The sequence below is a fragment of the Xanthobacter sediminis genome (assembly GCF_043195015.1).
In the GTDB taxonomy this organism is placed as follows: Bacteria; Pseudomonadota; Alphaproteobacteria; order Rhizobiales; family Xanthobacteraceae; genus Xanthobacter.
This window is the reverse complement of record NZ_JBAFWH010000005.1, coordinates 112,342-167,699: the sequence shown is the minus strand read 5'-3', so window position 1 is coordinate 167,699 and position 55,358 is coordinate 112,342. Positions and strand designations below refer to the sequence as shown.

The following is a 55,358-nucleotide window of genomic DNA, read 5'->3' as shown; positions in this document are numbered from 1 at the left end:
CCGCGAGGCCGCCCTGCCCGAGGCGGACAAGGACCGGGTGGCCGAGCACCTGCGCCTCGCCGAGCGCCTGGGCGCCGAGGCCGTGACCATCCCCGGCCAGGAGGTGGCGAGGGACATCCTGCGCTATGCCGCCGCCAATAATTTCATGCACATCGTGGTAGGCAGCCCCGGCAAGCCACGCTGGCGGGAGCTGCTGGAAGGCTCCATCTCCCACGAGCTGATCCGCCGCGCCGGCGACATCAGCGTGCACGTGGTCTCCGGCGCCGAACGCGACCGGGAGGCGCCCGCGCGCGGGGTGAGAACGGCGGCCGCGCACCAGCCGGCGCGGGCCTGGACCTATGTGGTCAGCACCCTCTACGTGGCCGGCTCCCTCGCCGTCAGCGCGGTCCTGGACCGGGTGCTGGACGTGCGCAACCTCGCGCTCGTGTTCCTCATGGGCGTGCTGGGCTCGGCCGTGACGGCGGGGCTGTGGCCGGCGCTCTATGCGTGCGTGCTGAGCGCCCTCGCCTTCAACTACTTTTTCCTGGAGCCGCGCTACACCCTCACCATCCAGGACCCGGAAAGCGTGCTGGCCCTGGTGTTCTTCCTGGTGGTGGCGGTCACCGCCAGCAACCTCATGGCACGCGTGCAGCGCCAGGCGGAGGCGGCCCGCCAGCGCGCGCGCACCACGGAGGACCTTTACCTCTTCTCCCGCAAGCTCGCCGCCGCCGGCACCCTGGACGACGTGCTGTGGGCCACCGCGCACCAGATCGCGCTCATGCTGAAGGTGCGGGTGGTGATCCTGCTGCCGGAAGGTGACGCGCTGGCGGTGAAGGTGGGCTACCCACCGGACGACACGCTGGTGGAAGCCGACCTCGCCGCCGCCCGCTGGGCCTGGGAGCACGAGCACGCCGCCGGCCGCGGCGCCGACACCCTGCCCGGCGCCCGACGCCTCTATGTGCCGCTGAAATCCAGCCGCGGCACGCTCGGCGTCATCGGCCTCGACGACGACCGCCAGGGCCCGCTGCTGACCCCCGGCCAACAGCGCCTGTTCGAGGCCCTCGCCGACCAGGCGGCGCTCGCCATCGAGCGCATCCAGCTCGTGGCGGACATCGACCACGCCAAGCGCGCGGCGGAGACGGACCGCCTGCGCTCGGCCCTGCTCACCTCCATCTCCCACGACCTGAAGACGCCCCTTTCCGCCATCCTGGGCGCCTCCGGCACGCTGCGGGACTACTGGACCTCCATGTCCGAGCCGGACCGGGCCGACCTGCTCGCCACCGTCATCGACGAGGCCGAGCGCCTCAACCGCTTCATCGCCAACCTCCTGGACATGACCCGCCTGGAGACCGGCGCCATGCGGCCCAACGCGTCCTTCCACTTCGCCGGCGACATCGTCGGCGCGGCGCTGCGGCGCGCCTCCAAGATCCTCGCCCGCCATGGGGTGGAGGTGGACATCCCGCCCGACCTGCCCATGCTGAAGGTGGACGCCGTGCTGTTCGAGCAGGTGCTGTTCAACCTGCTCGACAATGCCGCGAAATACGCGCCCGCCGGCTCCACGGTGCGCATCGAGGGGCGCCGCGCCGGGCCGGCGGTGGTGCTGCGCGTGGCGGACGAGGGGCCGGGCATTCCCCCGGATGACATCGAGCGCGTGTTCGACACCTTCTACCGCGTGCGCAAGGCGGACCACGTGCGCGCGGGCACCGGGCTCGGGCTTTCCATCTGCCGGGGCTTCATAGAGGCCATGGGCGGCACCATATGGGTGGCGAACCGGACGGACCGCAGCGGCGCCGTCTTTACCCTGCGCATGCCGATCCCGGCCGACACGCCAGACCTGGAGCCGCAGCCATGACGGCACCAACCGTGAAGATCCTGCTCGTGGACGACGAGCCGCCCATCCGCAAGCTGCTGCGGGTGGGGCTCGCGGCCGAGGGCTTCGCCATCTGCGAGGCGGCGAGCGCACGGGAGGCCGGGCAGCGCGCCGGGAGCGAGCGCCCCGACCTCATCCTGCTCGACCTCGGCCTGCCCGACCTGCCCGGCCACGACCTCCTGGAGAAATGGCGCGCGGAGGGGATGGAGGCGCCCGTCATCGTTCTTTCGAGCCGCACCGACGAGAGCGGCATCGTGCGCGCGCTCGACCTCGGCGCCGACGACTACGTGACCAAGCCGTTCGGCATGAAGGAGCTGGCGGCGCGCATCCGCCTCGCCCTGCGCCACCGCCTGCAGCGGCAGGGGGAAAAGCCGGTGTTCCAGGCCGGCGGCCTCACGGTCGATCTCGTGAAGCGGATCGTGAAGGTGGACGGCCAGGAGGTGAAGCTCTCGCCCAAGGAATACGACATCCTGCGCGTGCTGGTGCAGCACGCGGGAAAGGTCATCACCCACCACCACCTGCTCAACCAGGTGTGGGGCGAGGCGGCGGACGTGCAATACCTGCGCGTCTACGTGCGCCAGCTCCGGCAGAAGATCGAAAAATCTCCCGACCAGCCACAATACATCATGACCGAGACCGGTGTCGGCTACCGCCTGCGAGAGGCCGACACCTGACGCGGCGCGTTCCGCCGCCACGCAGACCAGCCAACGCGCGCGACATTCAGCGGGCAGGCGCGTCCACCTGCCCCGTGGCCGCATGAAAATCCACGACACGCCATAGATTTACACTACTCCCACTGCCTGCCTTTCGTTACTGTCGTGAACAAGCTCGGCGAACAATCAAGCCGGGCCAGCCAGGGCGCCCACCGGGAGAGCGCATGCCGAGGATGCGACGTTGGGCTGCTGCCGGGCGGGAGCCGCCGGCCGATCTGGACGCGGGGTCCGCGCGGATCACCCCCCGCAGGGTTCTCAGCCCGCGCCGCGGGCCTGTTGTCGTTTCCCTGTCGCTGTTCGGTGCGCCGGTATCCGGCGCCGGTGGCGCAGCGCGCCCGATGGCGACGCGCGGAATGGGACACGGCCGTGTCACGCCCGCTCTCGATCTCATCGGCGCCAGGGGCATCCGGGCGGCAGCAGCCGCGCCAGCGGGCGATATCCAGGCACCGGAGGCCGGGCGCCGAGGCGTCCTCGGCCGTGCTGACGATGGCTCACCCTCAGCGGAATCACCGAAGACCAGGCACGCATCGCGCTCAAGGCAACACATCAACGGGGACGGTCACGACCATGGGCACCATCGGCATTCGCGGCATCTTCTTCGATTTCGTCGACGACCCCTGGAAGCATGTCGGCCGCGAGCAGGAGGCCGCCCGCTTCCACGCCGATGGCCTCCTGGTGATCGAAGACGGCATCATCTCCGACTTCGGCGCCTTCGATGACGTGTCGCCCCGCCATCCGGGGCTTGAGATCACGGCGATCCCCGGCCGCATCATCACGCCCGGCTTCATCGACGGCCACATCCACTTCCCGCAGACCCGCGTGCTCGGCGCCTATGGCGAGCAGCTTCTGCCGTGGCTGCAGAAGTGGGTGTTCCCGGAAGAGCTGAAGTACAAGGACCCGGCCTATGCGAAGGAGGGCGCGGTGCGCTTCTTCGATACGCTGCTCGCCTCCGGCACCACCACCTGCCAGGCGTTCACATCGAGCTCGCCGGTCTCGACAGAAGCCTTCTTCGAGGAGGCGAGCCGGCGCAACATGCGCGTCATCGCCGGCCTCACTGGCATCGACCGCAACGCGCCCGAGGATTTTCTCGACACGCCCGAGAATTTCTACCGCGACAGCAAGGACCTGATCGCGCGCTACCATAACCGCGGGCGCAACCTCTATGCGGTCACGCCGCGCTTCGCCTATGGCGCCTCCACCGAACTGCTGCAACGCTGCGAACAGCTCAAGAAGGAGCATCCGGATTGCTGGGTCAACACCCACATCTCGGAAAACCCGGCCGAATGCCGCGGCGTGCTGGAGCAGCACCCGGACTGCAATGATTATCTCGGCGTCTACGAGAAGTTCGGCCTGGTGGGACCGAAGTTCTCCGGCGGCCATGGCGTGTGGCTGTCCGACAATGAGTTCCGCCGCATGTCGGAGAGCGGCGCGGCGGTGGTGTTCTGCCCGTGCTCCAACCTGTTCCTGGGCTCCGGCCTGTTCCGCATCGGCCGCGCGACCGATCCGGAGCGCAGGGTGAAGATGTCGTTCGGCACCGACATGGGCGGCGGCAACCGCTTCTCCATGCTCAATGTGCTCGAGGACGCCTACAAGGTCGGCATGTGCAACAACACCCTGCTCGACGGCAGCGTGGATCCGGTGCGTCGCGATCTGGCGGAAGCCGAGCGCAACAAGCTTTCGCCCTATCGCGGCTTCTGGTCGGTCACGCTGGGCGGCGCGGAAGGCCTCTACCTCGACGACCGCCTCGGCAATTTCACGCCCGGCAAGGAGGCCGACTTCGTGGCGCTGGATTGGAACGGCGGGCCGCCCGCCCTGCCCTGGCACCAGTCGCTCAGCATCGGCCAGGATGGCCCGCAGACCATGGAGGAAGCCGCCAACGCGCTGTTCGCCATCATGATGGTGGCCGACGAGCGCGCGGTGGATGAAGCCTGGGTGATGGGCAAGCGCCTGTACAAGAAAAGCTGAGGGGGCGGCCATGTCCGAGGGGGCGGCAGACCCGGCGGGCGGCCCCGTCGCGCTCATCATCCAGCGCCGCATCGCCGAGCATGGTTATGCGCGCTACTCCCACTGGCTCGGGAAAGTGGCGGCGCGGCTCGCAGGCGCGCCGGGCTTCACCGGCCAGGAAGTCATTCCGCCGACCCCGCCCGTGCAGGTGGACTGGGTGGCGGTGCAGCGCTTCAGCAACTCCGCCGACGCCCGGCGCTGGCTGCAGAGCAGCGACTTCGCGGCCCTGACGGACGAAGTGCGCGACCTGTTCGTCGGGCAGGAGGATGTCCACCTCCTGCCCGATGCCGGCCAGCGCAAGGGCGCGGTGGCCTCGGCCATCGTCTCCTTTCAGGTGCCGCCGGAGCTGGAGGCGGAATTCCTCGCCTGGCAGCGGGAGATCCAGGGCATCGAGGCCGAATTCCCCGGCTTCCTGCGCCACCGGGTCGAGCGACCGATCCCCGGTGTCCACGACGAGTGGATCATCATCCTCTCCTTCGACACGGACGAGGCCATGACCGCGTGGCTCGAATCGCCCCAGCGCCGACAGTTGCTCGAAAAGGGCGCCCACTTCAGCGCCGCGCTCAACCTGCGGCGCGCCAGCTACGGCTTCGATTTCTGGTTTTCCGGCGAGGGTGGCGAGCGGCCGCGATGGGTCAGCACCCTCAAGAACAACCTGATCGTGCTGCTGGTGCTCTATCCCGTCGTCTATCTCTGGGGGTTCTTCGTCTCCGGCCCGCTGCTGCTGGACAATGGCGTGCCGTTCTGGCTGGCCCTGTTCATCGGCAACGCGGTGAGCACCCAGTTGCTCGGCTGGTGGGCGGTGCCGGCCGCGTTCCGCCGCCTTGGCTGGTGGCTGGCCCCGAAGCCCGGATGGACGCGCGACCTGCTCGGCTACGGCCTGCTCATAGCCCTCTACGCGCTCTCCATGGCCGGATTTGCGATGCTCCTGGCCTGGAACTGGGGACGGTGAGGCAGAAGGGCGCTCGCGTCAGCCGGTAGCCTGAAGGATCTCGAGGCGAAGCTCGATCCGCTGTCCCAGCCAGCAACGCCTGCCGGCCCTTGCAGGCACCGGCGAGCCGGAAGCAAGCTTACGGAGCGACGAAGGCAGCCGCCCGCATCTCCTGCAAATCGCCTGTCGGCGTCATCGGCTACGGCTGTATTTCCATTGGGAAATCAGTTGGCTGGGGGACCTGGATTCGAACCAGGATTAACGGAGTCAGAGGCGGTTCGGTTCCATTGAAATCACAAGATATTTTCGCAAAGCGGCCGCATTATGCCGCCAATCGTTTCAATGGCTTGCAATCGGTTTGCAAAGCGCTGGCATGGCGATCAAGCATGCAAGCAGAAGCGCGCGCCGAATGGGCGTGGCTCGGGGAGCGGAGCCTGCGCGATGATGGCCCCAAGCCGGTGCCATGGGGTGACATCGCGCCCTGACCAGACCCACCAGCCCCTGGACATCAGCATGAGCGAATGCAACCATAAGGATATGCGTGTTGGGGGCTATCCATGAAGCGTGTCGTTATCGTCGGAATCTCCGCAGCATTCGGCCTTGTGGCTGCGGCCGGAGCAGAAGCTCGCGTTCTGTCGGCTCCGCCGATTCCCGCAGGCGTGGTAGCCAAGGCTACCCAGGGCGAGAAGGTCGCTTGCGGCTCCCGTGGCGGGCCCGGCTACCGGAAGTCGAACGGCAAATGCGCGTCCTGGCGTCGCTGAGTGCCATCCAGGGGTGCGGAGGTCTCCGCGCCCCGATCAACGCCGCCGCCCTGCTGTTCCTTGTCTGCCCTGCAATCGCCTCCGAGCCCATCATCGGTCAAGCCTCCGTCATCGACGGTGACACGATCGAAATTCACGGCACGCGCATCCGCCTGGAAGGGATCGATGCACCGGAGAGCGGGCAGCGGTGCATTGGTAAGGCCTCAGGCGCGGAGATCAGGTGTGGCCAGCGGGCCGCCTTCTTCCTCGCAGACATGATCGGCCGGCACGTCGTTTCCTGTATGGAGAGCGGAAAAGATCGCTACAAGCGCACGCTCGCGCGTTGCGAGGTCGGCGGCCAGGACGTAGGCGCGGCGATGGTGAAATCCGGTTGGGCCATGGCCTACGTCCGCTACAGCTCCGAGTACATCCCCCAGGAAGCAGAAGCCCGCACCGCCGAACTCGGCATATGGGCTACCGAATTCGTGCCGCCCTGGGATTGGCGCCGAGGCGCGCGATGAACCGAGAGCCATGGACATCGCCAAATGCGCCGCGTTGGCGGCGCATACTTTCCTGGGGCGGGCTCTGCATCGCCGGCGCGGCGATCTGGGCGCTCGTGCTCGCAGACCCGCTGATTAGGCTGTGGCGTGCAGTCTTCGGCGCGTGACCTGATCGTGCTATCGTCCACTCACCATCAAGACGGAACCGAGGCTATGCGCACCCTCTTTCTCGCTGCCATCCTGGGATGCCTCGCATCCACCTCGGCGCTGGCCGATAGCTGCGTTGCCACCGCCGATGCGAAAAAGCTTGCCGGCGCTGCCCGCACCAGCTTTTTGGGCAAGTGCCAAAAGGACGCCGCAGCAGCTTGCAACGCGCAGGCTACCGCGAAGAACCTTCACGGCGCCGCTCAGACAAGCTTTACCGGAAAATGTGTCCGTGACGCAGTCGGGCAATAGGCCACGCTCGCATCAGTGCTTTGGCAGCGCCTCGACTTTTCCGGTTGCGATCGCTTGCAGCCGCCCGATCGCGAGTATCAGCAACGCTGCCGCCTCACGATCCACTCGCATCACGTCCAGGCGGGCGTAATCCAAAAATGCCGCCAGCTCGCGCGCGCTGTCCCGCTCCGAAGGAACGGCCATGTCGAATCGGATATCGCCTACGGTCATTGGATCGTCACCGTCTCGAAGTGGGCGCGGGGTTGCTGCATGCTCTCGCGCGGTCGCAGCGACAGCCGCAGCGGTGGGGGCACAAGTGTGATGGAGGGCTTCGGGCCGCCGACTTTCGCATCCATCGGCCGCAGTTCGTAGGCGGCGGCGAATTCGAGCGCGAGGACCTGAAGCTCGAGCATGCCCACGCCCATGCCAACGCAGGCCCGCGGACCGGCTCCGAACGGCAGGTAAGCCGGGCCGTTGAACCCCCTGTCGAGCCTGAACTCGGTCGGCGAATCCCAGAATCGCGGGTCGCGATGCATGTGCCATGGGGAGATCAGCAACGACGTGCCGGGCTTCAGCTTCCGCCCGCCAATCTCAAGCGGTCGCTGCACCTCCCGGGATAGCCACCACGCCGATGGATAGAGCCGCAGGACCTCGTGGACGAAGGCCAGACTGCGCGAAGCATGCGGCAGGCGATCCGGCACGAGTTCACCTGCGGAATCGCTGACGGCGATGGCTTCCTCCGCGATCGCCTCCGCCGCTTTCGGATCGCGCGCCAAATGATAGAGCAACCACGCCGCCGCCGTTCCGGTTGTGTGGTGACCGGCGAGGAGCAGCAGCAGGACCTCGTCGCCCATCTCCTCCTCGGAGAGATCCAGATCTTCGAGCGCACGGAGCACGCTCGCGTCCGCTGCGCGCTCCTTCGCGCGCCCCACGACGTGCATCATCATCTCGCGGCCATGCCGCATCCGTGTCTTCTTACGCCGGGCAACCCATGGCAAATCGGGGAGAACCTTGAAGATGTCCGCCGCCAGGTCATCCTCCACCAGCTTGATGGATTCGACGAGGATGCTCTCTTCTGCGGCACTCAACGCGTTAGCGCCGAAGAGGATGTTGCAGATCACTCGCAGGGTCAGCCTGGAGGTGGCGTGGTGCGCGTCGAAATCTTCCTCGCGCGCCAGCACAGCCGCCTGTTGCCGGGTGATGGCTGAGATCTGAGGAACGTAGGTTGACGCAAGACCACGAGCAAGTTGCCGGTGGAGGGCCGCCCGTCTTTCGCGATGCGCCTCGCCGGATAGCGTCATCGAGCTTTTCCCGATGATTTCCCGCAACTTGTATATGAGTTGCCCCTTGTCGATCTCCGCTTCGGGTGCCTTCATGATCGGCTTGATCAGGGTCGGATCCGCAACGAGCATGACCGCGTAAGGGCCCATGGACAACGGCACGAGGGGCTCTTTGGCGCTGCAACCACGATCCAAAAAAAAGCCCAGAGGATCACGCTGAAACGCGATTAGGTCCGAGAACCAGTGTTTCATCGGTCAGCTCCAATTTGGACAATGCGCGCGTGACTGCGTCATGCAGCGCTGGGCTCTGTTCGAGCAGGGGAATTTCGCCGGCGACGGCCACGATGGGTCGCCCATCTCGGGTAGTCCCAACGAGAGCTGGATCGCCGTATCGACGGACCTTGATTCCGAGGCGCCCGAGCATGCGCTCATGCCCCAGGTCCACGAGGGCCACCAAGGCGCGAACCTGGCGCGTCCAGCCGAAGTTCAGCATCGCGGCGTAGAGCGGCCAGCTCGCGCGTTCCAGCGCAGCGAACCTGCTGATCTCCCAGGCATCCCACGTCGATGGGTAGGGTTCGGCGGAGAGAGTCGGAAAGATACGCGCGCTCAAATATGGCCGATCGCAACGGATCGCGCGAAATGCACCCACGACCTGAGAGCCACTCATCAGAGCACAATTGATTGCCCAAGCGTGATCGAACTCATCTCGCTCTACACCGTCAGATATACTCAGTTTCCAGCCCAAACGATCGATAAATACGTGCTTCCGAAACTCCAATGTACTTTGGAATAACATTGGCTCTTTCCACCCACGAAACACGTGGGCTCTCAAAGCTTGAGCTTTCATGCGCAATCTCCCGCCGCAGCGCAGAGGATTGCAAACAGAGATGCCCACCGGTATCACGGTTTCCCGTGAGTTTTGGGTGCCCAAATGACCCGGCCGATTGAGGATGTGATCAGCGACATCGAGGCAGCGGCAAGCGTTGACGAACTGAAGATCATTCTCCAATCGGTTGTGGAGGATTGTGGCTTCAGCGCCTTCTCATTCGTGGATGCCTTACGGGCAGGGGATCTCAACCCAACCGTTGTAAACTCGATCGCCAGAGCCTTTGATGGAGATTACAGAGCGGAGGGGTTACTCGCGGTAGACCCCGTCATTCCTTTGGTGCGGCGAACCAATACGCCTTTCACATGGGGCGCTGTGCCGCTGCCGCCTCGCCTGGGGCGGCGGATACCTGGTGCCAGAAAAACGTTCGAGATCGCGCGCGATCATGGGTACACTGACGGATTGGTGATCCCGTTTCATTACGTCGATAAGGTAGGACGCCCCTATTCTTCCGTGTGCACGTTATTCTGGTCCGAGAAACCGTCGGACTTCAGGCGCTCGATTGAGGAGAATCGCGCGTATCTCCATATGATATTGATTTATTGGGCGCAGCGAGCCGTCGAGCTTTCCGATTTGGCCAAGGGTGCCGCCGATCGTCTGCGAACCAGCGCACGAAGCGAGGTGCAGACGCTCACGGACCGGGAGCGGGAAGTCCTGAGCTGGGCCGCGATGGGCAAGACGGTGCAAGACACGGCGGATATCATTGCGATTTCCGCTGATACCGTTGAGACCCACATTCGCTCATGCATGCGGAAATTAGGCGCGAACAATAAAACTCACGCAGTCGCACGCGCAATCTTCCTGCGCCTCATAGACTATTGATTTACCATGCGTAAACAACAATAAGTTGCAGCCAATAGCGCACCTAGCCTATAAGGGAGAGCTGATCTCTTCAGCCCTGATCGAGATGAGCCAGAGTCGGGCGGAGCGCATGGCCTCGCCCGACTCATGCGCCTAACGAATGCGACCCCGGCCAGCTGGCGGGTTGGGCCCGTCCCAAGCGCAGCCGATCTCACGCGCAGTCTGTAGCAAGGCCGCGTGCAAGGCTCGCAGATGGTCGTATTCAGGAGAGGCGAGCGGCGCGCGTGCAGTCAGATCCATAAGATCGCGATGCGCGTCCAGAACGACCCGCTTGAACCGATCGGTGTCCCCCTCAGTCCAGATGCGCTTATGGCGAGAGGCCATTGCTCAGCCCTCCCCGCTGTTGCGGTGCCGCCGGTAGCCGGCCGAGGCATCCGCCCGCACCTGGGAGATCTGGCGCTCAAGATAGGCCTGCCCTACCAGCAGAGCGTGGATGGTCGCGCGCGTGTCATTGTCGCAGGCTGCTAGGGCAGCATCGATCTCCGCCTCGCTTACGTCAAATGAGTTCCGTTCGGCGGGCGTAGGCTCGCTCGGCATGGTCACCTCCATGGCTGATCTGTTCCTATCGATTCCACGAGAACGAATGGAGAACAAGCCACGAGATATAGGGGGTGGCGCAGCCGGAGGGCGGGGCGGTCGTCGGAAAGCGCCGTCACAGTGGTATGGTGAGCTAAATTCACAATGGGGCTTCGGCCATGCGCACTTTCGCTTTAGGCACCCTTGCGGGGAGCATGATGGCGGCTCTCTCAATATCAAGCGTCAGCGCATGCGATTCCACGATCAAAATATCGAATTGGAAATCCTGCATAATTAGGCCGCTCGGAGACACCGGCGGAGAAGTCGATTGGGCGTCCGTCCCAACGTGGACCAAGAACCCCAAAATTCGCCCGTACTTTATGGATGACCCGCGCCTACTCGCCAATCACGGCCTCTGCAACGAGAAATTTCGGAGGGTGCTCTTGTGCCTGCCTGGGTGGCAAGAAAGCGCAGACAAGGACGCCTGCTGGTATCTCATCTGCGCCGGGTATGCGGCTGCAAATTGAGCAGGTCGTTGCGACGGCCCTCCCCTGAAACCATTGCGCCACAAGGCGCGGAGAGTAGCGCTTACGTTAGACGGCTCACCTAGATATTGGCGACTTTATGTCGCCACACTCGCCAGCTGAAGACGCAACCACGAGTGTATGATGAGGTCCATAGCGAGCGCTTAGCCGCGGTTAAAACCAGAGAGCAAGCCAATGACGAGCGACTTCCTTGAGGTGTGGAAGGCATTTCGATCCTATGAAGAACATGAAAATGCCCTGATAAACCACAGAATATCATGGTTTGTCACGATGCAGTCTGTACTTATTGCAACATTTGGATTTTCAATACAAAAGTATTTTGAGGTTATGGCCAAAATAGCCGAGACATCAGATCCAAAACATATACTAACAGTTATATCAAATATAAATTCGAGATACCAGACATATTTATTTGTTCTTTGTGTTATCGGGTTTGTTGTCGCATATTGGGCAAATACAGGTGTAAAAACAGCAATCACTGCTCAAACTGAGATGAGAAATATGTTCTCACTCAAACACCTTAAGTCTCTAGAAGAATCTGGATTGCCGGATATCTCAGGGGGAGGAGATAGATGGGCAAAGGAGCAAGGCGCGACTTTTGCACGATGGCTTCCGTTAGCCGCTGAAGGCCTGTGGATATTTGTTGCAGTTGGAACACTGATATCGACAGCTGGATTTAGCATTATCGGATAGCAGACCAAAGGGCGTCTCTATTTGTGGTACTTCAGATATTGGTCGGCCCAGGAAGCCACAATGCCGACCATTTTTTTTGCGAGAGGCCGCCATCGGGGGCGGCCTCCCAGTTCATGTGCACGTAGGGGCGGGTCATGGTCGCGCACCCCGCCGGTCCTCGAGCACAGCTTCGAGCTTCTGCGTCACCCGGCGCAGGTCGTCGCCGATGGAGATCATGCGCTCTTCCAGACGGATCAGGCGCTCGCGGGCCTCCCGGGTCTCCCCTTCGCGACCCTCCAGCTTGCTGATGACCTTCTCCGCGCTGTTCACGCGGCCTTCCAGCGTGGCCGCCCAATAGGCCAGCCCAGCGCCCTGGACCACCAGCGCGAAGATGATGGCGAGCGGTACCTTCTTGTCGAGGGTCCAGTGCTCGGCCTGAGGTTCGTCCGTCACAGGCGGCCCTCCGCGTAACTTCGGCGCACGCCCTCGTACCAATCCCGGCACGCAGCAATGTGGCCGTTGGCCGTCAAGAAGGCGGCGGCGACCTTCCCCAGCGCCACCCGGGCATCCTCGCCGCGGCGGATGCCCGGCGCAGGCACCGACGCGCAAACCGTCGGCAGCGGCGGCAGGTCGCGCCTAAGGCCGGCCACTCCATCCTGGCAGGCGGTCAAGGACACCGTCAGCAGAACAGCCGGGACGATCGGCAAGAGTTTCCAGCGCATCGGTCGCCTCCTTGAGCTGGCGCGCCTGGGCATCGAGATGGGATTGGAGTTCGGCCGCGTGCTTATCCGCAGCGACTGAGATGGAGGCGTCTGCCTGGGCGACAGCCTTCTCGCCCTGTGCACGCAGCCATGCCTCGCGTGTGTCGCCGCCATAGTCCATCGCCACCCAGGCCGCGGCTGCGACGGCGTAGACCAGTGCGATCTTCTCGCCGAGGTAGCGCCTGGCGGCGACATAGGCCGCCACGGCGCAGATGGCATAGAGCCACCAGGGCACCCAGGAGAGGATGGGCATCAGCATGAGACCCACTCCCCAGCATGGAGCCAGCCGTGCCACTGGCACCCGCCCCGGAAGAGCACGCTGGGGTTGACGGTCGGAGCGTCGTCGCACCCGTCGAAATCCCAGCTCGGCCCAACGTCCTGCGGCCGGATCGGCAGGTAGCCCTCCCTCCCGCAGCCGCACGGACAGCGGAAGGCAATCCCGATCTCGCCGTCGAAGCGGCGGATTTCATAGGCGCCAGGCTTCGCGCCATCGCCCTCGTCGATGTCCTCGACGCGGATTGCGCGGACGCTCACGCCGCTTCTCCCGGCGCGACGGCGAGGTGATCCGGCCCAGCATTGTCGTTCATGGCATCCGTTTCGGCGGGCACAGGTGCGGTGAGGCCGAGATCCTCGGCCATCCGCTTCGCTTGGCTGTTCGCCCACGCCGCCCAGGCCGCGCCCGCCAGCGTCGCCAGGATGCCGAGAATGATGAGAACATGCAGAGCGGTATCGATTACCGGGTGGATGCCCTGGGCCGGCTGCAGTGCGGACGTGGTGGTGGATACCGCCGACGAGGCGCCCCCAATGGCCGCCGCGATGGTGCCCTTGTCCGGGCTCGGGAGCGACTTCGCGTCGGACAACATCGCCTTGGGCGAGGTCTTCAGGGGCGCCTCGGGCGCGGTGACCCAGCCGGCCGGCGTCGGCGCCGCGACGCTGCCGCGGGCGACGGCCTGGGACAGCTTCTTCACCTCGGAGACACGGCGCCCCCAGCCTTTGCCGTAATATTTCCAGGTCTTCAAGTTCTGGAGCATCGCCAGCCGCCGGTCAGACATCGCGGCGATGACCGCATCCACGTCGTCGATGGCATTCGCTGCCTGGACCGTGCCATCGCCGATCCGGCCGTCCACAGCGATGGCGCCCTGCCCGCTCTTCGCGCGCACGTCATTGATTGCGCGCTGGAGCCATTTCGCCGCCTGCCCGTCGCCCGAGTTCACGCAGGCATCGAAAACGCAATAGTCGAGGCCGGCGGGAAGGTCTGCACCGCGGGAAACGTCCCAGTAATAGACGCGGTAGATCTCTGAGCGCTCGTCCGGCGTGATAAGCCACACGTCGCGTACCGGCAGGCCCTTGGCCTTGCGGTACTGGTTGTAGCGGCGCTGGATCACGCCATAGGCGGTGCGCCCGCCGGGATCCCGCGGATCATCATCCTTGCCCCCCTCATGCACCAGCACGCAGGCGAGGGCAGCCTCGAAGTTTTCCTTCATCATGGTTCCTTTCAGGCAAAGAAAAAGCCGCCCAAAGGCGGCTGATGGTCGGTCTAGTGATGCGGTCGTGGAGAGAGGTCAGGCCGTAGGCGCAGGCCACTCCACGGCCGCGGCGGCGCGGGCTGAAGCCTCATCCTCGGCCGCCATGACGGCGGCCTTGCCCGCGAGCCGCGCGCGCTCGATCCCGGCGCCAATGACCTGCCACGCCGCATAGGCCCCCCTCACCACGGCACCGACGCCGGCGAGGTCCGGCGCGGTGATGCCCACCTCGGCCGACAGGAGCGGATAGGCGGCAGGGTCGGGCGCCGGGTCGGCGGCAAGCGCCAGCGCCTCGGCCGCCTTGGCCTGATAGGTCATCGCCTGCCCGGCGCCGGGGGTGATGTAGCGGGCCCGCTCCACTTCGGCGGCCACGTCGATCTGCGCGCAGAGGGTGCCCTTCAGGGCGGGCAGGTTCACGGGGGCAGCAGGAGGAGGCGGCACGAGCACGCCATCCTCCAGCACCCACCCCTCAGCGGCTCCGGTCGGTGCTTCAATGAGCGCTGCCACGAATTCGGGTGCGTAATACTCCTCCACCGGGCCGGGAGGATCGATGATCTCCGCAACAACCGACCGGCCGGACATCTCGTGCATACGCGCGTAGATCATCAGCGATACTCCCACACCAATATCACCCCGCCCTGTCCGGTTCCGCCTGCCAGCACCGCTGTCTGACCCGGCGACTGCAATGCTCCGCCTCCGCCCGAGCCATAACCTTGCCCATGCGCACCCGCAGAGGTCACCCCCTTGACCCCGCCACCCGAACCATACGGGCTCGATCCGCCATATCCGGACAGACCTGTACCGTTGCCGAACACCAGACCAGGGCTTGGCAGCGCGCCGACGTGGCTACCCAAGGTGTCCCCCGATGGCGCGGTCGTGCCGGCCGAGCCAATTGATCCCGGCGTCTCCGACACCATAATGCCGCCGCCCCCGCCGCCTGGGGCCGTCAGCATTGCCCCAAAGCTGCTGGTCTTACCGGAGGGCCCCGCGGCGGATGCTATGCCGGGCGTTGCCGCCGCAACAGTCATTGCCGTACCATCAAAACCCGATGTGATGAGGGCTCTGGCCCAAGCCCCCGCGGAGCCTCCAGCGCCGACGCTCACCGGTGCCGCCCCCGCCGTGGTCTGCGCCGCCCCGCCGCCAGCCCCGCCGCCGCCCTGCACCTCGACCACGATCCGCGAGGTCCCCGGTGTCGCATTATAGGTGCCGCTCGCCGCGAACATCCGCACGGCCAGCAATGATCCGGCCACCGGCTCAGAGTAGGCGATGCCTGCCAGCATCCATGCAGTGCCGGTCCAGATCACGGTGACGATGGCGCCTGTCTGCAGGTCGCCCGCAGCAACCGCTGTCCCCTTCTGCGTGACGACTGCAACAGCCCCCCAACCCGCGTTGAGTGTGACGCCCCCCGTGTTCACCGCAGCGATCAGCAGCCGCAGCATAAGACCTGCCGCGGGCGCCACAGATATCGCGGGACTGAGAGTCACGGTGAGGGCGTTCGGCGTTCCTGCGGCCACAGCGTAGTTGAGGCCCTGGGAGCGGATCGCGGCCTTGTAGGACGGGAGATAGCTCACCCCATTGTCGAGCACGTCGGAATTCAGGGAGTCCGCCGTGAACTGACCGAGGACATGCGCCCCCATCGCGCCTTGGCGCCATACAGTGTTAAGCTGGGTTGAGATTGCAGTGCCCGTCCCAAACCCAGTGGAGCGGAAGCCAAGTGCCGAGTAGTCGGCATAGGGCAATACATCGGCATTCGCTCCCGTTCCGAACGGGAGAAATTGGTTCGTTGCCATTTTTCACCTGTTTTCGATTTCCGCGAAGACGACGCATCCGCAGGCGGTATCAGATCCAGGCGCGGGCCTGGGCCTGCACGGCGGCGGCGCTGCCCTTCGCCGGCCATACCACCATCTCATCCATTTCAATCCACCCAGCCACGCCGCTGGCTGAGCCGATGTATGCGGCGGTGATTGCCCCACTGGGCGTCGCGGTGTTGGTCGACGCTGTGGCGCCATTGGTGCTGCCGATGCCACCGCTCGTATCCCAGCCAAGGGCGATGCCGAACGGTGTGGTGCCCACGGGCGCGATGCCGAGGCCAACGCCCTGTGCCAGCGGCACGACGCCAAGGACCTGGAGCCCATCCGCAGATCGGCGGATCAACTCATTGGCGCCAACCGATATGATCCGACCATTTGCGGTCTGCGCCACCGAGCCGCGGAAGGTGACCGTGCATGGGCCGGCGGCCACCAGCGCCGCCACCGCCGCGCCGGACAGGGCGCACACATCCGTCACACGGGTGGCCGCCGCCGTGGTCGTGGCAATGTAGGAGCTGGCGCGGGTGCCCACCTCGATCTGCACGTTGGTGATGCCGCCGGCGGGTGTGAGCGTGAGGGCGCCGGCGGCGGACGTGAAGGTGTAGGTGGTGCGCACATTGACGCCGGTGCCCGCCACGGTAACGCTAGCTGCCCCGCTCAGGGTGATGGAGCCGGTGCCCCAGAAGGAGAGCGTGTAAGACTGCGCCGTCACCGTGATGTTCTGCGCCGCTGTGGGCGCGGATGAGCCGACGAAGAGATTGGTGGCTGCCCCTTCCAGCAGCAGCCGCCGGCGGCCGGTCGCGTAGTCAAAGGCCAGCATGTTGGCCGCCACCGTCTGCGGCGCGCCGGTCGGACCCGTCACCACCTTGACACCGCCCACGCGCATGAGCGCATCCGCCAGCGTCACCCCGCCGCCGATGAAATACCGATTGCGCGGCACATCGAGCGCCAGCGTCGGCGCTACCCCGCTGAGGGCCTCCGGCGCCAGCATGTCGTACTGAGCGACGCCGGCATTGCTGTAATCCCCACCGATAGAGCGGCGCACCTGGATGTTCACCGCTCGCGCAAGGGCGCCATATGCTGCAATTTGCGCAGCCTCGCTGATGATGAAGTAGGAAGCGCCTCCAGTGGCGGCGATGTAGGTGGTCCCGATGGTTGAACCATCCCGAACGGAGAGGTTCGTTACCCGATAGGTGGCGCCCACGATCGTGTTGATTGGCAGCACGATGTCGTTGCTCGTTGACGATGCATAAGCCGGGGTGCCCAACAACGGCGCGACGCGGAGGGCTTGGTCCGGAAGGACACCCCAGGCGCCCTGATTAAGCCCGGCCACATACTGATTATTGACATTGAAGCCAAAAATCGCAGCCCCCTCGCGAGAGGTCACGCGATAGATGGCGCGGACACCGGTCGGCTTGAGGGGCACATAGCCATTCGTGAACAATGACAACACAACCGCATTCGGGATCGCGCCTGCAATCCCGAAGACCATGCTCATGTCCTGCCGGTCCTCGATGAACATGTATGTGCCGTCATCAATGAACAGGAGATCCAGAGCGCGAAGAGCGCTCTCGACCGTCCCGTCCCAACTGTTTGCCGCGATTTTCGCTCTAAGCAGGCGCCGATATGTCTCGTCATCCAGTGACGAGATCCCAGTCTCCGGGTCGTACTTACCCTTCCACACACCCTGGTTAATTCCCAGCCAATCGATGTTGAAGGAGAACCACACGCTGGCGATGGGAATATTCACATAACGCGTGCGCCCAACCCACTCCCCGACTTGATCGAGTTGCACGCCGATCGCGGTGTCGAGATCGAATTGTGCGGGAAGGAGATCCAAGAACGACTGGACCTCAGACAGTGGGTGCACGCTGTACTGGACAGTCTGCGTGAACCGAGGTTTGCCACGGAAATAGGACGTGATGAGGCCCGTGTAGTCCTCGTCATTGAATGGCGCCCCCATATCACGTCACCGTCAAAGTGATGAGAGTTGAGGACGACACGGCTGCCTCGTTGTAAGTCATCACGATGTTACTGCCAGTTGGAGGAGCGCCATCGCGTGCAATCAGAATCGACAGCACGTTGTAGGTTTCCGTGGAGGCAGAACTGGCGTCACTCAAATTTGCGGGCACGTAGAGGCGGCCGAGATATAGGTCCTCCCCGATATCCAATCCATTTATGTAAGCTGCAATCTGGGAGACGATCTTCAGACCGATCGCGCTCGTGTACCCTCCGATTGCCTTTATCGTAATAGACACAGTGATCGGCACGTCAGAGGGCCGGAAGAAGCGTACCGTCCGCGGCATCGCGTATGCGTCGAAGACCGTCTCCGAAGTCGTGCCATAGGTGCCGCACCCAGGCCCTTTCCGCGCCAGAATCTCACGCGCGATCTCAGCGGCGTCTCCGCCGTCTACCACCAGGGCTATCGTGTGGCCTGGGATGCCATTTGCATCCGTGGTGTCCAGATCGTTGTCGTAGAGCTTCGCCCGCTCCACGCCCGGCAGGGAGAGCACCGCGCCAAGGAGGCCATCGCCGATTGACCGGGACGGGAGAGCTGTGGACACGCTCTGACGCAAGCGCAGCTCTGCGTCCGGTTCAATCGGCGCCCCCTCAGTGGCTGCGAGCAGGTTAGTGACGGTCTGCCATCCTCGCGTTGGAGTGGCGATCGAGCCAAGAGCCCCTGGAGCCGCCGAAATCGCCCCAAGGACAAGACATGTCGCCGTCGCTGTGATCTGCCCCGATGCAGGGATCACCACGGATTCCGGCAAAGCCCAGGACACGCCGTTCGCATCACGCACCTGCCCGTTTGAAATGGTCGTCCCTGCCGTACCCCCGATGAGCACGTCGCACGTGGAGCGACTCGCGACGTTCCTGGCGATCCCGTTGATCTTCACAACGCTCGATAGGCCCGTGCCCTGAGCGGTAGACGGAGAGAATGCGTTGTAGACCGATACGGCCATCGCATTGGCGTCATGCAGGGCCAATGCAATGATGTCTATCCATTGCCCATCCTGACTATCCGCCTCAAGATAGACATCACCTCCATAAATCGCCTTGAATTTTTCGACAAGATAAGAGCGGATGGAGTTTAGATCCGGAGCATGAATGCCCGTTGCGTCTACAGTGCAGACTATCGCCATGCTACATCCATGCGCCATTATGTGCTAATAGCACAACGCATTCCCTATGCTTTTGGTTAGAGCGGAAAGCTAACCGTCATCGCGCCATACTGGGTATTGAGCTCCACAATTGCGGACCAAGCTCTGGTGTCCGGGTTAAACGCGCTTGAGTAGCTCTCCAGAGAGGTCACACCCTGCGTGCCCAACACGCGCGCGCGGACCACGCCATCGCGCGTATCCGTCGTGTATTTGCCCAGCACTTCCGTGTCCCAGGGGGTTCCGGCGGACGTGTCCATGAACCATTCACCGAGCCGGAGCTGAAGCCGCGTCATGACCGCTTGAGCCGGCGCCTCAGCGACATCGCGCCAGTAGTCCGCGCTCCCGTGGCCGAACACCATGTCCCGATCGCCGTCGAGCTTACGGTACCGCATGGTTCAAACCTTCGCGTAGACAATCGAGCTGGGCCCACCCTCGGTCATCACTTTCTGTCCCCCATCTCCACCGAGATCGACCCGGTTGGCGGACACCTTGACGGACGTGGACCCGACCGTGCTCGCGATGGTGCTCGGGGTGACAACATGGGTGCTGCTCGACGCCTTCACGCTCACCTCATCGCCCTTCAGAGAGATGACCGTGTTCCCGTCATCCGTGCGGATCTGCACGGCGTCATCCGGCACGTTCTGGAGAGCGTTGGGGTTCGAGCGGAAGCCCAACAAGCAAAAGGCGTTGGAGATATCGTGCATGCGCAGGTCAACCTGCTGCTGTTCTCCACCAGACTGCTGCCACCCATCCTGTGACCGGGACGGCACAACGGCCAGGCATTCGTCCCCTGCCCGCACTGGAAACGTCATAGCAACGCCGCCTCCAGTGGGGAATTGCATGGGCGCATCCGAGATCGGCGGATAGGAGACCCACTCTTGCGACCCGTCCGGCTTCATGCGCCGAGCCTTGATGGTGGGCTGAAGGACTGCCGTCTGCCTTTCCCGGTCCACGCTGACTATGGTGCACGGCACGGCTGTGTGAACGCTGGCGAGCCGTCCTTCCACAAGCGTAGTCACAGCTTCAAGATAGTCATCGAAACGTGCCCGATTGTCCATCTACTTGTCCTCCGGAAACACATTCACTCCACGATCCGAAAGTGATTTCGGAATTATTTTTCCGCTCGCGCTAACGCAAATAATGTCGGAATAATATGGGTTTCCCCTGGTGTCTCCGGAGTGGTCAACCGTTATGACCTTGTAGATCCCGTCTGCGGCAGTCTCCGGGATTAGGTAGTTCTGCGCATTCTGGTAGTTTGTCGTGAAGGCCGCCTCTTGGATGCTGGCTTGGTCAATCTGGATTCGCCGGCCTGGCCTGATCTGCGGGTTCAGGAGGCACCGAGCTTCAATGCCACCAAGCGTTTGCACCGGCATGCCGACAAGGCCTGTCCGGGAGTTCAAGACGATGACATCTCCGGGCTTATAGGCGTCGTTCTTCACGATCTGGAGCTTCTTGCCCTGGATGCTCCAAGAGGTTCCGGTTGCCTGACAAATCGCCCGCAACTGATCGCGGACCATGCCAAACAGCACTTTCCCGCGCGGCATCTTCATCGTCCCGAGGTCAGCGATATACCCCGCAGTGATGCCGTGCTCCTTCAGAGCTTCCAGACATGTGTCCACTTGGTCCTTGTAGGTGTGACCAGCCGCCAGAGATTTGCGCACGAACCCATAATTGAAGGCCACGTGACCTTCCTTAGCGATGATGTTCACGTAGGTGTCTGTAGGGTTCTCGCGCCCGATACGGACCTGCACGATTTCACCTTCGAAAATCGACGCAACGTTTCCGTCATACCCCGCATCGAGAACAATAGAATTGTATTCCTTCTTGATTTTGTTTGCCGTAGCCTGCGACAAATTCGTGATAATAATTTCGGCATTATTAGGCGTGGCGACATCGCCCTGGCGGACGGAAAACCGGATGCGCATCTCCGACAAGTCCGTTGCAGATCCAGCGCTCCCCACGGTCAGATTGACCCGTCGAATCCATTGGCGCGTCATTCGTTCGGTATCCAGTAGAGCTTGCAGGCGTCACCCAGGTTGGCGAACGTCGGGAGCGCATAGGGGGCACCGGTCGTTCCCACCACCAGTTGTCCTCCGATGCCGAGATAGGCGTATTGCGCCAGTAGGTCCGCGCCCGTCACGAGAGGGATGCCGGCGACGACGACACTCCCTTCGAGGTCGGTGATATCCAGCACCCACCCGGCTTCCTTCGCGTCCCGATAGGTCAGGCTGAAGCGGTAGTCCGTCGAGCCGAGGGTGACGGTGAAGGCCGTGTTCCCGCCGGGTAGTGGGATTTCAAAGGTTGCCATACGGCCACACCCCTGCATGGAGAGCCGTCCGCCACGTGCACCGCGACTGGGGCCGGCTCGACTTTTGGTTGTGAGACGTGCTCCACTTCTCGCGAAATGGAGGGGCGCATGTACCGAGTGATGATAGCGCTGGCGTTTTTTGCTTTGCCGGGCGAGGCGCTCGCGCAAAGCTGCAAGGCTGCCAAGACCTGTGCTGAAGCTGTCGAAATGTGGTGCGGTGGCTACACTGCGGCCGACCGAGATGACGACGGCATCCCATGCGAGAACGTGTGCAAGTCAAAGAAGCAGGTTGAGGCGATCATGAAGAAGACCGCCGCTTGTGCGGACATGGGCGAGGCGAAAGAAGCGGCGGCTGATGATGGCAAAGAGTAGGGGTCGCATTCGCAAACACCCTCCCCGTGAGGCTGCGGCTCTGTGAGGTGGGGCGGCCGCGAGGAGCCGCCCCGCCCTCTTACGCCACCCGCGCCAGCTCCGCCCTTCGCTCGCCGGCCGTCGGCTTGTTCACGCCGACCACCCGGCCGATGACAGGAAAGTTCGCAGTGACGGGAAGAGGAGCTCCGTCCACCCTGCGCTTCACCACCTGAGCCAGGCCAAATGCGCCGCCGCCGGTCAACATCAGCCAGCAGGGGCGCGGGCGGCCCGAGACGGGGTCGAGAGCCACCACCAGAGACTGTGGCTCTCCCATACCCAGACCGGTGTCGCGCGTGAACTCCACCACCAGCTCATCCCCCTCTTCCACAAAGGGGTAGAGGTCGTTGTTGTCCGCGATGATCGTCCCGAAGCCCGGCTTGGGCCGGCGGCGCGTATGCGCGCGGACGGGGATCAGGTGATCGGCCTCGGCCTCACCCTTCAGATAGTCCCGGAACACCCGCACCATCTCCACCGTGATCTCGGCGGCACGGTGGGTGTCCGATTTGGCAGTGATGTAGATCGCCTGTTCCTCGTTGAGGGAGTAGACCGTCGAGGGGCGACCACCCTTCGCCCCTGGTTTCCGTCGCATAACGGAAACCTCTCCGAACCGTTCCAGCGCCTCGATGTGACGTTTGATAAGGGTGCGGATCATGTGGCGATCAGCGAACCCGAGAGCATCGGCCAATCTGAGGTCTTCCACCCGAGGGACCCCATCCTGAACATGAAGGTCTGCAGCCGTGATAAGGGCGCCCATCACACGCCCTCCTTCACAGAGCGGGCCGCGCCACCGACCAAAACCGGGCGCCGGGGCTCCGCCTCAACCAGCGCGCCACCGTGGCGCGGGCCAAGAATGCTCGCCTTCAGCAACATGAGGGTAAGGGTCGCTGCGTCTTCGGCGCGGCGGGAAACTGTGATAACGGTACGGTTAGCCTTGGGCATGGGTCACGTCCTTGCTTGGGGTTAGAGCCGGGCGGGAGGTTGCCGCCTCCCCTCGGCTCGACAAGAATTACGATAACGAGGTTTTTCACGACGTGCAAGAAACTTCGATAACAAAGAAGCGTCGCGGCCCTAAGCCGACCGGATGGGGGACCTTGATAGGGGTCCGCATTCAGCCCGATGTTCTCACGGCCCTTGACGCCTGGATCGCGGCTCAGCCAGACCCCAAACCGTCACGCCCCGCCGCCATCCGTGCCTTTGTAGAGGCCGGGCTTCATATGCTCGGCAAGGAAGACTCCACCTCCGATTGAAGCCGAGCTATGGTGCCCGCCATTTCATTGGGGGGATCGAATGCGCCGGATACTCTGGATAGCCCTTGCCTTCGCCACCTCCCCAGCAGCAGCATGGGACCTTACGACGGATAAGGAAGCGGGGAGTAACACGCCTCTCGCGTATATGACGCAACCGTCTGCAAGCGGGTCTCCACGGATCATCGCCGGGCTTAAATGTCGCGGCGGTGATAAGCCAGATGTCCGCATGGCTTTCTTCGCACAGGGCAACAATACTACCCTACCTCATATGCTCAGGCTCTCCACCGCTCGCGGCGGCCAGATGGAGATCACACCGGCGGGTGGAAGCCCCTATTTCGTATCCCCTGAAATTAATGCTGACGGGAACATGCTTGAGATAAGCGACGACGACACAAGCTCTGTTCGTCAGATATCGCTGTTTCTCGCGACAGGGCGTGGGCCACTCTACGTCACGTCGCCCAATGATATGAAATGGGACTTTCCGGCAGATGGCTATACCGCGCGGCTATTTCTGGAAACTTGCGGGATAATCTCCCGCGATCGCGATGTTGGCCGCACAGCCGAGCGTGCGACAGGTGGGCCTGAGATCAGCGGCACTTGGTCCACAAGTTGCCGCTCGCTACCAGCTCTAGAAACCCTGCATTTCGAAGCAGATACAGTACAGATCGCAGATCGGCATTGCCAGTTCGTCGGCTGGAAACAGACGAGCATCGGCTGGCATTCTCCAGTTGCCTGTTCAACCGAAGGTCATGTCAACACCGGTCAAATGCTCCTGGTGAAAAAAGGTGAGACACAGATTCTAGTCGACTTCGACGGACTGAACGGAACATTCACGAAATGCTCTGCACCACCCTCCAGGGCAAGACCTTAACCCGGCGCCCGCCACGCGATAAAAGCGTCTGTGATTTGGACAACCGCCTCCTGCAACCGGCGTTATGCGGCCGGAGGCGCGCTGAAGCCGAATTGCCCCTAGTTGCGGCATTATTTTTGGCGCGTTCATGCTCGCATTTTGGGGCGGTCACGATTGTCGCGGAGATCTACATCGTGAGGAATACAATGCGCAGGTTCGCTTTCGTCTTTTTGGCAGCCACCCTTGCGTCTCCGGCCCACGCATGGACCCTCCGGACAGGCTCGGACAACCGATCTGGCGTGCCATTCGCCATCGCATCCCAATACGCAGATGGCACGAGTGAGACGCTCGGGATCGAATGCCAGAAGGGGCAAGACGTCATGGTTGGCGTCTTGCTTGATGAGAACAAGAGCGGAAACGCCCTCTACCCAGCGCGCGACGTTGAGTTCAGAGTTGGAATGAACGCCCCGATACGGCTCAAAATTGCCCCAGAGGCCACCGCTCAGAAGGGCCCCATCTACAGCGTGCGCCTTTCCGATAGGCCCGAGGATGCGGACCGACTTCTGGTGGCCCTCTTGTCCCAACAGGGCGATGTTGTCGTAACCATGGCGGCTCCTCCCGGAGGGTCACCACGGACAATGATATTCCGTGATGACGAACGAGAAGCAGCAATTATTGCAACGCTTCGCTCGTGCGGTATCGACATCAATAAGGTCCGAGGTCAGTCAGACCGCGACCTTAGTGCTCGCCTTGAAGGCATCTGGGCCCACGATCGCAAGGCTTGCCGACTCTATCAGTCCGGAGAACTCGACAAGCCCAAATACGATACAGCGACGTCCAGCCGATTTGGCGTCGCGACGTTTCACAACGGCTACTTTGAAATGTGGGCAGAACCCATTCGGTGCCAACTTTCTCAAACCGGGAACCCGGCACGCGGGAAATATACAGTTTCAGCCGAATGCCAAGTGAAGGACTACCCGAAACGCACGTCAACCGGGGCCGTTTCATTTGGCCCCTCCGGCAGCCTGCATCTTGATCTGAGGAGCGGCGATTTTGGTGAAATCAACTTTGTGAAATGTGATTGACCACAAGATCATGATGCCGACGGGAGCCAGGGCTATGCGACGGCCATGCCACCTGACGACACCGGGATGGCCCCGGCCTCCTTCGGCTGCACCGTGCCCCCGCTGCTGCTGGAGCTCGTCCGACCCGGATTGGCCTGTGTTCCAGGTGACCCCGAGCCGGACGCGGTACCGGCTGAGACGGTCTGCGTGGACACGATGATGACTTCCCGGCAGAAGATGCGGGCCAGCAGCGCAAATTCCGCCGTGGCGTTGGTCGTGATCTCAAGGCCAGCGATCAGCATGTTGCTGTACATGCGCTTGCCGGTGACCACCGTGAATGGCTCCCGCGCGATCTGAAGGCCCTGAAGGGCCTCATACATCTGGCGCGAATAGCCCTGGTAGCCACCGGAGCTATCCGACCACGCACAACGGATCTCGACCTCGACCGGCATCATGAAGGCATGGTCGGAGATCGCGGCACCGCGCTCTACGGGGTGGTTGGTGATGAAGGTGGTGTCACGCCCCACCTCCTCAAGCACGATGTTGGGGCTTATCCCCCCGATCATGCGCTGCGACCCAATCAGCAGCGCTCCCAGGCCGCCGATGATCGTCTCGACAATCTCAGCCATGCTTCCTCACACCAACTGCTTGCCGGCCGCGTCGATCATCGTGTCATTGGTGCGCCGTTGGGCCCGCTCCACAGCGCTTGCCGTTTCGTTCGGGTCGGCATCGCCGTCCACGTTGATTTCCGTCACCTGCTTGATGCGACCATCGAAGGCCTCTTCTGGCGAGGCGGTTAGAGGTGCGGCCGCGAACCGATCCTGTAGCGAGAAGGGTTTGCCGTTGACATTGTCGGCACGGAACTCACCCGCAGGTGTGGCTCGGCGGTCAACCTTAGGCTTGGGCGGCGCATCCTTGGGCGTGTCATGACCGCCCTGACCTTCCTGGCGCCGGTCTTTGTTCCTCGCCCTTTCACCTTCAACCTGCTCTCGTTTGCGGCGGGCCCATTTGAGGTCCGGACCTTCGATCCCGAAGTTTTCACCTCCATAGCTTGAGGTGCGAGGCCCCCCGGCGAAGCCGACGCTGCCCGAGGCGTTTCCGGTTGCGTAGCCAGAGGTGTTCGAACCGCCGAGGACGGCCTCGATTGCCTTCTTGTGCTTCTCCTGGATCCTGGGATCTCGTGAATACCTTCGGGCTCTTTCGTGGGTTTCGCGCGGAAAGTATGACCCATCCAACGTCTTACGCAGCGTCTGGTGATGTCGGCGATGATGCCGGGCTTCTTCGCCATGTAGTTTTTCGCGGTCACGCCGGCAAAGGCCGAGGTGATATCGATTTTCGCGTCAGCGGCGAGCTTGGGCGCAAGGCACGCCATCGCGGCCCCCTGCGCGAGCACGGCTTTCCGCGAGAGCACGGTCTTGCCCATAGATGAATTCTCCTTGGAATCGCCGACGACAACGTCAGGCCCGGCGCGGCCTTCGCCCACGATGGCGAGATGGTTGCCCACGATGTCCCGCATCACCCCGTCATAGGGCTCCCCGTCGATGTCTCCGGAGGTCATGTCGGCGCGGTAGCGGTAGGCGCAGGACAGTTCCTTCTGGGCATTGCTCTCCACGCCGCCGATGGCGTCACGGGCCCAGATGACAAGCGAATTCTTGAGGTATGGGGCCTCGAAGACGGCGTCGGTGCCCGTCGAGCCCACCACCAGGTCCGGCTGATGGCTGTCTGCCGTCACCGGAACGTGCCGAGAGAGCAGCGGCAGGTTGTTGAAGCTCGGAGCCGCCCTCTCCAGCTCTTCCGGGTCCCGGTAGAGCTGATAGACCTTGTCCGGATCGAGCCCGAGGCACTCGAAGCCGGGGATTTCCTTCCCGTAGTAGGGGCAAACGTTGGCCTTGCTGATCGGGGTGGGCGATTGCCGACGTGAAGACTTTCCACGGCAAGCACGACACCGGGCAGACCGAAGCCAACGCGCGCTTGATCGCTGCCGCACCCGATCTCCTGAGCATCGCCAAGCGCTGGTCCGCGCTGGACGGCGGCGCATGGGCCGTCGAGCGCCATGCTCGCGAGAAGACCGAACTGCTGGCCGACACCAAAGCTGTCATCGCCAAAGCAGAGGGCCGCGCCGATGGCTGAACAGATCAACAACGGCGGACCTGCGTTCCCGGTTGCATGGCCGGTGCCGAACGCCCCTGAGATGGGAATGAGTTTGCGCGACTGGTTCGCGGGTCAGGCGCTGGCCGGAATTTTGGCCGGCGGGTTCGCCGACACGATCCCCCATGACGACGCCAACGGGGGCGGAGATGCCGCCTTCTTTGCCTACCAATATGCCGACGCCATGCTCAAGACGCGGGAGGGCCGGTCATGACCGCCATCCTGTTCATCGACACGGAATCGAGCGATCTCCTGAAGGAGGCACTTCCCCTCGACGAGGCCATGAAACTCGCCGCCGCCCCGCAGCCTCCGGCTTCTACCGAAAAGGTAGAGCCGGTCAATGCGCCGGTGGGTGAGCCTGACTTCATCGCATCACTACAAGGGTACGCCAGCATGTGCGAGAGCGCTGCCCGTGGCGAAGGGCTATCGCCTGACGACTGCAAGATGGTGGTCGGAAAGTTGCGAGACGCGGCCTTCGTGGTTGACGCGCTGCAAAAGCTTCGTGGATGGGAACCGATTGCGGACAGCACCACTGAGAGTGAGGGGATGACAATGATTGAGACCGACAAGACCTACAAGACCGAGCGGGAGCGCTTCGCGGCGTGGTGGGACAACCCGGGCCCCTGTGATGAGACGCTCAAGGGGGTGGCTTGGCGGGCATGGCAAGCCCGCGCCGCTCTCGACACGGGCGCGGCTCTGGATGGCGTCATTCTCCAGATGCGCGAACGTATCTCCTCCGTACGGGAAAATATTCGGCGCAAAATGAATGCCGCCAGTGATCGCGCCGAGATGGCTGCAAGTGTTGGTGACATGAAAGAGGTGTCGATCAACAGCACCGAGAGCGAGCGTCATCGGGAGGCATTTGTCGCCCTGAACGTGGCGATCGATATCATCGATCAAACCGAATTTCTATCTACCGCCCCGCAGCCTCCGGCCTCCGCCATCCGCACCATCCCGCTCCCTGGTGGCAAGGTGGAGGGGTGAGCATGGCGAAGCTGACGCTCTACCTCGACCTCGGCGGCGTCATGGCTGACTTCGACGCACATTTCCCGGCAACGTTCGGCCTGGACCATCGCGGCCTTGCCGACGACGCCATGTGGGAGAGGATCAACTCTCATCCGTCCTATTTCCGTGACATGCCGCTCATGTCCGGCGCGCTCGAATTCTTCCGAGAGATTGAGCACCTGGCCCCGGTCATTCTCACTGCCTGCCCGAAGTCTGCCTATGCGCACACCGCAAAGCAGAAGCGTGCGTGGGTCCGCGAGCACCTGGGCGAAGACGTGGTGGTGCTCCCTGTGATGGGTGGTCGTAACAAGCCCCTGTTCATGCACCAAGTCGGAGACATTCTGATCGATGACTTCAGACGAAACACCGAGGCGTGGGAGGCGTCTGGTGGCCGCGCGATCCTGCATCGCAGCTATCCAGAGACGGTGGCGCTTCTCCGCGCCGCCCTCGCAGAGGGAGGCCGCAATGAGTGACATCGAGGCAACCAAGGCCGAACTCTGTGACGATGTTCGGCGGGCAACTGAGTATTGCACGGAGACGAGCCGCTTCGCGCTGGAATGGCTGCGCCGCGCCGAAGCCGCAGAGCGCGAGCGTGACGCGCTCAAGCTCGGCGTACGCCAGCTTCAGGAGTTCATCGGCCGGCGTGAAGACGACATCCTGTCCATCGCTCGCGAGCGTGACGCGCTCAAGGCGGAGGTGGAGAGGCTGCGGAGCAACCTGAGGCTAGCCGCGAACAGGCTCGACCGGCTGGCATTGGAAGATACGCAGCTCAAAGCCAATGCCGACGACTGGGCGCAATCTGCCCGATCGGCCCTCATGGAGGAGGAGGCGGAGACCTGATGCCGCGCGCCATGCCATCTTTTGACCAGGGGCAGCGCTGCCTCACCAGAGGCCAAGCAGCCGCCTATTGCGGGCTAACATCAGCGGGCTTCACAGCTTGGTGCCGGCAAGGGATCGTCCCAGGCCCGATCCCTGGAACCAAGCGCTGGGACCGGCGCGCATTGGACGCCGCCTTGGATAAGGCGAGCGGGATGACGCACGCTGCAACCGAGCAGGCAGACCCCTTTGAGACTTGGAAGCACGAGAACGGATATGCGAGTTAAGTCCCATTTGAAAGGCGTGGCATCTGCATCATTCCGGCTGGCCGATGGCTCGCGAAAGACGCACTATTACGCGTGGCGGGGTGGGCCGCCTATAAAAGACGGCGACAAGTATTTGCAGCCTGATGACCCGCGTTTTGTAGAGGCATTCAACGCGCTTCAACGCTCGCGCCGCCCGCAAGACACGCACGTATTCCAGGCGTTGATCGATATGTACCTCGATTCCGAGGAGTTCGCGGCGCTCGCACCGCGAACGCAGTATGACTATCGCAAGTTGATCTCTGATCGCCCTGATAACATACAGACGAAGTTCGGAAAGCTGCCCCTGGCCGCGCTCTCCGCGCGTCACAAAAACGAAACCAGAGGCATTTTCAAGGGTTGGCGCGATCAGATTGCCAAGCGATCCCGACGGCAAGCCGACTATGCTTGGGTCGTGCTCGCGCGTATCTGCTCTGTGGCCCTGGATCGCGGCCGGATTGAGAGCAATCCCTGTGAGCGCGGGGGGCGCATCTATCGACCTGACCGATCCGAAAAGGTCTGGTCGGCAGCGGACGAGCAGCGCTTCCTGGAGCATGCACCGCCGCACCTACATCTCGCGATCCTGCTCGCCATATGGACCGGGCAGAGGCAGGGAGACCTGCTGAAGTTGGCATGGTCCAACTATGATGGGGCTACCATCACCCTCAGGCAGGGAAAAACGGGGCGCAGAGTCACAATCCCGGTTGGCGAGCCACTGAAAATCGCGCTCGACGTCGAGCGCGAGAAAAAGCGCGGCGCCTTGATCCTGCTCACGATGGATGGGACATCATGGACAGACGGCGGCTTTCGCGCTTCATGGCGGAAGGCGTGCGCGAAGGCCAAGGTGATCGACCTGACTTTCCACGACCTGCGAGGCACAGCCGTGACGCGCCTCGCAGTCGCAGGCTGCACTGTCCCGGAGATCGCCTCTCTGACGGGTCACAGCCTCAAGGACGTCGAAGCGATCCTCGACGCGCACTATCTGAGCCGCGACCGCGCTCTGGCGCAGTCTGCCATTGCGAAGCTTGAGAAGGGTAGCCAGAAGGAAGAAAGGTGAACAAAGTTGCAAAGTGTACTGCAAAGCGCCCTTGCGTTTACGGCGCCATCTTTGCGGATTGTTCTTTAATTTCAACTGGCTGGGGGACCTGGATTCGAACCAGGATTAACGGAGTCAGAGTCCGCGGTTCTACCGTTGAACTATCCCCCACCATCTCGCCTGCCGCCGCCGACCGAAGCCGGAAGGACGGGGGTTCGAGGTGTTTGCCCGTGGGCAGGGGCGCTTAATACGCAATTCGCCGGGGGCGGTCCAGCCCCTTTTTGAATCATCCACAGGCCCGCACTCATACAGGTGGCGCAATGGTGCCATGCACAAGCCCCCCTGTTGCGCCGCATCTCTCCGGCCTATCTGTGCGTAAGCTGATGGAGTTTGAAATGGCTACCGTTCACGCGAGCGCCCCCGAGGGGCACGGTTTCGTCGCGCGGGTTGGCGCTGCGATGTCCGAGTTTTTCGCGGCTGTCGTCAACGCGCGCCGGATGGCGGATCGCTACGAGGATCCCACCCACCTCGGCAACAGCGAGCGAGAGTTCATGGGCCTGCCCCGCGAGGACGAGCCGGACACCACGCTCCATCCGCGGCATTGAGTTTCGGCCGGCGATGCCGGCCTGTTCCAAGTTTCGTTTCCTCCCGAGGACTTGTCCCGCTCATCCATGATGGGCGGGATTTTTCTTGTTTCCTACTCCACCCGCACGGTCACGCTGTCGGCCCGGCCGGTGGCGTCGATGACGGTGATGCGCGCGAAGCCACGCCCGGCCGGGTTCCAGAACAGCACCCGCCGGTCCTCCGCGCGGGCCGCGGGGCGCCCATCCACCAGCAGAGTCAGCGGCAGGGTTCCGCCCTCCACCTTCACGGCGAAGGCGCCCTCCTCGCCCGGCGCCTCCTCTCCCGCATTCTCGCGCGCCACGCGCGCACCATCGGGCGGGTAGACCACCTGCATGGCCCGCCCCTCCCCCGCCCCGCCGAAGTGGCGCTGGGGCGGCGGCAGACGCGGATTGGCGGCCACGAGCGTGCCGCGCGGCGCGGGGCCGAGGGCCGCCGGGGTGCGCACGATACGGGCGAAGGCATCGAACAGCAGCGGCGCCGCCGCGCTGCGGCCGGTGAGATCGGCCACGGCCTGCCCGTCGGGACGCCCGACCCATACCGCCACCGTGCGCCGGCCGTCGAAGCCCACCGCCCACGAATCGCGATAGCCGTAGGAGGTGCCGGTCTTGAAGGCGATGCGCCCGCCGAGCGCGTTTTCCGGCGCCGGCGTGCCGCTGAGGCAGTGGCCCACATACCAGGCCGCCACCTCCCCCACGAGTCGGGCGTGCCGGGGCGCCGCCAGCGCCCCGTCATCGCGGCGGTAGACGAGGGGGCGCGCCTCTCCGCCGCGCGCCAGCGCCGCATAGAGCATGGCGAGATCGGTCAGGCGGATGCCCACGCCGCCAAGGCCCATGGGCAGGGCCGGCGCGGCGCCGGGGGGCAGTTCCAGCCGGGCGCCGGCCTCCTTCAGGCGGCTGGCGAGGCGCTGCGGCCCCACCGCATCCAGCAGGCGCACCGCCGGCACGTTCAGCGAAAGCTGCAGCGCCTTGCGCACGGAAAGGGTGCCCTGGAAGGCCCGATCGAAATTCTCCGGCCGCCAGGCACCGAAGCGCACGGGGCGATCCTCGATCAGCGTCTCCGGGTGGGCGATGCCGTCGTCGAAGGCGAGGGCGTAAATGAAGGGCTTGAGGGTGGAGCCGGGCGAGCGCACGGCGCGGGCGAGGTCCACCTCGCCGGCCCGGGCACGGTCCGAGAAGTCGGCCGAGCCCACATAGGCGCGCACCTCGCCACTCTCGTTGTCCACCACCAGGAGCGCGGCGGAAAGGCCTCGGCCCAGCGCCTGCGCGCGCTCACGCACCAGCGCCTCCAGCCGCTCCTGGAGCGGGCCGTCGAGGGCGAGCGAGTGGCGGCTCAGGCCTGGCCGCTCCGCCACCATGTCCTCCGCGAGGTGCGGCGCGAGGCGTGGCAGGAACCGGCGGCCGTGCGGCACCGGCTCGGCCTTCGCCACCCGCGCTTCGTCGGCGGAGACGACGCCCTCCCGCAGCAGCCGGTCGAGCACGCGGTCGCGCGCCGCGCGCGCTGCCGCCGGGGCGCGATCCGGCCGGCGCGCCTCGGGGGACTGGGGCAGCGCCACCAGCAGCGTCGCCTCGCCCAGGGTGAGCCGTCGCGGCTCCCTACCGAAATAGGTGAGCGCGGCCGCCCGCACGCCCTCGATATTGCCGCCGTAGGGCGCGAGCGTGAGGTAGAGCGAGAGGATCTCAGCCTTGGAGAGGCGCGCCTCCAGTTCCAGGGCGCGGCGCATCTGGGCGAGCTTGGCCGGCAGGGTGCGCGGCCGCGGCGGTTCCAGCAGGCGCGCCACCTGCATGGTGAGCGTGGAGCCCCCCGACACCACCCGCCCGGCCGTGAGCCCCTGCCACGCCGCGCGCGCCATGGCCACGGGATCGACGCCGCCATGGTCCGCGAAGCGCTTGTCCTCATAGGCCGCGATGAAGGTGACGAGGCGCGGGTCCACGTCCTCCGCCGTCGCGGCGAGGCGCCAACGGCCGTCGGCCAGCGCGAACGGGCGCAGCAGCCGGCCCTCGCGATCCACCACCTCGCGCGAGACGGGCGGATGGGGCGCGGGCGGTGCCGCCCCCCGCAGCCCGGCGAGCCCCGCCACCGCGCCGCCGCCGATGAGCGCGAACGCCACCGCCGTCACCGCCGCGAGGCGCGCGGCGAGCGGAGGACGGCGCCCGGCGCGGGCGGGGCAAGCGCCTTCCGGGTTCTCGGGTCCGGGCGCGGTCATCGGGCCGGGGCCACCTCCACAATGCCGGCGCCGGTGCGGGCGAAGCGATCGGGACGGTACATGTCCTCCACCACCGCCGGCGGGTGGGCATAGCGGCCGGGCGAGACCGCCCGCACCACATAGGCCACCACAAACGGGCCATCCCCCTCCTGCCGCGTCACGGCGGCGACGAAGCGGTCGTCGCGGAACTCCACATGGCTCGCCTCGCTGGTTTCGTCGAGCCAGGCGAAGCCGCCGTCCCCGCCCTGCACGAGGCTGGGGTTCTCGATCTCGAAGCCGGCGGGCAGATAGTCCACCAGGAGAATGTCGGCGAGCGCGCTCTCGGTTTCGCTCACCCTGAGCACCACCGCGAAGCGCTGGTTCTGGGTGGCCTTGGCGGGATCGGCGGGCTTGCCGTCGAGGGTGTAGTAGCTCCGCTCCAGGTCGAAGCCGTGGGCGATGGCCGGCTCGGCGGCTGCCGGTGCACCATTGATGGAAACCACCACCTTCACCGGCGCCGGTCCGGCGTTGCGCAGGGCGAGCGGCCCGCGCTCCAGCTCCGCGCGGGAGAGGGTGCGGCCGAACACGCCCCGCTCCCCCGCGCCGTTCACGTCCAGTGCCATGGCCTTGGCGCCATCCACGAGCGAGGCGGCGGCGAGGATGAGCCACGCATTCTCCTGGGTGGAGGTGCGCTCGGTGCGCACCCGCGCGGCATCCACCCGGGCGAGGGCGATGTCCGCATACTTCTCCATCCCCGCCTCGCGGGCGAGCACGGTGAGCGCCGCCGCGTCGCGCAGCACGGAGCCGAAGTCCGCCCGCCCCGCCACCGGATCGGCGGGAGTGGCGGGCAGGCCGTCCAGCGCCACGGTGAACACCCGCTCGGCGCGCGTGCGGTCGCCCAGCAGCGCGAGGGCGGCCGCCACCTGCGCCTGGGCGAGGGGGCCGGTGAGGTTCTTCAGCCGCGTGTCCGCGATGTAGCGCAGGTCCCCCAGCGGCGCGCGGCCGTTGCGGGCGAGCACGTAGAGCGCATAGGCGAGCCCCTCGGAGGTGGACTGCATCTCCGCCCCCGCGAGGTTCACCGTGTTGCGCAGCCGGTCGAGGGCGAGGGTGAACGCCTGCTCCGGCACCGCGAAGCCCTTTTCCCGCGCGCGGGTGAGGAAATCGGCCACATAGGCGTCGAGCCAGGTGTCCTCGCCGCCGGCGCCCCACAGGCCGAACGAGCCGTCCGCGCCCTGGCGGGACATCAGCCGGGCCACGGCGTCGCGGATGCGCCCGTCCGCGCCCGGGTCCGGCGCGCGGCCCACGAGGGCGGAGAGGTCGTTGTAGGAGAGCAGCGGCAGGGCCCGGCTGGTGATCTGCTCGGAGCAGCCGTAGGGATAGCGGTCGAGGGCCGCGAGCAGGGCCGGCACGTCGATGGCGCTGTCGGGCGTCACGCTCACCGCCACCGCGCCGGTGCCGGGCAGCAGGTCCGCGAGCAGCGCCTTGGAGAGGGTCAGGCTCTCGCCCGGTGCCAGGGTGCGCACGGTGCGCCGCTCGATTTCCGGATAGGCGGGGCGCACGTTCAGCGCGAAGCTGCGGGTGATCTCCACCCCCTGCCCGGAGAGCTTCACGTCGATGGTGGCCGGGCCCACGCCCCGCCCCTCCACCGCCAGCCGCACCGGCAGGCGCTGCTTCTCGGCCAGCGTCACCTCCGGCGCCGCCTGGGGCACGGCGGCCGCCCCGGTGCCGGTGACATCGAGGCGATAGGCGCCGGCCGGCGCCTCCACATTCGTGAGGTCGAGGGTCAGGGTCGAGCGGTCGCCGGCGGCGAGGAAGCGCGGCAGGGTGGCGAGCACCACCACCTTGTCGCGCACGGTCACGTCGGCGGAGGCGTGGCCCAGCTTGTCCGCGCTCCAGGCCATGGCCATGAGCCGCACCGTGCCGTCGAAGGCGGGGATGGGGAAAGTGACGAGGGCGGTGCCATCAGCCGCCACCGGCACGATGCCGGAGAACAGGGCCAGCGGCGCCTGGACGGGCGGGCTCGCCTGCAGCGCTGCCTCCATGCCGTCGCCGCCCGAGCGCAGGCGCCCGGCATTGCCCTGCATGCCGTCGATGAGCGCGCCATAGAGGTCGCGGATCTCGGGCGAGAGCCGGCGCTGGCCGAAGATCACCGCATCGGGCGCCGGCGGCTTGAAGCCGGTGAGGTTGAGGATGCCCACATCCACCGCCGCCACCGTCACGAACGCCTTGCCGCCCGGCTCCACGCCGGAGACGCGCACGGGCACGGCAAGGCTTTCGTTCGGCCGCATGGCGGCGGGCGGGGAAAGCTCCACCTTCAGGGTCCGCGCCTCGCGGTCCACGGAGAACCAGGCGAGGCCCAGGGCCCGCCCCGGCATGCGCCCGGCCGCCACATCCAGCGGCCGGTGCAGGAAGGCGACCAGATAGGCGCCGGGGCCCCAGCCCTCCGCCACCTTGAAGCTCACCTTGTTGGCGCCGGGGGAGACAGGCACCACCTTCTGCGCCAGTAGCCCCTCGTTCAGCACCATCACGGTGGCGGTGCCGGCGGTGCGGGCGGTGATGGTGGCCTCCAGGCTTTCGCCGGTGGCGTAGGCCTTGCGGTCGAGGGTCAGTTCCAGCTTGTCTGGCGTGTCGGCCGTGCCGTCGCCGCCGAAGCCGGCATCGAAGGCGAGGGAGGTGAGGGGCAGGCCGTCGCCGGTCACGTCGAGCCGGTAGCGGCCGTATTGCGTGGGCACCGAGAGCCGGGCCGGGCCGTCCGCCGGCACCGAGAGGCGCCCCTCACCCACGCGGGTCACCACCTTCACCGGCTCGTAGTCCCAGGAATTGCCCACCTTGTACCACTGGTAGCGAGTCTCGATCTTCGAAAGCCGCCAGCCGAGGTTGGGCGCGGCGAGCAGCTTGTCGTCGGCGCCGGCCACCACCACGTCGAAATTGGCCGTCTCCCCTTCCCGCACGCGGTCGGAGAAAAGGGGCTTCACGCCAATGGTGCTGCCCGCGGGAGCCACCGGCAGCACGATGGTGCGCTGCACCGCGCGCCCGCCCGCCTCCACGAGGCGCACCAGCGTCTCCATCTCCAGCGGCCGGTCGGTGCGCGGCAGGTTCGCGGCGGCCACCCGAAGCGTCGCCTTGCCGGCGACATCGGTGCGGGGCGTATCGGCCACCGGCTGGCGTTCCGGCAGCACATTGTCCTCGGCATTGCCGAAGCGGTAGCCCTCGAAGCCCCTGCGGTCCTGCGCGATGCGCACCTCGGTCTCGGCCTCCACGTCGAGCCCGGCGGCCGGGGCACCGAACAGGAAGCGACCCTCCAGCAGCACCTCGGAGGGACGGGCGCGGGAGAGCTTCCCATCCGGCGCGGAGAGGGTGAACTCCACCCGGTCCGGCACGTAGTCCTCCACCAGGAAGGCCGCCTCGCCGAGGGCGGGGAGCTTTGGATCGGTGAAGGCGCGCACGCGCCACGTTCCGGTCATGGCGCCCTTGAGCAAAGCGAGGTCCACCGCGCGGCCGCCGGCCGACTGGTCGGCCACCACCAGGCGGCGGTCCTCCACCCCGTCGGGGCGCTGGAGCACCAGGGTGAGCGGCACGCCCGCCGCCGCCCGGCCCTGGGCATCGCGCAGCAGCACCGTGAGGTGCACCGTCTCGCCGGAGCGGTAGACGCCGCGCTCGGGCGTCACGAAGGCGTCGAGGGCGCGCGGCGCCTCCCGGCCGGCGACGCCCCGGTCGGTGAGGTCGAAGGCCGTCTCCTTGAGGGAGAGGAAAGCGTAATCGCCGCTCTTGGTACGGGCGATCACCACTTCCGGCTCCAGTCCCGCCGGCCCGCGCGAAAGGCCGGCATCGAAGCGGACATGGCCGTCCGCGTCGGAGCGCGCCTCGCCCAGCACCTCGTTGGACTTGGCCACGAGCTGCACGCTGGCATCGGCCACAGGCTGGGCGGTGCCCAGCGCGCGCACCAGCACATGCACCCCGTCCTGCCCGGAAAGGGCGGTGAGGCCGAGATCCGAGACAATGAACCACTGGGTGGCCTCGGTGCCGTATTCGTCGTCGCCCAGCACCCGGTCGGGCTTGGCGGTCATCACGTAGACGCCCGGCTCCAGCTTGCCGGCCGCCTCGGTGATGGGCACGGCGGTGGTCACGTCGGCGTTGAGCGGGCTCTCGGTCTCCAGGATGCCGGAATAGACCGCGATGGCGGTGCCCGCCGCCATCTGTTCGCGCACGTAGGACTCGATGTTCTGACGGAACTCGCCCTGGATGGCGGTAGGCACCAGGGCCCGGTCGCCGATGCGCAGGATGTTCACCTTCACCGCCTGAGTGTTCACCGAAACCAGCGGAATGCCCTTCTGCCCGGTGCGCGGCAGCACATAATTGCGCCCCGTGAAGCGCACGGACGGCGCGCGGTCGCGCACGTAGAAGGAAAGCTCGACCGGCTTGCGCAGGCTCTCGCCATTGGCCGACGGCACGCCCGGGCGCACGCGCAGGGCGTAGCGCTCACCGTGCTTGAGGCCCTCGACGCAGATCTGCCGCGCCTCGGCGGTCACCGCCGGCTTGTCCATGCCCTCCACCTGGACGAAGGGCGCGAAATCCTTTCCGGTGGCGAGGTCTTCGGAAAACTGCACGCAGGCGCGCGGCGCCGCGGCGTCCGCCTCCACCGTGTAGTCCAGCAGGCGGAAGCCGTGCTCCTCCCTCAGCTTTTCATAGAAAGCGCGCTCCGTGGGGGCGTCGCGCAGGGCGAGGGAGGCCTTCATGGTCTCCAGCGCCGCGTTCCACAGGCCGCGCGAGGCGTAGAGGCGGCCCACCAGGGCCAGGGCATCGGCCTCCGCCGCCGCCGTGCCGGCCCGGCGATAGGAGATATAGGCGGCGGCGAGGGCGTTGTCGGTGAGGGCGCTCGCGTCCTCGTCCTCGCCGGGCTTGATGGTGGCGAGCGCGCGGGCGAGGCGCAGCCATCCCCCTGCATCCTGCGGCTGCGCCACGGCGAGGCTGCCATAGAGTGCGGCGGCCGAGCGCGCGTCTCCGCGCTGGAGCGCCTGGTCGGCGTCGCGGCGGACGCGGTCGAGCGGGGCGGAAGGCGGGCTCGCCTCGCGGCGAAGCTGGCGCTCGTAGCGCTTGGCGCCGGTCACGAGGTCCGCGCGCTGAAAGGTCTTCGCCGAGGCGGGGCGGACGGGCGCGGGAGCCGGCGCCTGCGGGGCCGCGGCAGGCGTCGAAACCGCCGCCGGCGGCTTGGGCTGGGCCATCGCAGGGGCGAGGCCGAAGGCGAGCGCACCGGCGCAGATGACGCCCAGGGCGCCCTTAAGGCCGCGTGCGGCAAGACGATGAGCGAATGTCATGGCCCCTCCCCCGATGTCGCGCATCGTGGCTCGAGGGGCATCGCGGTCGGGCGGGGTGCGGGGACCATCCGGCACATGGGCTCCCGCGCGACGCGACACACCCTCATGTCATCTGAAATGGCTCATCGGCACCCGCCCGCCGCCTGCGCGACGCAGGCCGGCCCGACCCCGCGCAGACATCTAGACGCAACGGCACCGCCCCGCCAAGGGGGAATCGTGCCCGAGGGGAAATCGCACTCCAGACAAACGGAAAGCCCTGAGCCGGCTCAGCCCCGTTCGGGCAGCAGGACGTGGGCGCGCAGCAGGTGAATATGGCGCCGGCCGATACGCGCCACCAGCCGCCGCTCGGCCTTCACGCCCGAAGGGTGGCCGCCCAGCCGGTCATAATGCTTGCGCGAGATCAGGAGGCCCTGGCCTGCATTGGGGAGCCCGAGCAGCGCCAGCCGCGCCGCCGCCACCGCCTCCCCCAGGCGGGGGCGCAGGCCATAGCCGTCCACCGCCAGGCGGAAGGTGGCCGCCATGCGCTCGGCCTGGCCGCGCCGCTCGGCGGTCTCGATGAAATTCGCCACCTCGCGCGCCCAGCCCTCCTCCAGGAAGGAGCACGGCGACAGGAACAGCAGCCACCGCCCGCGCGCGAGCCCCGCACCCTGGCGCAGGCGCACGCCCACGTCGCTCACGGAGCTGAGGAAGGCGCAGCCAGCGGCGTCGGCGATGGCGGCGGTGTCATCGGTGGACCCGCTGTCGACCAGCGTCACGTCGCGCAATACCCCGGCGGTCACGCCCTGCACCAGCGCCGACAGCACCGGCACCAGCTGGCGTTCCGAATTGTGGGTGGCGATCACCACGGACAGCAAAGGGCTCAGGCTCCCGCATTTTTATGACAGCTATACCGCCGCTGCGCAGCAACGTCGATTCCGCAATGCACACAAGGTGAAGGCCCCGACGCCGCAGCCTGCTCCCGCCCCCCGACTTTCTCCCGCCCGCCGGATATGGCAAGCGGGAGGTTCACCCTCGCGCATCCTTATCACGCATCCGCGCCGGAATATCCCGATGAAGTCGTCAGATACCACCATCCTCATCGTTCCCGGCTGGAACGGCTCCGATGCCGACCATTGGCAGAGCCGGTGGGAGAGCCGCCTCTCTGCCGCGCAGCGGGTGGAGCAGGCCGACTTCGCCCGGCCCGACCGCGCCGCCTGGACGCAGGCCCTGGGCGCGGCGGTGGCGGCCGCGGAGAAGCCGGTGGTGGTGGTGGCCCATTCCCTGGGCGTACTCACCCTGGCCCATGCCGCCCCCGAGCTGCCCGCCGGCAAGGTGGCGGGCGCCTTCCTGGTGGCGCCGCCCGATCTCGAAAGCACTGCGCGCGACCCGCTCTTCTCCTCCTTTGCGCCGGCGCCGCGCGCGCGCCTGCCCTTCCCTGCGGTGGTGGTGGCGAGCCGCAACGACCCCTATTGCGCCTATTCCCACGCCGAGGAGCTGGCCGCCGCCTGGGGCGCCGAGCTGGTGGACGCGGGCGAGGCGGGCCACATCAATGCCGATGCCGGCTTCGGCCCCTGGCCGGAAGGCTCCATGCGCTTCCTGGGCTTCCTGCGCGGGCTCGGCTGAGCATCCCCGCTGTTAACAGGGCCTTAACCGTTTTTCTGGACCCGCCCCGCGTTTGCCGCTACCTGTTTCCGGATCAGGCATCACGCGAGAGCCTCCATGCGGGAATCACAGGAACCGGCCGAACATGCGCAGGCGGGGCGGGCACGCGCCGCTGTCCTTTCCTTCGGCACCGTGTTCCGGGCCAGCATCCTGTTGACGAGCCTTGCGCTCGCCGCATGCCAGACCGACGGTAGCGGGATGGCCTCTTCCGGCGGTGGCCTCGCCTTCGTCTCCATCGACGGCCCGCCCAAGCCCACCTTCGACAAGCTGGTGGCCGAGCTCTCATCGGAGGCCCAGGCCCGGCAGGTGAAGGTGGCCGCCCGCGACGAGGCGAACGCCTATCGCGTGAAGGGCTATCTGGCCATGCACGTGGAGCGGGGCAAAGCCTCGGTGGCCTATGCCTGGGACGTCTACGACCAGAACAAGACCCGCGTCGCCCGCATCACCGGCGAGGAAAGCGCCGGGCCGGTGAAGGGCTCCACCGGCTGGGCCGCCTGCAACGACGCGGTGCTGGCGAAGATCGCCGACCGCTCCATGGCCGAGCTGGCCGAGACCCTGGGCGTCACCGGCACCGCTCCGGCGGGCACGCAAGCCGCTCCGGCCCCCACCGCTATTGCCACCGCCTCGGACACGCCGCGCACGGCCACGCCCGCAGCGGCGGAAGCCCCGGCAGCGCGGGCCCCGGCAGCGACCCAGGAAACCCCGGCCCAGGCCCCCGCGGAGACGCCCGAGCAGCCCGGCAGCAGCGGCGCCCCGGTGGCCGAAGTGACCACGCCGACACGTGCTCTCGCCTACGCGGCGAACTGATCCGCCGCTTTACAAGGTCCCGCACAGGCGCCTATCAGAGCAGCCCAAGCCTCAACGACCCGCGGTGCGGGTGGAGCGTCAGATGTCAGCGGAGAACGGTCCTATGAAGCTCGTCGCGGGGAATTCCAACCGCGCGCTGGCGGAAGCTATTGCCGCCTATCTCGCCACCCCCCTCACCAAGGCGGTGGTGCGTCGCTTCGCGGACATGGAAATCTTCGTCGAGATCCAGGAGAACGTGCGCGGCCAGGACGCGTTCGTGGTGCAGTCCACCTCGTTCCCCGCCAACGACCATCTCATGGAGCTGCTCATCATCATCGATGCGCTGCGCCGTGCCTCCGCCAAGCGCATCACCGCGGTCGTGCCCTATTTCGGCTACGCCCGGCAGGACCGCAAGCCCGGCCCGCGCACGCCGATCTCGGCCAAGCTGGTGGCCAACCTCATCACCCACGCCGGCGCCGACCGGGTGATGACCATGGATCTCCACGCCGGCCAGATCCAGGGCTTCTTCGACATCCCCACCGACAACCTCTATGCCGCCCCGGTGATGGTCCGCGACATCAAGGAGCGGTTCGAGCTCTCGAACCTGATGGTGGTGTCCCCGGACGTGGGCGGCGTGGTGCGCGCCCGCGCGCTCGCCAAGCGCATTGATGCCCCCCTCGCCATCGTTGACAAGCGCCGTGAGCGCCCCGGCGAGAGCGAGGTGATGAACGTCATCGGCAACGTGGAAGGCCGCCGCTGCATCCTGGTGGACGACATCATCGATTCCGGCGGCACCCTGGTGAATGCGGCCGAAGCCCTGCTCGCCCGCGGCGCCAGCGAGGTGCACGCCTACATTACCCACGGCGTGCTCTCGGGCGGGGCGGTGGCGCGCATCACCGCCTCCAAGCTGAAGGAACTGGTCATCACCGATTCCATCCAGCCGACCGAGGCGGTGCGCGTGGCGCGCAACATCCGCGTGCTCTCCATCGGCACCCTCATCGGCGAGGCCATCGCCCGCACGGCGCACGAAGAATCGGTCTCCAGCCTGTTCGACTGACGATACCTCCGGCAAGCATGACGTAGCGGAATAAGATTAGAACAATTCCAAGCGTCATCCGCCGGTCATGGGAGACGTGGAGGGTGCGCCGTCCTCGATCAGACGGCGACCTTCCCATGCGCATCCGTTCCCTGGCCCTTGCATCCACCGCAGCCTTCATGTTTGCCGGCGCCGCATCCGCCGGCGCGGCCGAGCCGCCGGCCGGCAAGCCCGGCCTGGAGAAGGTCGGCCACATCGTCGTGCTGTTCCTCGAGAACCGCAGCTTCGACAATCTCTACGGCATGTTCCCCGGCGCCAACGGCATCGCTGACGCCGGCGACACGGCCACCCAGACCGACCGCGACGGTAAGCCCTTCGACCAGCTTCCTCTGGTCATGAACGTGAACCTGAAGCCGGCAGTGGTGGACAACCGCTTCCCCGACGACCTGCCCAACAAGCCCTTCCGCGCCGACGCCTATGCGGGCCTGGAGCAGACCACCGGCGATCTGGTGCACCGCTTCTACCAGCAGCAGGAACAGATCAACGGCGGCAAGATGGACCGCTTCGCCGCCATCTCCGACGCCGGCGGCCTCACCATGAGCTATTACGATGGCTCCCGCCTGCCGCTGTGGCGCTACGCGCAGAAGTACACGCTGGCGGACAATTTCTTCCACGCGGCGTTCGGCGGCTCGTTCCTGAACCACATGTACCTCGTGTGCGCCTGCGCCCCCGAGTTCAAGAACGCGCCCGAGGGCATCCGCGCCGTGCTCAATGCCGACGGCACCCTCAAAAAGGATGGCGCCGTGACGCCGGACGGCTACGCGGTGAACACCATCTATTCCACATACACGCCCCGCCCCGCCGCCGCCAACGACCCGGCCAAGCTGCTGCCGCCCCAGGAAGCCACCACCATCGGCGACCGGCTGAACGAGAAGGGCGTCAACTGGGCGTGGTATTCGGGTGGCTGGAACGATGCCGTCGCCGGCCGACCGGACATGTCGTTCCAGTTCCACCACCAGCCCTTCGCCTATTTCAAGGCCTATGGCGACGGCACCGAGGCCCGCGCCCGGCACCTGAAGGACGGCGTGGACTTCATCGAGGCCATCAACAGCGGCACCCTGCCGCCGGTCTCCTTCTACAAGCCCATCGGCGTCGCCAACGAGCACCCCGGCTACACCAGCGTCCTCGCCGGTGACCGGCAGGCCGCCGACATCATCGCCATGATCGAGCGCAGCCCCATCTGGAAGGATACTGTCGTCATCGTCACCTATGACGAGAACGGCGGCTATTGGGACCATGTGGCGCCGCCGAAGGTGGACCGCTGGGGCCCGGGCATGCGCATCCCCACCCTGGTGATCTCGCCTTTTGCCAGGAAGGGCTTCGTGGACCACACCTATTACGACACCACCTCGGTTCTGAAGCTGATCGAGACCCGCCACGGCCTCGCGCCGCTGAACGAGCGCGACGGCAAGGCTGCCGACCTCACCAACACGCTTGAGCTGAACTGAGGCCGTTCGGCTCCGGTCCTCGACCGGGCCGAGCGGGTTGCTCGAACACCGCGCGGGCTGAACGGATACCATCGGCACCGGTCTTCGACTGGCGCCAAGAGGGTCCGCTCAAACGCCGCGCGGGCTCAGCTAGCGCCCCCGGCGGCCCCCACGGCGGGGGCCGCCTTCGGCTCCGCAGCCCACGGCGCCGCCGCCAGCCGCGCGGCCAGCACATCCACCACCGCGGTCACCCGCGCTGGGCGCAGGCCGCCCGGCGGCATCACGATGTTGAGCGCGAGGTCCGGCATGGACCAGCCCGGCAGGGCAGGCTCCAGCCGGCCGGCGGCGAGATCCTGCCACACCATGAACTCCGGCTGCACCGCCAGCCCCAGCCCGGCCAGCAGCATGGGGGTGAGCGCGTCGGCATTGTTGGCCCGCAGGGGCCCCGCGGGCGTCACCGTCGCCGTCTCCCCCGCCCCGTCCACGAAGCGCCAGCGGTCCGGCACCGGCAGGTAGGCATAGCCCAGGCACGCATGGCCTTCGAGGTCGCGCGGGTGGGCGGGCCGCCCGCGGCGCGCGAAATAGGCAGACGCCCCCACCAGGATGCGCCGTACCGCGCAGATGCGCCGCACCTTCAGGCTTGAAGACGGCAGCGTGGCGATGCGCAGGGCGAGGTCGAACCCCTCCCCCACCAGATCCACCACCGCGTCGCTCAGGTGCAGGTCCACCGAGAGCCTCGGGAAACGCGCGATCAGTTCCGGCAGCAGCGGCGCCACGTGGCGCAGGCCGAACGACATGGGCGCGGCGATGCGCACCACGCCGTGCGGCTCCACCGACTGCGAGACCGCCTCCGCCTCGGCCGCCTCCGCCTCGGCGACGAGGCGCGCGGCGCTCTCGGCGGCGGCGCGCCCGGCGCCGGTAAGGGAGAGACGCCGCGCGGTGCGGTGCATCAGCCGCGTGCCGAGGCGCTCCTCAAGCCGGCCGATGGCCTTGGAGACGGTGGCCTTGGACAGGCCCAGCTCGGCCGCGGCGCGGGCGAAGGAGCCCGCCTCCACGACCTTGGCGAAGATGGCCCAGCCTTCGAGATCCGGCAGGCGGTGAGGTGCACGATCGGAAACCATGAGTTTCCATTGTTTCCATTTTTGCGTTCGATGTTCAATGCCATATTCGCCGCAGTCCAAACGAGGACACCGAATGGCCCGTCAGTGAACGGGCGGAGAGGAGTTCACCATGATCGAACTGCGTCCCTTCGACCGCCTGGGCGGCGCCGACCACGGCTGGCTCGACACCAAGCATCATTTCTCCTTCGCCGACTATTTCGACCAGAACCGCGTCCATTGGGGCAACCTGCGGGTGTGGAACGATGACGAGATCGCCTCCGGCACCGGCTTCCCGCTCCACCCCCACCGCGACATGGAGATCATCACCTACGTGCGCGAGGGGGCCATCACCCACCAGGACGACCAGGGCAACCGGGGCCGCACCGAGGCGGGCGACGTGCAGGTGATGAGCGCCGGCACCGGCATCCGCCACTCCGAGTACAACATGGAGAAGGAGCTCACGAAGATCTTCCAGATCTGGATCATCCCCGAGGAGCGCGGCGGCGAGCCCCGCTGGGCGGCCCAGCCCTTCCCGAAGGGCGAGCGCGCCGGCCGGTTCGTCACCCTCGCCAGCGGCCGCAAGGGCGACGAGGGCGCTCTGATGATCCGCGCCGACGCCCGCCTGGTGGCGGCGACCATCAAGGCCGGCGACAGCGCCACCTACGCCGTCGATCCGGGGCGCCACCTCTATCTCGTGTCCGCCCGCGGCGCGGTGGAGGTGAACGGCATCCGCGTCAGCGAGCGTGACGGCGCCGCCATCCGCGACGAGGCGGCGGTGACCGTGAAGGCCCTGGACGACGCCGAGGTGATCCTGGTGGACGCGGCCTGAGCCGCGCCCTCGCACCGCCTCAAAAAGGAAAGGCCGCCCCGCTTCGCAGCGGGGCGGCCTTTCGCGCAGGATGGAAGGGCGGGCCCTTCCCGCTCAGTCGATGGGCGAAGGCGTCGCCATGTCGATGGGCTGCTCCGCCGTCTCGGGCACGCGGCCGTGGAGCGCCGCGTCGAGCTGCGCCTTGTCGAGGTCGTTCTCCCAGCGGGCGACGACGATGGTGGCCACCGCATTGCCGGTGAAGTTGGTGAGCGCACGGCACTCGGACATGAAGCGGTCGATGCCCAGGATGAGGGCCATGCCCTCCACCGGCACCGAGGGCACCACCGAGAGGGTCGCCGCCAGGGTGATGAAGCCCGCGCCGGTGATGCCCGCCGCGCCCTTGGAGGAGAGCATGGCCACCAGCAGCAGCAGGATCTGGTCCCACAGCGACAGGTGGATGCCCACCGCCTGCGCGATGAACAGCGACGCCAGCGTCATGTAGATGTTGGTGCCGTCCAGGTTGAACGAATAGCCGGTGGGAATGACAAGGCCCACCACCGACTTGCCGCAGCCCGCGCGCTCCATCTTCTCCATGAGGGAGGGCAGCGCCGCCTCGGAGGAGGAGGTGCCGAGCACCAGCAGCAGCTCTTCCTTGATGTAGCGGATGAGCGCCAGGATGGAGAAGCCGTTGTAGCGCGCCACCACGCCCAGCACGCCCAGCACGAAGATGAGGGAGGTGAGGTAGAAGGTGGCGATCAGCAGCGCGAGGTTCGCCACCGAGCCGATGCCGTACTTGCCGATGGTGAAGGCCATGGCGCCGAAGGCGCCGATGGGGGCGGCCTTCATCAGGATCGCCACCAGCTTGAACATGGCCTGGGCGGCCGACTGCAGCACATCCATCACCGGCTCGCCCCGCTCGCCGATGGCGCCGAGCGCGATGCCGAACAGCACCGAGAAGAACAGCACCTGCAGGATGTCGCCGGTGGCGAGCGCGCTGACGGGTGTGTTCGGGATGACCCCCATCAGGAAGCCGATGAGCGTCTGGTCGTGGGCCTTGGCGGCATAGTCGGCCACCGCCTTGTGGTCGAGGGTCCGGGGATCGATGTTGAGGCCGGAGCCGGGCTGGATCACATTGCCCACCACCAGCCCGACGATGAGCGCCAGGGTGGAGAAGGTGATGAAGTAGAGCATGGCCTTGCCGGCCACGCGGCCCACCTTGCCCAGGTCCCGCATGCCGGCGATGCCGGTGACGACGGTGAGGAAGATCACCGGTGCGATCACCATCTTCACCAGCTTGATGAAGGCGTCGCCGAGCGGCTTCATGTCGGCGCCGAGGCTCGGGTAGAAATGGCCGAGCAGGATGCCCGCGCCGATGGCGACGAGAACCTGGAAATACAAATGGTGGTGGAACCTGCGAGGCGCCTGGGGCGCCGCCGCCGGGATCATGGGAGCCATGGACCGTTTCCTCCGCCGGCCTCGTCGCGCCTCTTGGGCCGGGCGACGTCGAAGCCGAATGGGTGATGCAATGCCCGCGCGCTCGCCGCTCAGGCATTCTCCTTCCGCAAGCGCCGTGCCATCGTGCCGGCGCCGGGGCCAAGCCGGCAAACCATTGAAAAACCGTTAACGCGCCGCACGCTCGCCCGTCCCCCTCGACAGATCGTGCATTCTGCCGCACAAATGATATTTCCATCTGTGCGGATTTTCGCACACGAAGGGTCTTGAGGTCACCGTGTCCGAGGTTCCGCACGAGGTCTCGCCCCGCTCCGCCGCGTCCACGGCATCCGCGCGCGAGGCGCGGCGCGGCCTGCTGCCGGTGCTGCTGGCGGTGGCGGCGGCGGTGGTCCTCCTGGTGGGGCTCGACCGCCTCGCGGTCTACGGCGCCAACCGCTGGGCCATCGCCAAGGTGGAGGCGGAAGCCGCTTTCGCCGCCGACCTCAGGGTGACGGCGCTGCGCAGCGAGATCGAGAAGCAGCGCACCCTGCCCGTGGTGCTGGCCCAGGACCCGGACGTGCGCGCCGCGCTGGAGCATGGCGGAGCGGCCGCCGTCGCCGTGCTCGACGCCAAGTTCCGCACCCTGGCGCAGGCCACCCGCGCCGGGGTGATCTACCTCATGAACGACGCGGGCCTGTGCATCTCCGCCAGCAACGCCGGCGAGCCGGGCAGCTTCGTCGGCTCGGACTATTCCTTCCGCCCCTATTTCACGCGGGCCATGGCGGAAGGGGGCGCCGAGCATTTCGCCTTCGGCACCGTGAGCCTGCACCCCGGCCTCTACCTCTCGCGCCGGGTGGACGCGCCCGACGGTCGCCCGCTGGGGGTGATCGTGGTGAAGGACGAGTTCGACGCCATCGAGAACGACTGGCGGCGCCTGCCCGTGCCCACCCCCACCTTCGTCACCGACGCCCAGGGCATCGTCATCATCACCAGCGAGCCGGAGTGGCGGTTCCGGGCGATGGCGCCCATCGCCGCCGCGGACAAGGCCGCCATCCGGTCCAGCCTCCAGTTCGGCGCGGCGCCGCTGGAGCCGCTCGCCTTCACGCCCCTTGGGGATCATGGCCGGCTGGTGGAGGTGACCCTGCCCGGCGCCCACACGCCGCGTGTCTTCATGGAGGCGCGCTCTGCGGTGCCGACCACGAGCTGGACGCTCAACGTGCTCGCCCCCACGGCGCAGGCGGTGAACCTCGCCGCCACCGCCAGCCGCTCCATCGCCCTGCTGGTGGGGGTGGTGGGCATCGGCATCGGCGGCCTGTTCCTGGCGCGGCGCACCCAGCGGCAGAAGGAGAAAGCCCGCCAGCGCGAGGCCCGGCGCGAGCTGGAGGAGCAGGTGGAGAGCCGCACCGTCGAGCTCAAGAGCGCCAACGAGCAGCTCAAGGCGGAGATGGTGGAGCGCCGGCGCGCGCGCATCGCCCTGGAGGCGCTTCAGGAGGAGCTGGCCCAGGCCACCAAGCTCGCCATGCTCGGGCAGATCGCCGCCTCCATCGCCCATGAGGTGAACCAGCCCGTGGCCGCCATCCGGGTGTTCGCGGACAATGCCCGCACCTTCCTTGACCAGGGCCAGCCGGAAGCCGCCGGCATCAACCTCTCAACCATCGCCGCCCTCACCGAGCGCATCGGCGCCATCACCCAGGAGCTGCGCGCCTTCGCCCGCAAGCCGGCCCGCGAGATCGGCCCCGTGCCGGTGGCGGAGGCTGTGAAGGGCGTGCTCGGCCTCATGGGCTATCGGCTGCGCGAGCACGACATCGCCCTCACCCTCGATATCCCCGAGGACCTCGTCGCCCGCGCCGACCGCGGCCGGCTGGAACAGGTGCTAGTGAACCTCATCCAGAACGCCATCGAGGCCATGGCGGAGCGGCCCGACCGGCGCCTGCGCATCAGCGCCGCCCGCGCCGACGGCGCCGTCACCCTCGCCATCGCCGACAACGGGCCGGGCGTGGCGCCGGAAGTGATGGCGGCCCTGTTCATGCCCTTCACCACCACCAAACCCCACGGCCTGGGGCTCGGGCTGGTGATCTGCCACGACATCCTGCGCGAGTTCGGCGGCGCGCTTGCGGCCGAGAACGCCGGCGGCGCGCGCTTCATCATCACCCTGCCGGAGGCTTCCTGATGGATGTCGCCTTCATCGACGACGACGAGGTGCTGCGGGCCGCCAACGTGCAGGCGCTGATGCTGGCCGGGCTGACCGTGCAGCCGTTCGCCTCCGCCGAGGCCGCCCTCGACGCCCTGGACGAAGGCTTCCCCGGCGTGGTGGTGAGCGACGTGCGGATGCCGCGCATGGACGGCCTCACCCTGTTTCGTCACCTGAAGCGCATGGATGGCGACCTGCCGGTGATCCTCGTCACCGGCCACGGCGACATCGCCATGGCGGTGGAGGCCATGCGCGAGGGCGCCTATGATTTCCTCGCCAAGCCCTATCCCATGGACCGCCTGCTCTCGGCCGTGCGCCACGCGCTGGAGAAGCGCCGGCTGGTGCTGGAAAACCGGGAGCTGAAGCGCCGCGCCGAGGCCACCGGCGACGACGAGCCGCTGATCGGCATCGCCCCCGCCATGGAGCGCCTGCGCCAGATGCTGCGCCAGCTCGCAGACGCCGAGGTGGACGTGCTGGTGGAGGGCGAGACCGGCGCCGGCAAGGAGGTGGTGGCCCACACGCTCCACCGCTGGAGCCGCCGCGCCGCCCGCCCGCTGGTGGCGGTGAACTGCGGCGCCCTGCCGGAAAGCATGATCGAGAGCGAGCTGTTCGGCCACGAGGCCGGCGCCTTCACCGGGGCGGTGAAGAAGCGCGTGGGGCGCATCGAGCACGCAAGCGGCGGCACGCTGTTCCTGGACGAAATCGAGGCGATGTCCCCCGCGCTGCAGGTGAAGCTGCTGCGGGTGCTGGAGGCGCGGGAGGTGACCCCCCTCGGCACCAATGAAGTGAAGCGGGTGAACCTGCGGGTAATCGCCGCGTCCAAGATCGACCTTCTCGATCTGGTGCGGAAGGGGGAGTTCCGGGAGGACCTTTATTACCGCCTGCACGTGGCGACGGTCCGCATTCCCCCGCTGCGCGAGCGGCGCGAGGACGTGCCCCTCCTGTTCGGCCATTTCCTGAGCCGCGCCGCCGAGCGCTTCGGCCGCGAGCCGCCGCCGCTGACCGCCGCCGTGCGCCGCCACCTCGACACCCACGACTGGCCGGGCAACGTGCGCGAGCTCGCCCATTATGCCGAGCGTGTGGCCCTGGGCCTCGCCGGGGGCGAGGAGAAGCCGGCGCCGGACCTGCCGCCGCCGGAGACGCCGGCCGATGCCGCGCCATCCCTGCCGGAGCGGGTGGAGGCGTTCGAGGCGGCCGAGATCCGCGGCACGCTGGCCGCCACGCGGGGCGATGTGCAATCCGCCGTGCGCGCCCTCGGCATTCCCCGCAAGACCTTCTACGACAAGCTCCGCCGCCACGGCATCGACCAGGGCAGCTACCGCCCGGAAAAATGAGCGCGGGCGGCGGCAGGCGCGCCATCGACCCCTCTCCTTCGCCCGGCACGGGTCGCGCTTCCCTCAAGCGCCGCGCGGCCCTGGCGAAGCGCCCAGGACGCACACCCCCGGCCCCTTGGCGTCACGCCCCGGGAGCGCCCGCCTCGCCCGGCGGCAGGGCAGTGTCGGACTCCACCTCGCCCTTGCGCTGGAGCCACAACATGACGAGCCAGCACAAGGCCGCCCAGCCGGCGCCCAGCATCCAGCCGCCCAGCACGTCGGTGGGCCAGTGCACCCCCAGATAGATGCGGCTGATGCCCACGATCACCGTGAGCGCCGCCGCCACCATGAGCAGGAACACCTTCACCCGCGTGCGCGCCTGGGTGCGGGCAAGCAGTGCGCCCAGGGTGAGGTAGACCACCGCCGAAAGCATGGCGTGGCCGCTCGGGAAGCTCTGGGTATAGACGGCCATGCCGTGGGGCACGAGGTCCGGCCGGGGCCGGTCGAAGCCCCATTTCATCACCTGCGACAGCGCCGTGCCGCCGGCCACCGAGACCGCCACCAGCAATGCCGCGTGGCGCTTCTGGGTCATCATGAGGAAGGCCAGCACGACGAGGGTGAGGAGGGTGAGCACGCCGGTGCTGCCGAGCGCGGTGAAGTCGCGCATCATCTCCTCCACCCAGGGCGGCCCGAGCGGATCGGAGAGGTTTTCGGGATTGCGCAGGGCCAGCAGGATGCCGCGGTCGAGGCTGCCGGTCTCGTGGTCCATCACCTCGTCGGCGATCTTCACGAAGGCGTAGAGCGCGCAGGCGGCGAAGGCGAGCGTCGCCAGCGTCACGCGCTCCATGTGGCTCACCGAGGCGAGCAGGCGGCCGATGACGGGAAAGGCTTCGAGGCGGCGGCGGCCGCGGCTGAGCAGCGAAATCATACGACAGGCTTGGCGCGGGCGGCGCCCGGCGTCAATGACCGCCGCGGCGCTTCTGTCATGCCTGCGTCATGATTGATCGCCCGCCGCACGCCGGCCGGGCTTGCCCTTCCGGCCCGCGCCTGCCATCTCCCGGCCATGACCGCCGCTCCGCCCCGTGCCGCCCCCATCGCCCTCTATATCGACGCCGACGCCTGCCCGGTGAAGGAGGAGGCCTACAAGGTGGGCTGGCGCCACGCGGTGCGCATGCTCGTGGTGGCCAACGCGCCCATCGCCGTTCCCGCCCACCCGCTGGTGGAGCGCGTGCTGGTGCCGGCGGGGCCGGACGCCGCCGACGATTTCATCGCCGCCCATGTCTCACGCGGGGACGTGGTGGTGACCGCCGACATCCCCCTCGCCGCCCGCTGCGTGAAGGCGGGGGCGGACGTGATCGCGCCCACTGGAAAACCCTTCACCACCGATTCCATCGGCATGGCGCTCGCCACCCGCAACCTGATGGACGACCTGCGCTCCGCCGGCGCGGTCACGGGCGGGCCGAGGCCCTTCTCCGCCCGCGACCGCTCGGCCTTCCTCTCGGCGCTCGACCTCGCGGTTGTGCGGCTGAAGCGGGCCGGCTTCGCCACCGGCGGCTAGAAGCACTCCTCCTCCAGCTTCCGCAGGTCCGCCAGCGCCGCCTCGTCGTCGTGGTCCTCGAACAGGTCGACCATGTAGTAGGTATGGGAGTGGAGCAGCAGGAGCTTGTCGCAGATGGCCGAGCCGCCCTCCCCCGCCGCCGCGAGCCGCGTCTTGAACCGCGCCCAGAAGGCATTGCCGTGGGCGGGATCGTCAATGTAGCGGAAGAGGTGCGCGAGCACGCGGGCCATATTGCCCTCGAAATCGATGCCGCGGAACGTGACGTAACGGTCCGGATTGTCGAGGTCGCCCGGCAATTGGGAGAAGTCGGCGGGAACGGACGAGTCCATGGGAACACCCCTCTGCGGAGGCGCCGGATCAGCGCATGGCAGGAGGATGATGGGCGCCGCTCGGGCCCTCAACGCGGCAGGAACGGCTCACGGCCAGCGTGCACGAACGGCACCTGGACTGCACGAACGGTGCGTCACACCGCCAGCAGCCGGCGCATCGCCTCCACCTTGGCGCGGCTCACGGGCACCCGCGTCGCCGCCTTGTCGGCGAGGATGAGGTGCCAGCCGCCGTCGGCGCGCTCCGCCCCGCGCACATGGCGGATGTTCACCACGTAGCGCCGGTGCACGCGCAGGAACACCGAGGGATCGAGCCGCCGCTCCAGATCCGCCAGGGAGCGTGGGCAGAAGGCGGAGAAGGACAGCGTGTGCGCCTCCGCATAGTGGCCCTGGGCCACGAGGCACACCACCTCGCCCACGTCGATCAGCGAGATCACCGCCCCCTTGCCACGCATGAGCGGCAGCTTCATGAGGGGACACAGGGGCAGGCCCGCATCGGCAGCCACCGGAACCGCCTCCGCCCGCTCTGCCGCCGCGTCCGATTCGGCCCGCCCCATCACGGGGGCGCCGGCGAGGGCGTGGATCATCATGCAGTAGCCGGCGGCCGCGCCGCCCCCACCGTCGAGGCGGCTCACCTTGGCGACGAGACTGCCCATGGCGGTCGTCACCACCAGCGAGGCGGTTCCGTCCGCGCCCGCAGCTGCGCGCGAGATGAGCCAGCTCACCTTGTCGCGGGCCTCATCGGGGTGCAGGTCGAGGAGGTTCACCCCGATGAGGCTCGCCCCCGCCGGCGCCAGCAGCCGCAGGGCCACCGGGTTCACGGCGCGGATGGCGAGATCGGCGTCGAGCATCACCACGCCCACCGGCGTGCGGTTGAGCTGGTATTCAAAGGACGGGGCGGCCGCGCGCGGCCCCACTCCGTCCGTCGGTATCGACATGCGATCGTCCCCGTCTCTCCCGGCGCCCCAGGGCCGGCGGCGGGCGCAGGTCCATCCTAAGGGCGGGCCGCGGCACGGCAAGCGCATGTCGCCCACAGGCGCGGCCACGCCGGGTTTGCCACGATGAGGCCGCATGGATAGGTTAGCCGCCCTGAGCCGGCGCGACTGCGCCCTGCATCTGCGGACCTTTGATGACCGACATTTTCCACGAGATCCAGGAAGACCTCCGGCGCGAGCGGATGCGCAAGCTGTGGGACCGCTACGGCATCGTCCTCATCGCCGCCGTGGTGCTCGCCATCGCCGGCGCGGCGGCCTGGAGCGGCTACACCTACTGGCGCCAGCAGCAGGCCATCGCCACCTCCGTCGCCCTCGATGAAGCCGGAGCCCTGAGCGCCGCCGGCAAATATGCGGAGGCCGAGGCCGCCTTCCAGGAGATCGCAAGGACCGGGCCCGCTGGCTACCGCGCCATCGCCCTGTTCCGCGCGGCCGAGGCCGCGGCGAAGCGCGACCCGGCCGCCGGCATCTCCGCCTTCGACGCCATCGCCGGCGACAGCCGGCTGCCGGCCCTCGCGCGCGACATGGCGCGCCTGCGCGCCGGGCTCATGGTGCTCGACACCTCCGATCTTGCCGCAGTGAAGCAGCGCGTGGGCGACCTCGCCGCCGGCACCGGGCCGCTGCGCAACCCCGCCCGCGAGGTGCTGGCCCTGGCGCAGATGAAGGCCGGCGACCTCGCCGCCGCCAACAAAACCGCCACCGAGATCACCGAGGATGCGGAAGCCACAGGCGGCATCCGCTCCCGCGCCGAACTCATCCGCCGCCTCACGGCGACACCCGCCGCCCCGGCCGAAGCCCCCGCCGCGCCGGCCGCCGCACAATAAGGATGCGCCCCATGGGACAGTCCCGCCTTGTTTCGAGGTCGCTGCGTGTCGCCATCGGGCTCGCGCTCGCGCTCGCGGCCGCCGGCTGCGAGACCTTGGAGAAGTTCAACCCCTTCGACGAAAACAAGAAGCCCTTGCCCGGCGCGCGCCAGCAGGTGTTTCCCCAGGGCGTGCCCGGCGTCGACTACTCCACCGGCCCCGGCCAGCCCTCCAACGCCAACGCCGCCATCGACCTGCCGAACCCGCCGCCCGCGGGCTCCGGCCAGTCCCGCTGAGGCGCGCCCGCAGGCGTTCCCACTCCATTTTCTCCGGGCGACGAGCCGTAATCCATGACCTTCACCCTGGCCATCGTCGGCCGGCCCAATGTGGGCAAGTCCACCCTGTTCAACCGGCTCGTGGGCAAGAAGCTCGCGCTGGTGGACGACCGCCCCGGCGTCACCCGTGACCGCCGAGAAGGGGATGCGCGCCTCGGTGACCTCTCCTTCCGCATCGTGGACACCGCCGGCCTGGAGGAAGCCGATGCCGGCAGCCTCGAAGGCCGCATGCGCGCCCAGACCGAGGCCGCCATCGGCGATGCCGACGCCATCCTCTTCCTGATCGATGCGCGGGTGGGCCTCACCCCCACCGACCAGGCGTTCGCAGCCCTGGTGCGGCGCGCCGGCAAGCCCACCATCCTCGTCGCCAACAAGAGCGAGGGGCGCGGCGGCGAGGCCGGAGCCATCGAGGCATTCGCCCTCGGCCTCGGCACGCCCGTGCCCTTCTCCGCTGAGCATGGCGAAGGCCTTTCCGACCTCTACGACGCTATCTGCGACGCCCTGCCCGAGCAGACCCGCCCGGCGGCGGAGGACGAGGACGGCGACGACGCGGAGCCCGAGGAGCCGGCCGATGCGCCGAAGCGCCCCATCAAGGTGGCGGTGCTGGGCCGCCCCAACGCGGGCAAGAGCACCCTCATCAACCGCCTGCTGGGCGAGGACCGCCTGCTCACCGGCCCCGAGGCGGGCATCACCCGCGATTCCATTGCCGTGGAAGTGGATTTCCGCGGCACGAAGCTCGAAGTGTTTGACACCGCCGGGCTGCGCAAGCGGGCGCGCATCGAGGACAAGCTGGAGAAGCTCTCCGCCGCCGATGCCCTGCGCGCCATGAAGTTCGCGGAGGTGGTGGTGGTGCTCATCGACGCCACCCACCCCTTCGAGGAGCAGGACCTGCGCATCGCCGACCTCGTCGCGCGCGAGGGCCGGGCCGTGGTGATCGGCTACAACAAGTCGGATCTCATCCCCCGCGGCGGCCTCGCCACCCGCCTGCGCGAGGAAGCGGACCATCTGCTGCCGCAGATCAAGGGCGTGCCCATCGCCGCGCTTTCCGGCCTCACCGGGCA

At 66.8% G+C, this 55,358-nt stretch carries 56 protein-coding genes and 1 tRNA gene (2 of these 57 only partly in view); 29 read left to right on the top strand and 28 right to left on the bottom strand.

Translation table 11 applies throughout. The annotated features are described in order from the left end of the window. From V5F61_RS08770 to V5F61_RS08745, 6 genes are all read left to right on the top strand, one after another. Window positions 1-1,831 carry the 3' portion of a DUF4118 domain-containing protein gene (locus tag V5F61_RS08770; RefSeq protein WP_393989167.1) on the top strand. The gene continues 878 nt to the left of window position 1, outside the view, so 1,831 of the gene's 2,709 nt are visible here — the last part of the coding sequence; the start codon falls outside the window, past its left edge; it ends in the stop codon at window positions 1,829-1,831. Continuing rightward, on the top strand, window positions 1,828-2,523 hold the full coding sequence (locus V5F61_RS08765; protein WP_393989166.1) for a response regulator: 696 nt from the start codon (window positions 1,828-1,830) through the stop codon (window positions 2,521-2,523). Before V5F61_RS08770 ends, V5F61_RS08765 begins: the two co-directional genes overlap by 4 nt. 606 nt (window positions 2,524-3,129) lie before the next feature. Then, window positions 3,130-4,527, top strand: coding sequence for a guanine deaminase (gene guaD, locus V5F61_RS08760; RefSeq protein WP_393989165.1), 1,398 nt, complete (start codon window positions 3,130-3,132; stop codon window positions 4,525-4,527). A 10-nt stretch (window positions 4,528-4,537) separates the two neighbouring features. Continuing rightward, complete coding sequence (locus V5F61_RS08755; protein WP_393989164.1) at window positions 4,538-5,518, top strand: antibiotic biosynthesis monooxygenase; 981 nt, start codon at window positions 4,538-4,540, stop codon at window positions 5,516-5,518. 718 nt (window positions 5,519-6,236) lie between these two features. Then, window positions 6,237-6,758, top strand: a complete 522-nt coding sequence (locus V5F61_RS08750) for a thermonuclease family protein (protein WP_393989163.1) — start codon at window positions 6,237-6,239, stop codon at window positions 6,756-6,758. A 192-nt stretch (window positions 6,759-6,950) separates the two neighbouring features. After that, complete coding sequence (locus V5F61_RS08745) at window positions 6,951-7,193, top strand: hypothetical protein (protein WP_393989162.1); 243 nt, start codon at window positions 6,951-6,953, stop codon at window positions 7,191-7,193. A gap of 12 nt (window positions 7,194-7,205) precedes the next feature. Here V5F61_RS08745 and V5F61_RS08740 read toward each other — a convergent pair whose 3' ends face one another. Genes V5F61_RS08740 through V5F61_RS08730 form a run of 3 tightly spaced genes read right to left on the bottom strand, consistent with a single transcriptional unit; the run spans window position 7,206 to window position 9,248 of the window. Further along, window positions 7,206-7,403: a hypothetical protein gene (locus V5F61_RS08740; protein ID WP_393989161.1), complete on the bottom strand. Its 198-nt coding sequence runs from the start codon at window positions 7,401-7,403 to the stop codon at window positions 7,206-7,208. Continuing rightward, complete coding sequence (locus V5F61_RS08735; RefSeq protein WP_393989160.1) at window positions 7,400-8,704, bottom strand: cytochrome P450; 1,305 nt, start codon at window positions 8,702-8,704, stop codon at window positions 7,400-7,402. Before V5F61_RS08735 ends, V5F61_RS08740 begins: the two co-directional genes overlap by 4 nt. Further along, entirely contained in the window at window positions 8,664-9,248 is a 585-nt protein-coding gene (locus tag V5F61_RS08730) for an acyl-homoserine-lactone synthase (RefSeq protein WP_393989195.1), read from the bottom strand. The genes V5F61_RS08735 and V5F61_RS08730 overlap by 41 nt, the downstream gene beginning before the upstream one ends. Before the next feature lie 135 nt (window positions 9,249-9,383). Here V5F61_RS08730 and V5F61_RS08725 point away from each other — a divergent pair, with 135 nt between their 5' ends. Beyond that, window positions 9,384-10,160, top strand: a complete 777-nt coding sequence (locus V5F61_RS08725; protein WP_393989159.1) for a LuxR C-terminal-related transcriptional regulator — start codon at window positions 9,384-9,386, stop codon at window positions 10,158-10,160. A 366-nt stretch (window positions 10,161-10,526) separates the two neighbouring features. Here V5F61_RS08725 and V5F61_RS08720 read toward each other — a convergent pair whose 3' ends face one another. Beyond that, entirely contained in the window at window positions 10,527-10,736 is a 210-nt protein-coding gene (locus V5F61_RS08720) for a hypothetical protein (protein ID WP_393989158.1), read from the bottom strand. A 698-nt stretch (window positions 10,737-11,434) separates the two neighbouring features. Here V5F61_RS08720 and V5F61_RS08715 point away from each other — a divergent pair. Further along, on the top strand, window positions 11,435-11,953 hold the full coding sequence (locus V5F61_RS08715; protein ID WP_393989157.1) for a hypothetical protein: 519 nt from the start codon (window positions 11,435-11,437) through the stop codon (window positions 11,951-11,953). A 132-nt stretch (window positions 11,954-12,085) separates the two neighbouring features. On the opposite strand, the gene V5F61_RS08710 is transcribed toward V5F61_RS08715, so the two are convergent. From V5F61_RS08710 to V5F61_RS08655, 12 genes are all read right to left on the bottom strand, one after another. Then, window positions 12,086-12,385: a hypothetical protein gene (locus V5F61_RS08710; RefSeq protein ID WP_393989156.1), complete on the bottom strand. Its 300-nt coding sequence runs from the start codon at window positions 12,383-12,385 to the stop codon at window positions 12,086-12,088. Window positions 12,386-12,568: 183 nt separating this feature from the next. Next, entirely contained in the window at window positions 12,569-12,952 is a 384-nt protein-coding gene (locus tag V5F61_RS08705) for a hypothetical protein (protein WP_393989155.1), read from the bottom strand. Continuing rightward, entirely contained in the window at window positions 12,946-13,227 is a 282-nt protein-coding gene (locus V5F61_RS08700; RefSeq protein ID WP_393989154.1) for a DUF6527 family protein, read from the bottom strand. The genes V5F61_RS08705 and V5F61_RS08700 overlap by 7 nt, the downstream gene beginning before the upstream one ends. Next, window positions 13,224-14,180 (bottom strand): glycoside hydrolase family 108 protein, encoded by a 957-nt coding sequence (locus V5F61_RS08695; protein ID WP_393989153.1) that lies wholly within the window; start codon window positions 14,178-14,180, stop codon window positions 13,224-13,226. Before V5F61_RS08695 ends, V5F61_RS08700 begins: the two co-directional genes overlap by 4 nt. A gap of 75 nt (window positions 14,181-14,255) precedes the next feature. Then, a complete protein-coding gene (locus tag V5F61_RS08690) occupies window positions 14,256-14,822 on the bottom strand; it encodes a hypothetical protein (RefSeq protein ID WP_393989152.1) in 567 nt (188 codons plus the stop codon). Next, window positions 14,822-16,006: a hypothetical protein gene (locus V5F61_RS08685; RefSeq protein WP_393989151.1), complete on the bottom strand. Its 1,185-nt coding sequence runs from the start codon at window positions 16,004-16,006 to the stop codon at window positions 14,822-14,824. The genes V5F61_RS08690 and V5F61_RS08685 overlap by 1 nt, the downstream gene beginning before the upstream one ends. Window positions 16,007-16,055: 49 nt before the next feature. After that, the gene (locus tag V5F61_RS08680; RefSeq protein WP_393989150.1) at window positions 16,056-17,987 is read right to left on the bottom strand and encodes a DUF2612 domain-containing protein; all 1,932 of its coding nucleotides are present in this window, start codon (window positions 17,985-17,987) and stop codon (window positions 16,056-16,058) included. A gap of 1 nt (window position 17,988) precedes the next feature. Continuing rightward, window positions 17,989-19,164, bottom strand: a complete 1,176-nt coding sequence (locus V5F61_RS08675; protein WP_393989149.1) for a baseplate J/gp47 family protein — start codon at window positions 19,162-19,164, stop codon at window positions 17,989-17,991. Between the two features lie 56 nt (window positions 19,165-19,220). Further along, the gene (locus V5F61_RS08670) at window positions 19,221-19,574 is read right to left on the bottom strand and encodes a hypothetical protein (protein ID WP_393989148.1); all 354 of its coding nucleotides are present in this window, start codon (window positions 19,572-19,574) and stop codon (window positions 19,221-19,223) included. Between the two features lie 3 nt (window positions 19,575-19,577). Beyond that, window positions 19,578-20,240: a Gp138 family membrane-puncturing spike protein gene (locus V5F61_RS08665; RefSeq protein ID WP_393989147.1), complete on the bottom strand. Its 663-nt coding sequence runs from the start codon at window positions 20,238-20,240 to the stop codon at window positions 19,578-19,580. Continuing rightward, window positions 20,241-21,179 (bottom strand): phage protein, encoded by a 939-nt coding sequence (locus V5F61_RS08660; RefSeq protein ID WP_393989146.1) that lies wholly within the window; start codon window positions 21,177-21,179, stop codon window positions 20,241-20,243. Next, window positions 21,176-21,490, bottom strand: coding sequence for a phage baseplate plug family protein (locus tag V5F61_RS08655; RefSeq protein WP_393989145.1), 315 nt, complete (start codon window positions 21,488-21,490; stop codon window positions 21,176-21,178). Before V5F61_RS08655 ends, V5F61_RS08660 begins: the two co-directional genes overlap by 4 nt. Before the next feature lie 108 nt (window positions 21,491-21,598). Here V5F61_RS08655 and V5F61_RS08650 point away from each other — a divergent pair, with 108 nt between their 5' ends. Continuing rightward, complete coding sequence (locus tag V5F61_RS08650; RefSeq protein WP_393989144.1) at window positions 21,599-21,862, top strand: hypothetical protein; 264 nt, start codon at window positions 21,599-21,601, stop codon at window positions 21,860-21,862. 79 nt (window positions 21,863-21,941) lie between these two features. Here the strand turns inward: V5F61_RS08650 and V5F61_RS08645 are convergent, their stop codons facing one another. After that, complete coding sequence (locus V5F61_RS08645) at window positions 21,942-22,655, bottom strand: hypothetical protein (RefSeq protein ID WP_393989143.1); 714 nt, start codon at window positions 22,653-22,655, stop codon at window positions 21,942-21,944. 719 nt (window positions 22,656-23,374) lie between these two features. On the opposite strand from V5F61_RS08645, the gene V5F61_RS08640 reads away from it, so the two are divergent. Together V5F61_RS08640 and V5F61_RS08635 are read left to right on the top strand one after the other, a co-directional pair. Continuing rightward, on the top strand, window positions 23,375-24,019 hold the full coding sequence (locus V5F61_RS08640) for a hypothetical protein (protein ID WP_393989142.1): 645 nt from the start codon (window positions 23,375-23,377) through the stop codon (window positions 24,017-24,019). Between the two features lie 278 nt (window positions 24,020-24,297). Then, a complete protein-coding gene (locus tag V5F61_RS08635) occupies window positions 24,298-25,083 on the top strand; it encodes a hypothetical protein (RefSeq protein WP_393989141.1) in 786 nt (261 codons plus the stop codon). Between the two features lie 32 nt (window positions 25,084-25,115). Here V5F61_RS08635 and V5F61_RS08630 read toward each other — a convergent pair whose 3' ends face one another. After that, window positions 25,116-25,691: a phage baseplate protein gene (locus V5F61_RS08630; protein WP_393989140.1), complete on the bottom strand. Its 576-nt coding sequence runs from the start codon at window positions 25,689-25,691 to the stop codon at window positions 25,116-25,118. A gap of 167 nt (window positions 25,692-25,858) precedes the next feature. Then, window positions 25,859-27,049: a DUF2213 domain-containing protein gene (locus V5F61_RS08625; protein ID WP_393989139.1), complete on the bottom strand. Its 1,191-nt coding sequence runs from the start codon at window positions 27,047-27,049 to the stop codon at window positions 25,859-25,861. Here V5F61_RS08625 and V5F61_RS08620 point away from each other — a divergent pair. The 6 genes from V5F61_RS08620 (at window position 26,980) to V5F61_RS08595 (ending at window position 30,390) form a co-directional block, all read left to right on the top strand. Beyond that, window positions 26,980-27,192, top strand: a complete 213-nt coding sequence (locus V5F61_RS08620) for a hypothetical protein (RefSeq protein WP_393989196.1) — start codon at window positions 26,980-26,982, stop codon at window positions 27,190-27,192. The two genes, V5F61_RS08625 and V5F61_RS08620, sit on opposite strands and share 70 nt — an antisense overlap. Further along, entirely contained in the window at window positions 27,185-27,424 is a 240-nt protein-coding gene (locus tag V5F61_RS08615; protein ID WP_393989138.1) for a hypothetical protein, read from the top strand. The genes V5F61_RS08620 and V5F61_RS08615 overlap by 8 nt, the downstream gene beginning before the upstream one ends. Beyond that, the gene (locus V5F61_RS08610) at window positions 27,421-28,194 is read left to right on the top strand and encodes a hypothetical protein (RefSeq protein WP_393989137.1); all 774 of its coding nucleotides are present in this window, start codon (window positions 27,421-27,423) and stop codon (window positions 28,192-28,194) included. Before V5F61_RS08615 ends, V5F61_RS08610 begins: the two co-directional genes overlap by 4 nt. A gap of 2 nt (window positions 28,195-28,196) precedes the next feature. Further along, window positions 28,197-28,688 carry a 5' nucleotidase, NT5C type gene (locus V5F61_RS08605; RefSeq protein ID WP_393989136.1) on the top strand — a complete coding sequence of 164 codons (492 nt, stop codon included), beginning with the start codon at window positions 28,197-28,199 and terminating at the stop codon, window positions 28,686-28,688. Continuing rightward, window positions 28,681-29,055 (top strand): hypothetical protein, encoded by a 375-nt coding sequence (locus V5F61_RS08600; protein ID WP_393989135.1) that lies wholly within the window; start codon window positions 28,681-28,683, stop codon window positions 29,053-29,055. Before V5F61_RS08605 ends, V5F61_RS08600 begins: the two co-directional genes overlap by 8 nt. Before the next feature lie 252 nt (window positions 29,056-29,307). Further along, window positions 29,308-30,390 (top strand): tyrosine-type recombinase/integrase, encoded by a 1,083-nt coding sequence (locus V5F61_RS08595; RefSeq protein ID WP_393989134.1) that lies wholly within the window; start codon window positions 29,308-29,310, stop codon window positions 30,388-30,390. A gap of 76 nt (window positions 30,391-30,466) precedes the next feature. On the opposite strand, the gene V5F61_RS08590 is transcribed toward V5F61_RS08595, so the two are convergent. After that, a tRNA-Gln gene (locus tag V5F61_RS08590) sits at window positions 30,467-30,540 on the bottom strand. 224 nt (window positions 30,541-30,764) lie between these two features. Between V5F61_RS08590 and V5F61_RS08585 the strand changes: the two genes are divergently transcribed. Then, window positions 30,765-30,974 (top strand): hypothetical protein, encoded by a 210-nt coding sequence (locus V5F61_RS08585; RefSeq protein ID WP_393989133.1) that lies wholly within the window; start codon window positions 30,765-30,767, stop codon window positions 30,972-30,974. Window positions 30,975-31,066: 92 nt separating this feature from the next. Here the strand turns inward: V5F61_RS08585 and pbpC are convergent, their stop codons facing one another. From pbpC to V5F61_RS08570, 3 genes are all read right to left on the bottom strand, one after another. Further along, window positions 31,067-33,196 (bottom strand): penicillin-binding protein 1C, encoded by a 2,130-nt coding sequence (gene pbpC, locus V5F61_RS08580; RefSeq protein ID WP_393989132.1) that lies wholly within the window; start codon window positions 33,194-33,196, stop codon window positions 31,067-31,069. Then, window positions 33,193-38,490 (bottom strand): alpha-2-macroglobulin family protein, encoded by a 5,298-nt coding sequence (locus V5F61_RS08575; RefSeq protein WP_393989131.1) that lies wholly within the window; start codon window positions 38,488-38,490, stop codon window positions 33,193-33,195. The genes pbpC and V5F61_RS08575 overlap by 4 nt, the downstream gene beginning before the upstream one ends. A 266-nt stretch (window positions 38,491-38,756) precedes the next feature. Then, window positions 38,757-39,335 (bottom strand): glycosyltransferase, encoded by a 579-nt coding sequence (locus tag V5F61_RS08570; protein WP_393989194.1) that lies wholly within the window; start codon window positions 39,333-39,335, stop codon window positions 38,757-38,759. Between the two features lie 205 nt (window positions 39,336-39,540). Between V5F61_RS08570 and V5F61_RS08565 the strand changes: the two genes are divergently transcribed. The 4 genes from V5F61_RS08565 to V5F61_RS08550 all read left to right on the top strand — a co-directional run bounded on the left by V5F61_RS08565 (window position 39,541) and on the right by V5F61_RS08550 (window position 43,461). Then, window positions 39,541-40,092, top strand: a complete 552-nt coding sequence (locus V5F61_RS08565; RefSeq protein ID WP_393989130.1) for an RBBP9/YdeN family alpha/beta hydrolase — start codon at window positions 39,541-39,543, stop codon at window positions 40,090-40,092. Window positions 40,093-40,188: 96 nt separating this feature from the next. Beyond that, window positions 40,189-40,938: a hypothetical protein gene (locus V5F61_RS08560; protein WP_393989129.1), complete on the top strand. Its 750-nt coding sequence runs from the start codon at window positions 40,189-40,191 to the stop codon at window positions 40,936-40,938. An 82-nt stretch (window positions 40,939-41,020) separates the two neighbouring features. Continuing rightward, window positions 41,021-41,974, top strand: a complete 954-nt coding sequence (locus V5F61_RS08555; RefSeq protein WP_393989128.1) for a ribose-phosphate pyrophosphokinase — start codon at window positions 41,021-41,023, stop codon at window positions 41,972-41,974. Window positions 41,975-42,090: 116 nt separating this feature from the next. After that, window positions 42,091-43,461, top strand: coding sequence for an alkaline phosphatase family protein (locus tag V5F61_RS08550; RefSeq protein WP_393989127.1), 1,371 nt, complete (start codon window positions 42,091-42,093; stop codon window positions 43,459-43,461). A 125-nt stretch (window positions 43,462-43,586) separates the two neighbouring features. Here the strand turns inward: V5F61_RS08550 and V5F61_RS08545 are convergent, their stop codons facing one another. Then, window positions 43,587-44,561, bottom strand: a complete 975-nt coding sequence (locus V5F61_RS08545; protein ID WP_393989126.1) for a LysR family transcriptional regulator — start codon at window positions 44,559-44,561, stop codon at window positions 43,587-43,589. A 109-nt stretch (window positions 44,562-44,670) separates the two neighbouring features. Here V5F61_RS08545 and V5F61_RS08540 point away from each other — a divergent pair, with 109 nt between their 5' ends. Beyond that, complete coding sequence (locus tag V5F61_RS08540; RefSeq protein ID WP_393989125.1) at window positions 44,671-45,369, top strand: pirin family protein; 699 nt, start codon at window positions 44,671-44,673, stop codon at window positions 45,367-45,369. Window positions 45,370-45,462: 93 nt separating this feature from the next. Here the strand turns inward: V5F61_RS08540 and V5F61_RS08535 are convergent, their stop codons facing one another. Continuing rightward, window positions 45,463-46,803 (bottom strand): dicarboxylate/amino acid:cation symporter, encoded by a 1,341-nt coding sequence (locus V5F61_RS08535; RefSeq protein ID WP_393989124.1) that lies wholly within the window; start codon window positions 46,801-46,803, stop codon window positions 45,463-45,465. A 274-nt stretch (window positions 46,804-47,077) separates the two neighbouring features. Here V5F61_RS08535 and V5F61_RS08530 point away from each other — a divergent pair, with 274 nt between their 5' ends. After that, window positions 47,078-48,949: an ATP-binding protein gene (locus V5F61_RS08530; RefSeq protein WP_393989123.1), complete on the top strand. Its 1,872-nt coding sequence runs from the start codon at window positions 47,078-47,080 to the stop codon at window positions 48,947-48,949. Further along, window positions 48,949-50,304, top strand: coding sequence for a sigma-54-dependent transcriptional regulator (locus V5F61_RS08525; RefSeq protein WP_393989122.1), 1,356 nt, complete (start codon window positions 48,949-48,951; stop codon window positions 50,302-50,304). Before V5F61_RS08530 ends, V5F61_RS08525 begins: the two co-directional genes overlap by 1 nt. A 121-nt stretch (window positions 50,305-50,425) precedes the next feature. On the opposite strand, the gene V5F61_RS08520 is transcribed toward V5F61_RS08525, so the two are convergent. Beyond that, window positions 50,426-51,211 (bottom strand): phosphatase PAP2 family protein, encoded by a 786-nt coding sequence (locus V5F61_RS08520; protein WP_393989121.1) that lies wholly within the window; start codon window positions 51,209-51,211, stop codon window positions 50,426-50,428. Window positions 51,212-51,346: 135 nt separating this feature from the next. Here V5F61_RS08520 and V5F61_RS08515 point away from each other — a divergent pair, with 135 nt between their 5' ends. Then, window positions 51,347-51,841, top strand: a complete 495-nt coding sequence (locus tag V5F61_RS08515) for a YaiI/YqxD family protein (protein WP_393989193.1) — start codon at window positions 51,347-51,349, stop codon at window positions 51,839-51,841. Here the strand turns inward: V5F61_RS08515 and cowN are convergent. Beyond that, complete coding sequence (gene cowN, locus V5F61_RS08510; protein ID WP_393989120.1) at window positions 51,838-52,170, bottom strand: N(2)-fixation sustaining protein CowN; 333 nt, start codon at window positions 52,168-52,170, stop codon at window positions 51,838-51,840. The genes V5F61_RS08515 and cowN overlap by 4 nt on opposite strands. A 134-nt stretch (window positions 52,171-52,304) precedes the next feature. Then, complete coding sequence (locus V5F61_RS08505) at window positions 52,305-53,105, bottom strand: PAS domain-containing transcriptional regulator (protein WP_393989119.1); 801 nt, start codon at window positions 53,103-53,105, stop codon at window positions 52,305-52,307. Window positions 53,106-53,296: 191 nt separating this feature from the next. Between V5F61_RS08505 and V5F61_RS08500 the strand changes: the two genes are divergently transcribed. The 3 genes in view from V5F61_RS08500 to der are tightly spaced (at most 54 nt apart) and all read left to right on the top strand, a layout consistent with a single transcriptional unit that may run on beyond the window. Continuing rightward, entirely contained in the window at window positions 53,297-53,983 is a 687-nt protein-coding gene (locus tag V5F61_RS08500) for a tetratricopeptide repeat protein (protein WP_393989118.1), read from the top strand. Between the two features lie 11 nt (window positions 53,984-53,994). Beyond that, window positions 53,995-54,258 (top strand): hypothetical protein, encoded by a 264-nt coding sequence (locus V5F61_RS08495; protein ID WP_393989117.1) that lies wholly within the window; start codon window positions 53,995-53,997, stop codon window positions 54,256-54,258. Between the two features lie 54 nt (window positions 54,259-54,312). After that, window positions 54,313-55,358, top strand: partial view of a ribosome biogenesis GTPase Der gene (der, locus tag V5F61_RS08490; RefSeq protein WP_393989116.1) — the 5' portion only. The gene runs 325 nt beyond the window's last position; 1,046 of the gene's 1,371 nt are visible here — the first part of the coding sequence; it begins with the start codon at window positions 54,313-54,315; the stop codon falls past the right edge of the window.

Bases quoted from the DNA above. Each gene is read 5' to 3' on its own strand.
- V5F61_RS08765 (WP_393989166.1), top strand. From the start codon at position 1,828: ATGACGGCACCAACCGTGAAGATCCTGCTCGTGGACGACGAGCCGCCC.
- guaD (WP_393989165.1), top strand. From the start codon at position 3,130: ATGGGCACCATCGGCATTCGCGGCATCTTCTTCGATTTCGTCGACGAC.
- V5F61_RS08755 (WP_393989164.1), top strand. From the start codon at position 4,538: ATGTCCGAGGGGGCGGCAGACCCGGCGGGCGGCCCCGTCGCGCTCATC.
- V5F61_RS08750 (WP_393989163.1), top strand. From the start codon at position 6,237: ATGCGCGTCCTGGCGTCGCTGAGTGCCATCCAGGGGTGCGGAGGTCTC.
- V5F61_RS08745 (WP_393989162.1), top strand. From the start codon at position 6,951: ATGCGCACCCTCTTTCTCGCTGCCATCCTGGGATGCCTCGCATCCACC.
- V5F61_RS08740 (WP_393989161.1), bottom strand. From the start codon at position 7,403: ATGACCGTAGGCGATATCCGATTCGACATGGCCGTTCCTTCGGAGCGG.
- V5F61_RS08735 (WP_393989160.1), bottom strand. From the start codon at position 8,704: ATGAAACACTGGTTCTCGGACCTAATCGCGTTTCAGCGTGATCCTCTG.
- V5F61_RS08730 (WP_393989195.1), bottom strand. From the start codon at position 9,248: ATGTTATTCCAAAGTACATTGGAGTTTCGGAAGCACGTATTTATCGAT.
- V5F61_RS08725 (WP_393989159.1), top strand. From the start codon at position 9,384: ATGACCCGGCCGATTGAGGATGTGATCAGCGACATCGAGGCAGCGGCA.
- V5F61_RS08720 (WP_393989158.1), bottom strand. From the start codon at position 10,736: ATGCCGAGCGAGCCTACGCCCGCCGAACGGAACTCATTTGACGTAAGC.
- V5F61_RS08715 (WP_393989157.1), top strand. From the start codon at position 11,435: ATGACGAGCGACTTCCTTGAGGTGTGGAAGGCATTTCGATCCTATGAA.
- V5F61_RS08705 (WP_393989155.1), bottom strand. From the start codon at position 12,952: ATGCTGATGCCCATCCTCTCCTGGGTGCCCTGGTGGCTCTATGCCATC.
- V5F61_RS08695 (WP_393989153.1), bottom strand. From the start codon at position 14,180: ATGATGAAGGAAAACTTCGAGGCTGCCCTCGCCTGCGTGCTGGTGCAT.
- V5F61_RS08690 (WP_393989152.1), bottom strand. From the start codon at position 14,822: ATGATCTACGCGCGTATGCACGAGATGTCCGGCCGGTCGGTTGTTGCG.
- V5F61_RS08685 (WP_393989151.1), bottom strand. From the start codon at position 16,006: ATGGCAACGAACCAATTTCTCCCGTTCGGAACGGGAGCGAATGCCGAT.
- V5F61_RS08680 (WP_393989150.1), bottom strand. From the start codon at position 17,987: ATGGGGGCGCCATTCAATGACGAGGACTACACGGGCCTCATCACGTCC.
- V5F61_RS08675 (WP_393989149.1), bottom strand. From the start codon at position 19,164: ATGGCGATAGTCTGCACTGTAGACGCAACGGGCATTCATGCTCCGGAT.
- V5F61_RS08670 (WP_393989148.1), bottom strand. From the start codon at position 19,574: ATGCGGTACCGTAAGCTCGACGGCGATCGGGACATGGTGTTCGGCCAC.
- V5F61_RS08665 (WP_393989147.1), bottom strand. From the start codon at position 20,240: ATGGACAATCGGGCACGTTTCGATGACTATCTTGAAGCTGTGACTACG.
- V5F61_RS08660 (WP_393989146.1), bottom strand. From the start codon at position 21,179: ATGACGCGCCAATGGATTCGACGGGTCAATCTGACCGTGGGGAGCGCT.
- V5F61_RS08655 (WP_393989145.1), bottom strand. From the start codon at position 21,490: ATGGCAACCTTTGAAATCCCACTACCCGGCGGGAACACGGCCTTCACC.
- V5F61_RS08650 (WP_393989144.1), top strand. From the start codon at position 21,599: ATGTACCGAGTGATGATAGCGCTGGCGTTTTTTGCTTTGCCGGGCGAG.
- V5F61_RS08645 (WP_393989143.1), bottom strand. From the start codon at position 22,655: ATGGGCGCCCTTATCACGGCTGCAGACCTTCATGTTCAGGATGGGGTC.
- V5F61_RS08640 (WP_393989142.1), top strand. From the start codon at position 23,375: ATGGCTTTCTTCGCACAGGGCAACAATACTACCCTACCTCATATGCTC.
- V5F61_RS08630 (WP_393989140.1), bottom strand. From the start codon at position 25,691: ATGGCTGAGATTGTCGAGACGATCATCGGCGGCCTGGGAGCGCTGCTG.
- V5F61_RS08615 (WP_393989138.1), top strand. From the start codon at position 27,185: ATGGCTGAACAGATCAACAACGGCGGACCTGCGTTCCCGGTTGCATGG.
- V5F61_RS08610 (WP_393989137.1), top strand. From the start codon at position 27,421: ATGACCGCCATCCTGTTCATCGACACGGAATCGAGCGATCTCCTGAAG.
- V5F61_RS08605 (WP_393989136.1), top strand. From the start codon at position 28,197: ATGGCGAAGCTGACGCTCTACCTCGACCTCGGCGGCGTCATGGCTGAC.
- V5F61_RS08600 (WP_393989135.1), top strand. From the start codon at position 28,681: ATGAGTGACATCGAGGCAACCAAGGCCGAACTCTGTGACGATGTTCGG.
- V5F61_RS08595 (WP_393989134.1), top strand. From the start codon at position 29,308: ATGCGAGTTAAGTCCCATTTGAAAGGCGTGGCATCTGCATCATTCCGG.
- V5F61_RS08585 (WP_393989133.1), top strand. From the start codon at position 30,765: ATGGCTACCGTTCACGCGAGCGCCCCCGAGGGGCACGGTTTCGTCGCG.
- pbpC (WP_393989132.1), bottom strand. From the start codon at position 33,196: ATGACCGCGCCCGGACCCGAGAACCCGGAAGGCGCTTGCCCCGCCCGC.
- V5F61_RS08575 (WP_393989131.1), bottom strand. From the start codon at position 38,490: ATGACATTCGCTCATCGTCTTGCCGCACGCGGCCTTAAGGGCGCCCTG.
- V5F61_RS08565 (WP_393989130.1), top strand. From the start codon at position 39,541: ATGAAGTCGTCAGATACCACCATCCTCATCGTTCCCGGCTGGAACGGC.
- V5F61_RS08560 (WP_393989129.1), top strand. From the start codon at position 40,189: ATGCGGGAATCACAGGAACCGGCCGAACATGCGCAGGCGGGGCGGGCA.
- V5F61_RS08555 (WP_393989128.1), top strand. From the start codon at position 41,021: ATGTCAGCGGAGAACGGTCCTATGAAGCTCGTCGCGGGGAATTCCAAC.
- V5F61_RS08550 (WP_393989127.1), top strand. From the start codon at position 42,091: ATGCGCATCCGTTCCCTGGCCCTTGCATCCACCGCAGCCTTCATGTTT.
- V5F61_RS08545 (WP_393989126.1), bottom strand. From the start codon at position 44,561: ATGGTTTCCGATCGTGCACCTCACCGCCTGCCGGATCTCGAAGGCTGG.
- V5F61_RS08540 (WP_393989125.1), top strand. From the start codon at position 44,671: ATGATCGAACTGCGTCCCTTCGACCGCCTGGGCGGCGCCGACCACGGC.
- V5F61_RS08535 (WP_393989124.1), bottom strand. From the start codon at position 46,803: ATGGCTCCCATGATCCCGGCGGCGGCGCCCCAGGCGCCTCGCAGGTTC.
- V5F61_RS08525 (WP_393989122.1), top strand. From the start codon at position 48,949: ATGGATGTCGCCTTCATCGACGACGACGAGGTGCTGCGGGCCGCCAAC.
- V5F61_RS08520 (WP_393989121.1), bottom strand. From the start codon at position 51,211: ATGATTTCGCTGCTCAGCCGCGGCCGCCGCCGCCTCGAAGCCTTTCCC.
- V5F61_RS08515 (WP_393989193.1), top strand. From the start codon at position 51,347: ATGACCGCCGCTCCGCCCCGTGCCGCCCCCATCGCCCTCTATATCGAC.
- cowN (WP_393989120.1), bottom strand. From the start codon at position 52,170: ATGGACTCGTCCGTTCCCGCCGACTTCTCCCAATTGCCGGGCGACCTC.
- V5F61_RS08505 (WP_393989119.1), bottom strand. From the start codon at position 53,105: ATGTCGATACCGACGGACGGAGTGGGGCCGCGCGCGGCCGCCCCGTCC.
- V5F61_RS08500 (WP_393989118.1), top strand. From the start codon at position 53,297: ATGACCGACATTTTCCACGAGATCCAGGAAGACCTCCGGCGCGAGCGG.
- V5F61_RS08495 (WP_393989117.1), top strand. From the start codon at position 53,995: ATGGGACAGTCCCGCCTTGTTTCGAGGTCGCTGCGTGTCGCCATCGGG.